The organism is Vibrio sp. R-1 (genome assembly GCF_035615595.1).
Lineage (GTDB): Bacteria > Pseudomonadota > Gammaproteobacteria > Enterobacterales > Vibrionaceae > Vibrio > Vibrio cholerae.
This window is the reverse complement of record NZ_WPDC01000027.1, coordinates 1-44,196: the sequence shown is the minus strand read 5'-3', so window position 1 is coordinate 44,196 and position 44,196 is coordinate 1. Positions and strand designations below refer to the sequence as shown.

At 46.5% G+C, this 44,196-nt stretch carries 36 protein-coding genes; 27 read left to right on the top strand and 9 right to left on the bottom strand.

The window, feature by feature from the left end; genetic code table 11:
* The 8 genes from GOU96_RS08230 to cobB all read left to right on the top strand — a co-directional run.
* Positions 1-688, top strand: a 688-nt coding sequence (locus GOU96_RS08230) for a 4Fe-4S binding protein (RefSeq protein WP_324701952.1), incomplete at its 5' end; no start/stop codon positions are given.
* 25 nt (positions 689-713) lie between these two features.
* Positions 714-1,370, top strand: a complete 657-nt coding sequence (locus GOU96_RS08225; protein WP_042988049.1) for a TorD/DmsD family molecular chaperone — start codon at positions 714-716, stop codon at positions 1,368-1,370.
* Between the two features lie 77 nt (positions 1,371-1,447).
* Entirely contained in the window at positions 1,448-1,645 is a 198-nt protein-coding gene (locus GOU96_RS08220; RefSeq protein ID WP_000711977.1) for a twin-arginine translocation signal domain-containing protein, read from the top strand.
* 11 nt (positions 1,646-1,656) lie between these two features.
* On the top strand, positions 1,657-4,512 hold the full coding sequence (locus tag GOU96_RS08215; protein ID WP_174500351.1) for a formate dehydrogenase subunit alpha: 2,856 nt from the start codon (positions 1,657-1,659) through the stop codon (positions 4,510-4,512).
* An 11-nt stretch (positions 4,513-4,523) separates the two neighbouring features.
* Positions 4,524-5,132: a formate dehydrogenase FDH3 subunit beta gene (gene fdh3B / locus GOU96_RS08210; RefSeq protein WP_000113430.1), complete on the top strand. Its 609-nt coding sequence runs from the start codon at positions 4,524-4,526 to the stop codon at positions 5,130-5,132.
* 6 nt (positions 5,133-5,138) lie between these two features.
* Positions 5,139-6,206, top strand: a complete 1,068-nt coding sequence (locus tag GOU96_RS08205; protein WP_267781138.1) for a formate dehydrogenase subunit gamma — start codon at positions 5,139-5,141, stop codon at positions 6,204-6,206.
* The gene (locus GOU96_RS08200; RefSeq protein ID WP_001070862.1) at positions 6,193-6,615 is read left to right on the top strand and encodes a hypothetical protein; all 423 of its coding nucleotides are present in this window, start codon (positions 6,193-6,195) and stop codon (positions 6,613-6,615) included. The genes GOU96_RS08205 and GOU96_RS08200 overlap by 14 nt, the downstream gene beginning before the upstream one ends.
* A gap of 136 nt (positions 6,616-6,751) precedes the next feature.
* Positions 6,752-7,492, top strand: coding sequence for a Sir2 family NAD+-dependent deacetylase (gene cobB, locus GOU96_RS08195; RefSeq protein ID WP_042988019.1), 741 nt, complete (start codon positions 6,752-6,754; stop codon positions 7,490-7,492).
* Positions 7,493-7,626: 134 nt separating this feature from the next.
* On the opposite strand, the gene GOU96_RS08190 is transcribed toward cobB, so the two are convergent.
* Positions 7,627-8,109, bottom strand: coding sequence for a YajQ family cyclic di-GMP-binding protein (locus GOU96_RS08190; RefSeq protein ID WP_001138886.1), 483 nt, complete (start codon positions 8,107-8,109; stop codon positions 7,627-7,629).
* An 11-nt stretch (positions 8,110-8,120) separates the two neighbouring features.
* Positions 8,121-9,182, bottom strand: a complete 1,062-nt coding sequence (locus GOU96_RS08185) for a 3-deoxy-7-phosphoheptulonate synthase (RefSeq protein WP_001128802.1) — start codon at positions 9,180-9,182, stop codon at positions 8,121-8,123.
* 275 nt (positions 9,183-9,457) lie between these two features.
* Here GOU96_RS08185 and GOU96_RS08180 point away from each other — a divergent pair, with 275 nt between their 5' ends.
* Positions 9,458-9,934: a PaaI family thioesterase gene (locus GOU96_RS08180; RefSeq protein WP_000950847.1), complete on the top strand. Its 477-nt coding sequence runs from the start codon at positions 9,458-9,460 to the stop codon at positions 9,932-9,934.
* Here GOU96_RS08180 and GOU96_RS08175 read toward each other — a convergent pair.
* On the bottom strand, positions 9,927-11,276 hold the full coding sequence (locus GOU96_RS08175; RefSeq protein WP_000633837.1) for a hypothetical protein: 1,350 nt from the start codon (positions 11,274-11,276) through the stop codon (positions 9,927-9,929). The two genes, GOU96_RS08180 and GOU96_RS08175, sit on opposite strands and share 8 nt — an antisense overlap.
* Before the next feature lie 101 nt (positions 11,277-11,377).
* Here GOU96_RS08175 and GOU96_RS08170 point away from each other — a divergent pair, with 101 nt between their 5' ends.
* A complete protein-coding gene (locus tag GOU96_RS08170; protein ID WP_000608142.1) occupies positions 11,378-12,211 on the top strand; it encodes a CvfB family protein in 834 nt (277 codons plus the stop codon).
* A 181-nt stretch (positions 12,212-12,392) separates the two neighbouring features.
* Here GOU96_RS08170 and rsmF read toward each other — a convergent pair whose 3' ends face one another.
* The 4 genes from rsmF to GOU96_RS08150 form a co-directional block, all read right to left on the bottom strand.
* Positions 12,393-13,814, bottom strand: a complete 1,422-nt coding sequence (gene rsmF / locus GOU96_RS08165) for a 16S rRNA (cytosine(1407)-C(5))-methyltransferase RsmF (protein ID WP_267781136.1) — start codon at positions 13,812-13,814, stop codon at positions 12,393-12,395.
* 119 nt (positions 13,815-13,933) lie between these two features.
* Entirely contained in the window at positions 13,934-16,573 is a 2,640-nt protein-coding gene (locus GOU96_RS08160; RefSeq protein ID WP_000076861.1) for a PqiB family protein, read from the bottom strand.
* Positions 16,574-16,582: 9 nt separating this feature from the next.
* Positions 16,583-17,827: a paraquat-inducible protein A gene (locus tag GOU96_RS08155; protein WP_267781134.1), complete on the bottom strand. Its 1,245-nt coding sequence runs from the start codon at positions 17,825-17,827 to the stop codon at positions 16,583-16,585.
* 36 nt (positions 17,828-17,863) lie between these two features.
* Entirely contained in the window at positions 17,864-19,660 is a 1,797-nt protein-coding gene (locus GOU96_RS08150) for an ABC transporter ATP-binding protein (protein WP_162809478.1), read from the bottom strand.
* Positions 19,661-19,745: 85 nt separating this feature from the next.
* Here GOU96_RS08150 and GOU96_RS08145 point away from each other — a divergent pair, with 85 nt between their 5' ends.
* The 14 genes from GOU96_RS08145 to rmf all read left to right on the top strand — a co-directional run bounded on the left by GOU96_RS08145 (position 19,746) and on the right by rmf (position 40,455).
* Entirely contained in the window at positions 19,746-20,219 is a 474-nt protein-coding gene (locus GOU96_RS08145; protein ID WP_001911403.1) for a GAF domain-containing protein, read from the top strand.
* Between the two features lie 100 nt (positions 20,220-20,319).
* Positions 20,320-20,946 carry an RNA chaperone ProQ gene (gene proQ / locus GOU96_RS08140; RefSeq protein WP_000432038.1) on the top strand — a complete coding sequence of 209 codons (627 nt, stop codon included), beginning with the start codon at positions 20,320-20,322 and terminating at the stop codon, positions 20,944-20,946.
* A 17-nt stretch (positions 20,947-20,963) separates the two neighbouring features.
* The gene (gene prc, locus GOU96_RS08135; RefSeq protein ID WP_267781132.1) at positions 20,964-22,961 is read left to right on the top strand and encodes a carboxy terminal-processing peptidase; all 1,998 of its coding nucleotides are present in this window, start codon (positions 20,964-20,966) and stop codon (positions 22,959-22,961) included.
* A 154-nt stretch (positions 22,962-23,115) separates the two neighbouring features.
* On the top strand, positions 23,116-23,787 hold the full coding sequence (locus GOU96_RS08130) for a hypothetical protein (protein WP_267781130.1): 672 nt from the start codon (positions 23,116-23,118) through the stop codon (positions 23,785-23,787).
* Positions 23,788-23,985: 198 nt separating this feature from the next.
* A complete protein-coding gene (gene pepN / locus GOU96_RS08125; RefSeq protein WP_267781128.1) occupies positions 23,986-26,592 on the top strand; it encodes an aminopeptidase N in 2,607 nt (868 codons plus the stop codon).
* Positions 26,593-26,643: 51 nt separating this feature from the next.
* Positions 26,644-26,862, top strand: a complete 219-nt coding sequence (locus tag GOU96_RS08120; protein ID WP_001110339.1) for a DUF2835 domain-containing protein — start codon at positions 26,644-26,646, stop codon at positions 26,860-26,862.
* Positions 26,863-27,050: 188 nt separating this feature from the next.
* A complete protein-coding gene (locus tag GOU96_RS08115) occupies positions 27,051-31,892 on the top strand; it encodes an NAD-glutamate dehydrogenase (RefSeq protein ID WP_322117051.1) in 4,842 nt (1,613 codons plus the stop codon).
* A 73-nt stretch (positions 31,893-31,965) separates the two neighbouring features.
* Positions 31,966-32,976 carry a quinone-dependent dihydroorotate dehydrogenase gene (gene pyrD / locus GOU96_RS08110; RefSeq protein ID WP_000966883.1) on the top strand — a complete coding sequence of 337 codons (1,011 nt, stop codon included), beginning with the start codon at positions 31,966-31,968 and terminating at the stop codon, positions 32,974-32,976.
* A 154-nt stretch (positions 32,977-33,130) separates the two neighbouring features.
* Positions 33,131-33,673 carry a cell division protein ZapC gene (locus GOU96_RS08105; protein WP_000917525.1) on the top strand — a complete coding sequence of 181 codons (543 nt, stop codon included), beginning with the start codon at positions 33,131-33,133 and terminating at the stop codon, positions 33,671-33,673.
* Between the two features lie 459 nt (positions 33,674-34,132).
* Positions 34,133-36,259 carry a bifunctional 23S rRNA (guanine(2069)-N(7))-methyltransferase RlmK/23S rRNA (guanine(2445)-N(2))-methyltransferase RlmL gene (gene rlmKL / locus GOU96_RS08100; protein WP_001077794.1) on the top strand — a complete coding sequence of 709 codons (2,127 nt, stop codon included), beginning with the start codon at positions 34,133-34,135 and terminating at the stop codon, positions 36,257-36,259.
* Between the two features lie 8 nt (positions 36,260-36,267).
* The gene (locus GOU96_RS08095) at positions 36,268-36,510 is read left to right on the top strand and encodes a glutaredoxin family protein (protein WP_199354771.1); all 243 of its coding nucleotides are present in this window, start codon (positions 36,268-36,270) and stop codon (positions 36,508-36,510) included.
* Positions 36,488-38,407: an ABC transporter ATP-binding protein gene (locus tag GOU96_RS08090; protein ID WP_042988028.1), complete on the top strand. Its 1,920-nt coding sequence runs from the start codon at positions 36,488-36,490 to the stop codon at positions 38,405-38,407. Before GOU96_RS08095 ends, GOU96_RS08090 begins: the two co-directional genes overlap by 23 nt.
* A gap of 5 nt (positions 38,408-38,412) precedes the next feature.
* Positions 38,413-40,116, top strand: a complete 1,704-nt coding sequence (locus tag GOU96_RS08085) for a DUF3466 family protein (RefSeq protein ID WP_113628810.1) — start codon at positions 38,413-38,415, stop codon at positions 40,114-40,116.
* 165 nt (positions 40,117-40,281) lie between these two features.
* Complete coding sequence (gene rmf / locus GOU96_RS08080; RefSeq protein ID WP_001881287.1) at positions 40,282-40,455, top strand: ribosome modulation factor; 174 nt, start codon at positions 40,282-40,284, stop codon at positions 40,453-40,455.
* An 83-nt stretch (positions 40,456-40,538) separates the two neighbouring features.
* Here rmf and fabA read toward each other — a convergent pair whose 3' ends face one another.
* Both fabA and GOU96_RS08070 read right to left on the bottom strand, forming a co-directional pair.
* A complete protein-coding gene (gene fabA, locus GOU96_RS08075; RefSeq protein WP_001180252.1) occupies positions 40,539-41,057 on the bottom strand; it encodes a bifunctional 3-hydroxydecanoyl-ACP dehydratase/trans-2-decenoyl-ACP isomerase in 519 nt (172 codons plus the stop codon).
* A gap of 64 nt (positions 41,058-41,121) precedes the next feature.
* Positions 41,122-42,771, bottom strand: a complete 1,650-nt coding sequence (locus GOU96_RS08070; RefSeq protein ID WP_069648030.1) for a S16 family serine protease — start codon at positions 42,769-42,771, stop codon at positions 41,122-41,124.
* A gap of 163 nt (positions 42,772-42,934) precedes the next feature.
* Between GOU96_RS08070 and matP the strand changes: the two genes are divergently transcribed.
* From matP to GOU96_RS08055, 3 genes are all read left to right on the top strand, one after another.
* On the top strand, positions 42,935-43,384 hold the full coding sequence (matP, locus tag GOU96_RS08065) for a macrodomain Ter protein MatP (protein WP_000877146.1): 450 nt from the start codon (positions 42,935-42,937) through the stop codon (positions 43,382-43,384).
* A gap of 19 nt (positions 43,385-43,403) precedes the next feature.
* Positions 43,404-43,721 carry a DUF3634 family protein gene (locus GOU96_RS08060; RefSeq protein ID WP_042988050.1) on the top strand — a complete coding sequence of 106 codons (318 nt, stop codon included), beginning with the start codon at positions 43,404-43,406 and terminating at the stop codon, positions 43,719-43,721.
* A 158-nt stretch (positions 43,722-43,879) separates the two neighbouring features.
* Entirely contained in the window at positions 43,880-44,191 is a 312-nt protein-coding gene (locus GOU96_RS08055; protein WP_000948761.1) for a hypothetical protein, read from the top strand.
* Positions 44,192-44,196 lie beyond the last annotated feature (5 nt).

Genomic DNA, 44,196 nt, shown 5'->3' with positions numbered 1-44,196 from the left:
GCGTATTCTCAACCAAGAAGTGAGCATGGCGCAGAGCTTGCTGACTCACTTGGGTTTGCCCAAAGAGACGATTGATATTCTTTATCTCGAATCGCTGCGCGAGGGGATGCCGATACTGTGTGAACAGCCGCTTGGGCTTAAGTTGGGTGACTTAATCGGTAATAAGCGCGAACGCCTGTTTACCGCGCTGGATGCGTTAGCAGAAACACTCAATGCACAACCGAGCGTTCAACCACTCAGTATTAGCGCGCCTTACGGCACCATTGAATGCCAAGCAAGCGATTGTACTTTATGCATGAGCTGTGTTGCGGTTTGCCCAACGCGTGCACTGCATCCGGCGGGAGATAGCCCAGCACTACGCTTTATTGAACAAGACTGTGTGCAGTGCGGCTTGTGTGTCAAAGCTTGCCCTGAACAAGTGCTTAGCGCGACGCCACAACTCAACTGGAACAAAGCGGCACGCCAAGGTGTGGTGACCTTGCATCAAGAAGAACCTGCTAAGTGCCTGCGCTGCCATAAGCCTTTCGCGCCACAATCCATGATTACCATGTTGCAAACCAAGTTACGCGGTCACTCACATTTCGCCACGCCGGAAGCGCTCAATCGGATTGCGATGTGCGAAGACTGTCGGGTAGTCGACATGTTTGAAGCCATGGCACATGACCCTGAGCAGCAGCTCAAGTATTAAGGAGAAAGCCATGCAAGAGCAATCTATGCGTTCACAGTCAACACATTCACAGTCAATGCGTTCAGACATTTACTTGCTGCTCGCCACACTGCTGCGTGATGTGCCCTCAGCAGAGCTGTGCACCTTTCTAGCCGAATTGGACTTTGAGGCCAATGGCACTGAAATGGCGAAAGCGTGGCAGGCGATATCCGCCGCCGCACACAACGCTCAAGCTGACTCTTTGGCTGACGAGTATCAAGAGCTGTTTATTGGTATCGGTCGTGGTGAAGTCGTGCCTTTTGCCTCATGGCATTTAACTGGTTCATTGATGGAAAAGCCGCTGGCTGAGATTCGTGATGATTTGAGCCGCTTAGGGCTAGAGCGTGATGAACAAGTGCGCGAGCCAGAAGATCATATTTCGGCGCTGTGCGAAACCATGGCTTATTTATGTGAGCAAAGTGGTGACGAAAACGCGGATGAGCAGACACAACAAGCCTTCTTCAACCGTCATATCGCATCGTGGTTTGGCAAGCTGGTTGGCCAAATTCGTCAGGCTCCTCATGCGCAATTTTATTTAGCCGTCGCGCAGCTTCTGGACGCTTTTTTGAGTTTAGAACAAGTGGCGATGACACAAGCACCAAGCAGTCGCAAGAATCGTTATCGGATCGAGGTGAAAAACTTGACCGATAAAGCCGAGCAGTGAACAAACCGGAATTAGAAAACAGACGTCTTAAGACGCACAGCTAAGTTGCTAAAACTTAAGCAATAAGGAAGCAATCGATGAAAAAAGAGAACCAAGTAAACCAAAGCAGACGCGATCTGCTTAAAGGGTTAGGCACAGCGGCTGTCGCTGGCGCTGTCGTCGCGGGGGTCAGTACTCAAACGGTCGCCAGTGAAGCAAGCACCGAGAGCAAAGAGCCGCTGAAAAAAGGCTATCACGAAACTCAACACATTCGTGATTACTACAACACGCTATAGGAGCCAACCCGATGAGACTCATCAAACGTTCAGACAGCGTGACCAAAGAGCAAAATCAGCTCGGTATTAGTCGTCGTGCCTTTATGAAAAACACGTCACTGGCAGCGGGCGGAGCGGCGGTAGGTGCCTCTTTGTTTACACCAGGCATGATCCGTAAAGCTCAGGCCAGCGACGTGGATCGCAGCGCAAAAACGAAAGTGAAGCGTACCATCTGTTCACACTGTTCCGTCGGTTGCGGTATCTACGCTGAAGTACAAAACGGTGTTTGGACTGGCCAAGAGCCGGCTTTTGATCACCCATTCAACGCGGGCGGTCACTGTGCGAAAGGCGCAGCGTTACGTGAACACGGCCACGGTGAACGTCGCCTGAAATACCCAATGAAACTCGAAGGCGGCAAATGGAAGAAGATCTCTTGGGAACAAGCCATCAATGAAATTGGTGACAAAGCGCTGAAGATCCGTGAAGAGTCAGGCCCAGATTCGGTTTATTTTCTCGGCAGTGCTAAGCACAGTAACGAGCAAGCTTATCTGTTCCGCAAAATGGCGTCCCTGTGGGGCACCAACAACGTTGACCACCAAGCGCGTATTTGCCACTCCACCACGGTTGCGGGTGTAGCAAACACTTGGGGTTATGGTGCAATGACCAACTCATTCAATGACATGCACAACTGTAAGTCGATGCTGTTCATTGGATCTAACCCCGCAGAAGCTCACCCAGTCGCGATGCAGCACATTTTGATCGCAAAAGAGAAAAACAGCTGCAAAATCGTGGTTGCCGATCCTCGTCGTACCCGTACTGCAGCAAAAGCGGATTACTTTGTTTCCCTGCGTCCGGGTAGTGACGTAGCCTTTATTTGGGGCTTGCTGTGGCACGTGTTCAAAAATAACTGGGAAGACAAAGAGTACATCCGTCAACGTGTCTTCGGTATGGATGAAATCCGCGCGGAAGTGGCCAAATGGACACCAGCCGAAGTTGAGCGTGTCACTGGCGTAAGCGAAGAAGACGTTTACACCACAGCGAAAATCCTAGCGGAAAACCGTCCGGGTTGTGTGATTTGGTGTATGGGCGGTACGCAACACACCACAGGTAACAACAATACTCGTGCGTACTGCATCCTTGAGTTGGCGCTGGGCAACATCGGTAAATCAGGCGGCGGTGCCAACATTTTCCGTGGTCACGATAACGTGCAAGGCGCAACCGACTTAGGTGTGCTTTCCGATACATTGCCGGGTTACTACGGTTTGACCGAAGGTTCATGGAAACACTGGGCAAGCGTATGGGGCGTGGATTTCGAGTGGATCAAAAACCGCTTTGACCAAGGCACTTATAACGGCGCATTGCCAATGGAAACTCCGGGGATCCCTGTCTCTCGTTGGATCGATGGTGTACTTGAAAACAAAGACAACCTGCAGCAACGTGAAAACATTCGCGCCATGTTCTATTGGGGTCATGCGGTGAACTCGCAAACCCGCGGCGTGGAAATGAAAAAAGCGATGCAAAAGCTGGATATGATGGTGATTGTTGACCCATATCCAACGGTTGCGGCGGTAATGAACGATCGCACGGATGGAGTGTATCTGCTTCCAGCGACCACTCAGTTTGAAACCTACGGCAGTGTGACGGCGTCTAACCGTTCTATTCAGTGGCGTGATCAGGTGATTGAGCCGCTGTTTGAATCCAAACCTGACCACGAAATCATGTATCTGCTCAGCCAAAAACTGGGGATCGTCGATCAACTGTGTAAAAACATTCGTGTTGAGAACAATCAGCCACTGATTGAAGACATCACCCGTGAATTTAACCGTGGTATGTGGACGATTGGTTACACCGGACAAAGCCCAGAGCGTTTGAAAACGCACCAACAGAACTGGCACACCTTCCACAAAACCACGTTGGCGGCCGAAGGTGGCCCAGCGAATGGGGACACTTACGGTATGCCTTGGCCATGTTGGGGAACGCCAGAGATGAAACACCCCGGCACACACATTCTTTACGATACCTCGAAGACGGTCGCTGAAGGTGGCGGTAACTTCCGTACCCGTTTTGGTGTGGAGTTTGAAGGTAAGAGCTTGCTGGCTGAAGACAGCTACTCGAAAGGATGTGAGCTGCAAGACGGCTATCCAGAATTTAGCGATAAGCTACTGAAACAACTCGGATGGTGGGATGATTTAACCGCGGAAGAGAAAGCGGCTGCAGAAGGTAAAAACTGGAAAACTGACCTTTCTGGCGGCATTCAGCGTGTCGCGATCAAACACGGCTGTATTCCGTTTGGTAACGCGAAAGCGCGTGCGATTGTGTGGACATTCCCAGACCGCGTGCCGCTGCACCGTGAACCGCTGTATACACCGCGTCGTGATCTGCTGGCCGATTACCCCACGTGGGACGATCAAGCGTTCATCTTCCGTGTTCCCACGCTGTATAAGTCGATTCAAGCGCAGGATAAATCCGTGGAATATCCGATCATCCTAACCTCTGGTCGCTTAGTGGAGTACGAAGGTGGTGGTGAAGAAACCCGTTCTAACCCTTGGCTAGCAGAACTGCAACAAGAGATGTTTGTTGAAGTGAACCCGAAAGATGCCAACGATTTAGGCTTTATTGATGGCGATATGGTTTGGGTTGAAGGCGCAGAGAAAGGCCGCATCAAAGTGAAAGCGATGGTGACACGTCGCGTGAAACCGGGCATGGCTTTCTTGCCATTCCATTTTGGTGGCAAGTTCCAAGGTGAAGATCTGCGTCCGAAATATCCAGAAGGTACACAGCCTTATGTGGTTGGGGAAGCGGCAAACACCGCCACTACCTATGGTTACGATCCTGTTACTTTGATGCAGGAAACCAAAGTCACCCTCTGTAACATTCGTAAAGCGTAAGGAGCTTACCCATGGCAAGAATGAAATTCCTGTGTGACACCAAACGCTGTATCGAATGTAACGGCTGTGTCACAGCCTGTAAAAATGAAAACGATGATGCGCTGGAATGGGGCATCCAGCGTCGCCGCGTAGTTACGCTCAACGATGGTGAACCGGGTGAAAACTCGATTTCCGTGGCGTGTATGCATTGTACCGATGCACCTTGTATGGCGGTGTGTCCTGCAGACTGCTTTGTGCATACCGAAGATGGCATCGTACTGCACAACAAAGATCTTTGTATCGGTTGTGGTTACTGCTTGTTTGCTTGTCCGTTTGGTGCGCCGCAGTTTCCGAAACAGGCGGCATTTGGTGAACGCGGTAAGATGGACAAATGCACCTTCTGTGCTGGCGGCCCTGAAACAGAGCCGGGTTCAGAAGAGGAACGTCGTAAATACGGAGCCAACCGTATTGCGGAAGGTAAACTGCCCATGTGCGCTTCTCTCTGTTCTACCAAAGCTCTGCTAGCGGGGGATGCGGAGAAAATCTCCGATATTTTCCGTCAACGCGTGGTTGAACGTGGTGCGAAAGGTGCCGGTTGGACGAACGGTGAAGATCTCGCCTATGACGCAACTCGGAGTTAAGTGGCTATGAGACAACAACTTTCTCGCGCCACTCGTTTTGTGCTGCCTTTATTGGCAGCACTGCTGTGCTGGTTGGCTCAACCCGTGATGGCAGAAGAGAACGCAAAACCGGATGTGGTGCAAAAAGAGATGACCCAACTGGCCGGCGCAGACTTTTGGCGTCAGGTACGACAAGGCGAAGCGGGGTACACCACGTCTCAGTCTCCTGAACATGGCGTGTTGATCAGTAAACCGGGTGAAACTTGGTTTATCCTCAAAGAGAAATGGATGTCTCCGGCTGGTGCGGTGGCGATTTTCGGCAGCATAGCAATGGTCGTGCTAGCGTATATCGCAGTCGGGCCGCTGATGCTGAGTAAGCCGCGCACCGGACGTAAGCTCAATCGTTGGTCACGCTCAGATAGGGCGCTGCACTGGAGCATGGCGTTTACCTTCCTGACCTTAGCGTTCAGTGGCTTGATGCTGGTGTACGGTAAGCACTTCTTAAAACCGTATATCCCGAGTGAGCTGTGGGGCTGGATCATCTATGCCGCGAAGCAGTATCACAACTACATGGGGCCACTGTTTTTCATTTTGCTGATGTTTGTACTGCTCAAGTGGTGGCGCAAATCCATCTTCAATAAAGTGGATGTGCAGTGGTTTATGAAACTCGGTGGCATGGTTGGAAAATACAAAGGCACACATCCTTCAGCAGGCTTTTCCAATGCTGGGGAAAAAGCCATTTACTGGTTACTGATTGTGTTTGGAACCTTTGCGGCCATTAGTGGTTTGGTGCTCGACTTCCCGATCTTTGGTCAAACACGTCGTGATATGGAGCTGTCGAACCTCATTCATATGTTCTCAGCCTTGATCTTAATCTGTGGCTTTATCTTCCATATCTACATTGGCTTGTTTGGTATGGAGGGCGCATTAGAAGGCATGGTGACCGGCAAAGTGGATGAAACGTGGGCGAAAGAGCATCATGACATTTGGTATGAAGAAGTAAAACACCGCGGTGAAATTGAAGAAGCCAGTGCTGAATCTGAAACGACTGCATTAAATCAGGTGAAAGGAGAGGTGAGCCATGAATCAAGATAGCGCGCACAAGTCCGTGTGGTTTGTCTACATTGCAAGCTTGCTGACGCCATTTACCTGCTTGCTCTCTGGCGTCATTGGTATCATCTATGCCGGTTATCGACTGGATAAGAACCAAGATGGTGAGATAGCGAATTCTCACTACTATGGGCTCATTCGCAGTTTCTTCCTCTATCTCACATTCTTTGTGGTATTGATTGTGACGGTAGCGACCACGAACGGCATCATCATGGGCGTGAATCGCTACTGGATGCCGGAGCATTGGCTTGCCAAACTTGGGCATGGCATTCCTTATGTGGGCGCACTCATTGCCGTCGGAGCCATCTCTATTTGGATCTGGCGTATGATCCAAGGCATGCAGCAGTATCAAAATAACTTACCGCATTCTCCCTCCAAAGGGCCGAATTTGTAATACATGTCTACCGTTCAACACCCAGCACTCGCTGGGTGTTTTTATCCTTGTTACTACTATGGTCTAATCCCCGTATTCTAGGGTTGATAACGCTTCGGTGTTAAGCTTAAACAAAAGCCGAGAAAAGGAATGGGTTATGAGCTTACCGTATCGACATGTTGTGATACTGACTGGAGCAGGCATCTCTGCGGAGTCTGGTATTCAAACTTTCCGTGCTCAGGATGGGCTGTGGGAAAACCATCGAATCGAAGATGTGGCGACACCCGAAGGGTTTCAGCGTGATCCCGATATGGTGTTGGAGTTTTATAACCAGCGCCGCCGTAAGCTACTCTCAGATACAATTCAGCCCAATCCTGCACATCTTGCCCTTGGCAAACTGGAAAAAGAGTTGCAGGGCAGTGTCACTGTGATCACTCAGAACATTGATAATTTGCACGAACGTGGCGGCAGTCAGAATATCATCCACATGCATGGAGAGCTGCTGAAAGCGCGCTGTCCTGAGTCCAATCAAACGGTCGAGCAAAAAGAGGATATCCATCATGGCGATCTGTGCCACTGCTGCCAAATGCCAGCACAGATGCGCCCACACATTGTCTGGTTTGGTGAAATGCCGCTACGCATGGGCGATATTTACGCCGCGCTTGAACAAGCAGATCTGTTTGTGTCTATTGGCACCTCAGGGGTGGTTTATCCTGCGGCGGGGTTTGTGCATGACGCACGTATGCATGGCGCGCACACCATAGAGATCAATTTGGAGCCAAGTGCAGTGGAAAGCGAGTTTGCTGAGAAGCGCTATGGTAAAGCCAGTATTGAAGTGCCAAGGTTAGTGGAAGAAATCTTAGCCGCTCAGGCGCGAGCGAAAGAGAGTGCAGCTTAAGTGCTGTTGGTTATTTATGTGATGACTTGAGCAAGAATACCTACATTTAGTTCGCAGCCACGACAAACGCCCCGTTTTTGGGGCGTTTGTTTAAAGCGGAACCGTGCACTTTAATACACGTGCTTTATCTCAAACTATTCGCGGAAGTTATTGTATTGCAGCGGTTGCTCAAGGTTGGCCTCGCGCAGCATCGCCATCACTTCTTGCAAATCATCGCGCTTTTTGCCCGTGACGCGTACTTTGTCGCCTTGGATCGAAGCTTGCACTTTGATTTTGGCATCTTTGATCAGTTTGACGATTTTCTTCGCCAGTAGCGCTTCCAAACCTTGCTTGAATTCTGCTTCTTTGTACCAGTTTTTACCGATATGCACAGAATCCTTGGCTTTCATCGCACGAGCATCCACACCACGTTTGGCGAGATTACCACGCAAAATATCCATCATCTGACCGAGTTGGAAATCATCTTCGGCGGCCAGTTTTACGGTCTCTTCTTTCAGCTCAAAGCTCGCATCTACGTTACGAAAATCAAATCGGCTAGCGAGTTCACGCGTTGAGTTTTCGACTGCGTTACGCAGCTCAACCGCATCAATTTCTGAAACAATATCAAAAGAAGGCATGAGGTATTTCCTTAGTGACGAGAACGACGGACTTTGATCGATTGAGCCAGCATATCAAGCATGGTGGCGGTATCTTCCCATCCTAAACAAGGATCGGTGATCGACAGACCATAAGTCAGATTATTGAGATCGTGCATTGGCTGATTGCCTTCCACAAGGAAGCTTTCCGCCATGATGCCCGCAATTTTGTGGCTGCCAGCTTCAATTTGCTGGCAAATATCGCGCGCGACATCCACTTGTTTACGGTGTTGTTTTTGACAGTTCGCGTGGCTGAAATCCACCACTAAACGCTCTGGTAAGTTGAATTGCGCCAACTGCTGGCAAGCTTCATTAATCGAAGCCGCATCAAAGTTCGGTCCGCTATCACCACCACGCAGAATAATATGACCAAATGGGTTACCACTGGTACGGTAAACCGTCATACGACCATTCTTATCTGGCGAATAGAAGTAATGTGACGCTTTGGCCGCGCGGATCGCATCAATCGCGATTTTCACATTACCGTTAGTGCCATTTTTAAAACCCACAGGGCAGGAGAGCGCAGAGGCCATCTCACGGTGAATTTGCGACTCAGTAGTACGCGCACCAATTGCGCCCCACGTGATAAGGTCAGCGATGTATTGGCCTGTGATCATATCGAGAAACTCGGTCGCGGTAGCCAATCCGAGCTTATTTACATCAAGCAGCAATTTTCGTGCTTTATTGAGACCGGTTTCTAAAGCGTAAGAGCCATCTAAGTTTGGATCGGTGATCAGTCCTTTCCAACCCACCACAGTGCGTGGTTTTTCGAAATAGGTCCGCATCACCACAAAAAGCTCATCAGTATAGTTTTCTTGTAGCGCAGCAAGGCGGCGAGCGTAGTCGATTGCAGCATCGGTATCATGCACCGAACAAGGCCCCACTATCACTAATAGGCGATCATCTTCACCGGTAAGAATGCTTTCAATTTGGCGACGAGACTGCGCGATCCGTAGCGCAACTTCATCAGTGATAGGATGTGCGTGACTTAATTCTGCCGGAGTAGGCATAGGTCCCAATGCTTGGGTTCTTAATTCATCGGTTTTCAGTGGCATAGGAGCGCCTGTCCTTTTATTGCGAAGCGCTAAAGATAACGAATTTGTCAACGAGAATAAACCATTACGCCGAAAACAGCTGAGGAAAGGGGTGTAAATTGGAGTAAAAACCGAGCATTTGACCAAACCGCCTGCGTAACCCCATCACAACCAAGCAGACTTATCTATTCACTTTGCTCAGAAAGCGTCGTGGTTCTGCATTTTGTTAACATTTATTTGACATTTATTCTGCGATCGATTGAAGTGGTCGGACAACTTACTATTGCGGAGTTTTTATGCTGTCACCCTTAGCAAAAGCCAACCTCTATCTTAATCTGTTCGGCTTTTTCAAAGTCCCTTTGATCTGGGCGTGTCGTCCGAAAATTCTTTCGCTAAACGATCAAGCGGTTGAGGTGCGTATCCCTCTGAAAAGACGTAATAAAAATCACCTCAATAGTATGTATTTCGGTGTACTTGCGGTGGGCGCCGATGTCGCGGGCGGTTACATGGCGATGCACAAAGCCAATCAACGCGGTAAATCGGTTTCCTTGGCGTTCAAATCGGTGAGAGGCGAATTTCACAAACGCCCAGAAGCGGCGGTGCATTTTCATTGTGTAGAAGGTGAGAAGATTGATCGCATGCTAGACGAAACCGCGCGTACCGGAGAGCGGGTTAACCAAGAAGTACACATTATTGCGACCTGTCCTACGCTGCATGGTGATGAGCCAATGGCGGAGTTTTGGTTAACCCTTTCACTGAAAATCGCTAAGTAAGTGGGATGGATTCGATGTCCACAATTCGACTACGGTTCAACACGATTTTCCAGCGGTAATAAGTCGGCTCACCTTTATGGTGTTTTTCTTTCACGATCAGATTTAACAGATGGCGTTTTTCCACCGATTCGCGGCTCACTTGTCCGTTGTTGAGCTGATAAATATGATTTGAGCCTTTATCCATCTGGCGCATGATGGCGCGCAAATCAATCATCATGGTTTCTCGTGTCTCTTCATAGCCACTCATGAAACGGGATGTCGACATTTCCGTATGAGAACGATAATGCAGGATCTGCTCTTCACGCTGCACAATGCGTTTTTTCCGAATCGCTTGAATGCGATCCGGCAGCTCACTTAGTTTTTTGTAATCCAGCCACTCTTCTTTGTCGCCCACTTGCTTACCGGTCGTCGGGTCGAAGTAGTGACGTCGCCATTTTGCTTTGCCTTTGCTTATCCAGCGCCACAGCATATCGCGCAGGTCGTCTTTAAAGATTTCCCGAAGAGCATAGATAAAGGACATAGCAATGATGAATGAGGCGGTAATTTCTCCCCAGTAATCACGCGCGGAAATAGCGGTAATGGTCACTGCCACCATCACTAAACCTGTGGCTAAACCTTTCACCGCACGTTTGGTGTTATTCCCCAGCGATGACACTTTTTCATTGAGGATGACCGGGTGCTCAATCAGGCGGCGCAGTAAACGCATTTTATTACTGAGACGAGTAATATCTTGGTTGGCCTTATCTGAGTTGTACTGATTAAGGGTGCGATGTGCTTGCTCTTTCTCAACCAGCGTGATCAATCGGTCTTTAATGGTTTTGTATTCATTATCACGGGTCATGTGCGCAATCATGGATAAGAAGCTCTGCTCAGTGTACCAAGAGAGGTAGTTATCAATGTTGGCGTAGTAACGCTTGAGTTGCTCTTCGTAAGGAATACTGCGGCGCAGGCGACGCAAAATATCCAGCGACAGCTCAATCACGCTATCGACTTCTTCTGCTGTCACCGTATCGCTGGTGTTGTTGAGCTGAGAAACCGCTTTATCCAACGCAATCACATACTGATAAGCAAACAAGCTCAAGCTCACCCGATATTGGGTCGTGGAGAGATGCCCACGTTGAGCAAGGCGGCTGTGAACCAGAGGTAAAAGGATCTGGTCGCTGTAATAGGCACGTTGCTGGTGGATTGAACTGTAGAAAAACTCCGACTCCGAAATCACTTCGGGTGAAATATCCAACTCACCAGGAATAAAGAGATAAAAATGAAGATCGAGCTCTTTACTGCCCGTCATCTGGCTGACAATCGTCAAGGTTGCCGCATCTTGCTGCTGTACGGTAATCAACGAAAACTCCTGTAAAAATTGCCCGATTTATTGCTCGAATGCGAGAAAGCATAACAGAGATAACGTATAATCTCTGCAAATTTGCTGTGAGACAGTTTTATATGATTAACATTGGTCAAATTAATAGTTTAGAAGTGGTGAAATTCGCCGAATTTGGTGTTTTTTTGGATGCAGGAGAATACGGCACTACCTTGCTGCCTAAGCGTTTCGTGCCAGAAGGTATTGAAATTGGGCAGTTTATTGACGTTTTCTTGTATTTTGACTCTGAAAACCAACTCGCTGCCACAACTGAAACGCCAATCGCGCAAGTCGGCGAGTGGGGCTTAATGAAGATCGAGGGCGTAAATAGCACTGGGGCGTTTGCCAACTGGGGCATCAAAAACAAAGATCTGCTTATTCCATACAGTGAGCAGCGTGCCCGTTTTACCGCTGGCCAAACCGTCTTAGTGTACGTCTACACCGATAAAGCATCGGGGCGTATTGTCGGCACAACCAAGTTCAACAAGTGGCTTGATAAAACACCAGCGAAATACACGCCAAACCAACAGGTTGATTTACTGATTGCGGAACGTTCTGAACTTGGCTTCAAAGCGATTGTGAATGGCACACACTGGGGCATGATTTTCTCCTCAGATGTCTTTGGCAAGCTGTTCATCGGTAAGAAGCTCAAGGGCTACATCAAGAGTGTACGCGAAGATGGCAAAATAGACCTGTCCCTGCAAAAAGTAGGGGTAGAAAAAATGGATGAGCTCAGTACTAAGATCTTAGAAACCTTAGAGAAGAAAGGAGGTTTCTTACCGCTGAGCGATAAATCGACACCTGAAGCCATTTTTGCCACTTTTCGCACCAGTAAAGGCACGTTCAAAAAGACCATCGGCGGTTTGTATAAGCAAGGCAAAATCGTCATTGAAAATGATGGAATTCGTTTAGCCTAACCCTCTCTTTCATAAAAAGAACCCGAAAAAAAGGCCCAAAACGTAAGGTTTTAGGGCCTAGGGGAATGGCTCCAAAGAGCCTGCGCTAATGGAAAATCTAGTCAGTTGCTTAGTTCTAAGCCTAGTACAGATACTGAAATTAGCGACAGGTTTTTAGAATTTCATACTATAGTTCAGCCAATCAAAATAGATTTTTGTCTCTAACTAGCTCTCTTGGCAGTCCATTCTTCACGCGATTGCCTACCCATTTTCCTAACCCAATCACATCGTTAGCATAACGGACAATCACTTCACCTTGACCACTTTGTCCTTCTGGTCTGACATCTCTACCCATAAACCATTCTCGTGCTTGCGTGGTATCCAGCTCGACACTGTGACTCGCACTTGAGGATGCAAGACAAGTCGCCACTTGATGCTGCCATCGATAACCCGATTTATGTGCTTCAGCAATTTTGATTCCCATGCGAGAAAAGCGCAGCTCACCCAATAAGGGCTCTAAAGCTTCGGGGAATAGCCACACATCATTATCGCGCAGCCAGACCTGTGAATCCGAGGGCAGCTCGATTCCAAGAGACTTTTGAAGTTGCTGAGCAATCTCAGCTTGCTGCTTATGGCTCGCTTTGTTAAACGGAAACTTGCCTAATCGCTTGTTGACCTCTGGCGTTGGCACGGAGGCTAGTTTACGAATTTTCGCTACAAAAAAGCCTTCACAATCGTACATTTGCGGAAAAATGTGCAGGAAGCCTTCTTCGGTAAGGGCGCGCGATGCGTGCTCAAACAAATTACCCAGTGATTCAAAGCTAACCGCATCACCATATGTCTGCTTTAAGTGCCAGCACACTTGCTGATTTTCTTCACGGCTCAAGGTACAGGTTGAATACACCAGCGTGCCGCCCACTTTGAGCGCCTGAAATGCGCTTTCAATTAAGGCTTTTTGAGTGTTGGCAATACTTTGAATCGACTCAAGGCTCCAGTTTTTCATCGCATCAGGATCTTTGCGAATCGTACCTTCACCAGAGCAGGGCGCGTCAATCAACACCGCATCAAAACGCTCAGGCAACCAGCCTCCAAACACACAACCATCAAAATTACTCAGTGCGGTATTACGAATCCCACAGCGCTCAATGTTGGCGTGCAGCACTTTCACTCGGCTTGCGGAAAATTCATTGGCAACCAACACGCCTTGGTTGTCCATCAAGGCTGCCATTTGCGTGGTTTTCGAGCCCGGAGCCGCCGCCATATCCAACACAGAGTCATAGTGCGCATTCCCCATAAACAGGGCTGAAACGGGCATCATCGAACTGGCTTCTTGGATATAAAACAGCCCAGCCATATGCTCAGCGGTATTACCTAGCGGGACTAAGCTTTCATCGGCATCAATCCAAAACCCATTCTCACACCAAGGTACTGGCGTCAGTTGCCACTCTTTCTCAGCGGCGCGCTGACAAAACTCTGCGACAGAAATTTTGAGTGTATTAACGCGAATACTTTTGCGCAGAGGCCTTTGGCAAGCTGCAATAAAATCAGCAAGCTGAGTGGGATCTGGCAGTATTTTCGCCATCGATGCGATGAATGGTTCGGGAAGGGAAATGTTCGGATGCACAAGCGAGTTCCGTAGATGAATAAGGCGGCGATTATAACCAGATAAGGTGGTGACATAAAGGATCGCCGAAAAGTAGAAAAGCAGCACAAGGCTGCTTTTCTTCACGTTATCTTTTGCGACTAAGGCTTAGGGATCGGTGTGCGCCACTTAGTCCATTCCTCTTGGGCTTGAGGGTAGAGGTAGAAAGTATGCCCTTCAGGCGCCGCAGGCGTTAGCTGTTTCTGCTCTGGCGTCGCGAAGGTGATCCCGCCACGCAACATGCTGTCAAAAGTACCGGCTTTCACATTCGCGCCAGTAATGCCAATCGACATATCGAGCCCAGAGACATTCCAGAATACGCTGTTTTGACGCAGCAAATAGGTGTACTGCGGAGCTATACGAATGGTGGTGATCACGCGGTCGGCAAATTCACCTAAACGTACATCAATCACTTTGCCCACTTCAATATCACGATACAGAATCGGGGTACCCACACTCACCGAGCCGCGTTTTTCACTCTGCAAAGTGTAAGTATTGCCAGCACCACCATGGCGCGCCTCTTTGTGCAGTTCAAACTCAAAACGACTTTCACCATTGCCAGGTTGTACTTCAATGCTTTGTCCTAACAGGTTCTGCACGTTTTCAATACCGCTTAGGCCAATTTTGGCTTGCGAAAGCCAGAATTGTGAATTCTGCTTGGCGATTTTCGGGGCGTATTGTGGCTCGATACGCGCGGCGAGTTTGACGAAATCCGATTCAAAATCAGGAATGATTTCAAATACCTCGCCAATTTGTACGCCTTGGTATTGCACTGGCGTACCCACTTTGACTCCCAATGTGCCAAGTGCGGTCAGCGTGATTTTCTCACCATAGCGACGTGCATGATCATAGTCGCTGTAGAGTTTCCACATCGAACCGACTTTGTTTTCAATTCCGGGCAGATTATCAAAGGCGATACCACCACGGATCAGAGTCTGTAATGGTGCGGCTTTTACATCTACGCCGTCCATCGACGCTTTGATTTCTACGCCTGAGCGGTTCCAAAAGACCGTATCTGGCGTCAATAAATGCTGATACTGCTTTTCAATGGTCGCTTCAATCTGCACGCCTTTAGGCGTAAGAGTAAAGCCCGAGATACTGCCGACTTTCAAATTGCGATACAAAAGGGGAGAGCCAGCATTGATTGAAGGCAGTTCATGCGCAAACAGCGTTAATGAACGAGAGCCAGACTGATTGTATTTTGCCAATTCAGCCAGAGACTGACTCGAGTAGAGTCGATACTGTTCAAGCGGTGTGCTACTGCCTTCACTGGCAAAACTGATCGACCCAAGCAACAGTTGTTTCGCGGGTGGAATAGAAACAGAAAGCCCCGACTCCGTAAGCTCAGCCGCCGCACTGCCAGTGACGTAGAAACGGTTTTGCGAGCGGATCAATGCGCCATATTGCTCATCAATCAATACGTTAAACTCAACATAATCGAGTTTAAGATTCACGGCAGTGACGCTACCTACAGCCACGCCGCGATACAAAATCGGGGTTCCCGCTTCTAAACCGAACGAGTTATCTGCCACGAGATTGAAACTGATGCTGTTGGAACGCGCATACTTAAATTCATTTTTGCGTACGGCCTGAAAGTTACGCGTGCGCTCTCCGGCTCCAGGGATCAGGGTGAGGTAGTTACCCTTCACAAGATTGGTCAGGTTTTCTACCCCAGTTAAAGAGACTTGTGCTTCTTCAAGGACAAACTGGCTGCCGCGATTCAGCATATCGCTAAACGCAGGCTGAATCGCAGCAGAGGCTACGATACTTTTGCGGTTTTCGGCCAGTTGCAAATCAGTAATTTGGCCAATCTCAATACCACGATACATGATGGGAGCACCGGACGCCGAGATGTTGTTGTCATCCGGTAAAGTGATCGATACCGCAATACCGCGCCCCGCGGTTTTTAAATCGCGATACAGACGAAACTGCGCATTTTGCTCTACGGGTTTGCCTTCATCAGGTGAGTCGACCGCAATCGAGCCGCCAATCAGCGCGCTTAAGCTTTCTAGACGAACATCGACTCCTTCAAAGCCGATACTGGCACCAATACCACTCACGTTCCAAAAGCGGCTTTCCGTATTAATGATGTGTTGGTACTCCTCTTTGATCGAGGCTTGGATAGTCACCGACTGCGCATCGTCATCCAACTGATAGCTGAACACTTCACCAATCGGGATTTTTTTATACACAATCTGCGAGCCGACCGAGATGCCACCTAAATCGCGAGCTTTGAGAGAAATGGTCAAGCCGCGTTGTGCCAGTAGATCCGAGGGGGCTGAGTCCAGCGCTTGATATTGTGTTGGATAATCCTCTTGATGCGTTGAACCCGGTTGGATCGCAATATAGTTTCCTGACACAAGCGCATCTAGCCCAGAAACGCCGGATAAACTCGCCGTCGGTTTGACCATCCAAAAACGCGTTTGATTGGAGAGAAGCTTAGTAGCTTCTGGATAAATATCCGCCTCGACGTAGATGCTATCCAATCCTTCAGAAAGTTTGATGTCGCGCACCATCCCCACTTCCAATCCTTGATAGCGAATGGTGGTTCGACCTGCGATTAAGCCTTGCGCGTTTTCAAAATGAATTTGAATCCGCACTCCCGCATCATGCACCGCTTTAAACACCAGCCAACCCGCTAAAATCATGGTCACTATGGGTAAGATCCACAACGGAGAGATGCCCCGACGTTTGCGGATTTCCGGTGTGTATGACGTTTGCGTTGTATTTTCTTGACTCATTCAAACAACCTATTGTTGAGTACGAGTGGAGTCGGGCTTATCCCACAGTAAGCGCGGATCTAAACTTTCCGCGGCTAACATGGTGAGCACCACGACCATACCAAAAGCGACAGCCCCGTAACCGGGAGTAAAATCGAGGATCAGACCTCGGTCAACCAATGTCAGCATGATAGAGATGACAAACAGATCCATCACCGACCATTTGCCAATCCATTTGATGCCACGATAAATCATCATACGTTGGCGCTGATGCACGTGGCGTTTCAGTTTGATGGCCATTAAGAGATAGGCGAGGCCAATGATTTTGATCACGGGAACCACAATACTGGCAACAAAAATGATCAGCGCAATGCCCCACATGCCATTTTTCACAAGCGAAGCCACACCAGAAAAAATCGTATCTTCTAAGCGCTGACCATTGGTGATCAAAATGGAAATGGGGATCAAGTTAGCGGGGAAAATCGCCACTGTCGCCGCTAAAACATAAGCCCATGTTCGTTCTATAGAGTTAGGTTTTCTGTGGTAAAGCTTGTTCTGACAGCGAACACAGTGACCATTTTCTGGCTGTGAAAGATGGCAGTTATGGCAGTGCACCTGCTTGACGGGCAAATCATATTCCGTTTCAGCTTGCCAGGTTTCCCAATAGCGACGAGTACTGATACGACTGAGCAATAAGACCGTAAACAGTTGTAGAAGCACCAACCCGAATAATCCGGGGCCGATAAAAATATCTGAGTAATCTTTTAGCTTAAAGCAGGACACGGCCACGCTAACCAAAAACACATCGATCATGACCCAGACTTTAAGATGATGAATAAAGAGCAATGAGTAACGCAGCGTCTGAAAGTAGCGAAAACGCAGAGCGAGATGAGCACTGACCACACTCAAACATAAAACCAGTGGCGCAATCGAGCTACAAAACAGCACCAATAACGCCAAGGCGATGTAACCTTCATTCCACAAAGCGAATACGCCTTGCGGCAAGGTGGCTGGGATCATCACTCCAAACAGTCGAATATCGATGTAACTGAAAAAATGGGAAGGAATAAACAGCAACAAACAAGTGACCGCAAGGGCAAGATCGCCGGAGAGAGAAGGGCTACCGCCACGATAAAGTAGCGTGCCACAACGGGGGCAATGAGCGCTGTGGGCTTGGTCAACCGTAATCGCATCAATAGGCAGCTCGCAGCCGGGGCACAAACGAACTTGACCCGACTGCGATGCATGATGAGATAAAGAGGATGAGGAGGTCATAGGCGGACAACACCATAGGAGCCGCCATTAACACCATTAGTGCTGCGACTGAACACTCCCATAAAGGGTTTGGTACAAGCCTTCTTGTTCGAGTAACTCGTGGTGAGTTCCTGACTGGCTGACATGTCCATCTTCCAATACATAAATTAAGTCCGCTTGTTTCACCGCTGAGAGGCGATGGGCAACAATCAAGGTCGTTCGACCATGCAAAAACTTTGACAACGCAAGGTGCAATGCGGCTTCAGTAGCCGTATCCAAGGCGGAAGTGGCTTCATCCAAAATAACGAATTTTGGATTACTCAGCACCATACGCGCAATCGCTAGCCGCTGTCTTTGTCCACCTGACAATCGAATGCCATTACGACCAATTTGGCTCTCTAACCCTTGGTCGAGTTTGGTGATCACATCTTGCAGTTGGGCGATGTCCAACGCTTGCCACAAGGCATCATCGCTAAATTGACCACCAAGGGTCAGATTATGCCGCAAAGTGTCATTAAACAGTATAGGTTGTTGTAAAACAACGGCAATTTGATCGCGAATCACGTCAAAGCTAATGTCATCACAGTGTTGTCCATTAAAGCAGATTGCGCCACTTTGCGCGCGATAAACGCCAATTAAGAGCTGAATCAGCGTCGATTTCCCTCCGCCACTGGCTCCGACTAACGCCACCTTTTTCCCCGCAGGGATATGAAGTGACAAATCATTCAGCACTTGGCTTTCACCATCGTAGGAGAAATGGATATTGTTGATCTCAATATCGACTTCTCCCGGCTGAGTAAAGGGATTGACTTTGCTGATGGGTCGGTACTCTTCTTCTAGCTCTAATAAGCTATTGATTCTTTTCAAAGCGGCCTTAGCGGCATACCAAGAAAACTGGATACCCAACAGCTCTTGCACCGGGCTGAGCATAAACCACAAGTAGCCAAACACCGCGAAAATCTGGCCTATGGTAAGGTCACTGAACACCACCATTAACATGGCTACGGCACGAAACAGCTCAAAACCGAGTAAAAACAGTAAGAAGGAGAGGCGACCAGCGGCTTCAGATTGCCATGCGTATTTGTCAGCATTTTCGCGTACTGCGTCCGCATCGCTGATGAGGCGGTTGAGGAACTCGCGCTCCTTGTTTGCGGCACGCAACTGATAGATACCATCTAACGTTTCCACTAAGCGGTTTTGAAAACGCTCAAACGCTTGGTTTTCGCGTTTTTTCAAATGTTTAACTTGGCTGCCTAGCATCCGAGAAAAGTAGATAACAATCGGGTTCACTAACAGAATAAACAGGCCAAGTCGCCACTCCAACCAAAGCAATACAATGGCGGTACCAATCACAGTAAGCAAAGAAATCAAAAACTTACTCAGTGTAGAGCCAATAAACTGGTCGATGGTTTCAATATCTGTGATGAGGTGAGCGTTAATCCCGCCACTGCCGCGCGTTTCATACTGACGAATACTGATCCGCCCCAGCTTTTCAATCATCTTACGGCGCATTTCGTAAGTGATGGTTTTGGAAACCAAGGTAAACTGACGACTTTGTAGGATATTCAACAACTGACTGGCAATACGCATCACCACCACCATCAGCAAAGTCAGCATGATGTAACCCGTTGCGGTCTGCCACCCTTGTGGCAGGAACTGGTTCATCACCTCCACACCTTTTGCCGGATGATTGAGCAGCACTTCATCCACCATTAACGGCATGAGCAGTGGGATAGGAACACTGATTAGCGTCGCGACGACGGCAATAAAGTTAGCAAACAACAGTTTGGCGCGATGTTTTTTTACTTGAGTTATCAGCCAAGAGCGGCTAATAGTGTCGTTGAAATACGTCATATTAATGAGAATGCATCCTATTTTAGTGATGCGCATTGTACGTAGTTCGCGAAGTGAAGTCTTTATTTTTCAAATGGAAGTTATTATGAACCTAGAACAGTACCAACGCCTCACCAAGCAAGCGGTCGCTTTATTAGAAGGTGAAACCAATCTCATCGCAAATCTTGCCAACTTAAGTGCGTTACTGAATATGGAACTCACCGAGCTCAACTGGGTGGGTTTTTATTTAATGCAAGAGAACGAGTTGGTATTGGGCCCATTTCAGGGCAAACCCGCTTGCGTGCGCATTCCCGTAGGCAGGGGAGTTTGTGGTACTGCAGTTGCAGAAAATAAGGTTCAACGTGTGTACGACGTTCATCAATTCGAAGGTCATATTGCTTGTGATGCCGCGAGTAACTCAGAAATCGTTATCCCATTCTCGATTAACGGAAAAGTCGCCGGAGTGTTGGATATTGACAGTCCAAACATTGGTCGTTTCAGTGAAATTGACGAGCAAGGCCTAACCTATTTGATGAGCGAAGTAGAAAAGCTGCTCAATTCACAGGCTAATAAGGCATAAATTGCCCTTTGCCTGTGGTTTTTCCTTTGCAGGTCTTTATAATACCGCACATATTTACACATCAATGTTTGGCGGGCAGCCGCAATAACCAGGAATCCTCATGGAAAACACTGAAAAGTTAAAAAACAGCAAAGAAGTGATCGCGTACATTGCTGAATGTTTCCCTAACTGCTTTACTTTAGAAGGTGAAGCAAAGCCTCTGAAAATTGGTATTTTTCAGGATCTTGCTGATCGCTTGAATGACGACCCTAAAGTAAGCAAAACTCAGCTTCGTGCCGCGTTAAGACAATACACCTCTTCTTGGCGTTATTTACATGGTGTAAAACCTGGCGCAACTCGTGTTGATCTGGACGGCAACCCTTGTGGTGAGCTGGAAGAACAGCACGTAGAACACGCACAAGCGGCACTGGCGGAGAGCAAAGCTCGCGTAGAAGCTCGTCGTAAAGAACAAGTAAAGAAAGTGCGTGAAGAAGCGAAAGCGAACAAGCCAAAGGCGAAAAAGCCACAGCAAGCTCGCCGTCCGCAAAACGCACCGAAAGTGGAGAAAAAGCCTGTAGAAACTCGCGCACTGGCTGCGTCTGAGCTTAACGTTGGCAATCAAGTCAATGTGAATATGGGTAAAGGCAACATGGCTGCGACCATCGTTGAAGTCAATAAGGAAGATGTGCGTGTTCAACTTGCCAACGGCCTACAAATGGTTGTGAAAGCGGAGCACTTGCGCGCATAAAGGAGATACTCCTACGCATGAAATGCCGTTCAAAAATATCTCTGATTGCTGCTAGCCTATGGCTGGCAGCCTTTTCAGCTCAGGCTCTAGAAGCCAAACTCAAACCAGAAGATCTCCCTCTTCTTGTTCCTGAAGCTCAACACGCAACGGCAGCGAAACGTGTTACCTCACGTTTTACCCGTTCTCATTACAAACAATTCAATTTAGACGACCAGTTTTCTCAAGCCATGTTTGAACGCTACCTTGAGATGCTAGATTACAGTCGAAATATCTTTACTCAAGCGGACATAGACAGCTTCAAAGCTTGGTCTTTGCAATTGGATGACCAATTAAAAGCAGGTGACAATCAAATCGCTTACGATCTGTATAACCTGTCAATGGAAAAACGTTTTGAGCGCTTTCAATACGCACTTTCTCTGCTTGATCAAGAGATGACGTTTGATGCTGATGAGTCTATTGAGCTTGATCGCACGAAATCGCCTTGGCCAAAAGATCTTAAAGAGATTAACGAGCTGTGGAGACAACGAGTTAAATACGATGCGTTAAGCTTGAAACTGGCAGGTAAAGAGTGGCCAGAAATCAAAGAAACGCTCGATAAACGCTACAACAATGCCATTAAGCGCCTCACACAGACAAAAAGTGAAGATGTATTCCAAACTTACATGAATGCGTTTGCTCGTGAAGTTGATCCGCATACCAGCTATTTGTCACCGCGTAACGCAGAACAATTCCAATCTGAAATGAATCTCTCGTTGGAAGGGATTGGTGCTGTGTTACAAATGACCGACGATTACACCATCATCCGCTCATTGGTTGCAGGTGGCCCAGCGGCACTAAGCAAACAATTGGGTGAGGGTGACCGCATTATTGGTGTTGGGCAAGAAGGCGAAGACGTGGTTGATGTAGTCGGTTGGCGCTTAGACGATGTTGTTCAACTGATTAAAGGACCTAAAGGTAGCAAGGTGAAACTGCTCGTGTTACCTGAAGGCAAAGATGCAAAAAGTCACGTTGTCACTATTGTGCGAGATAAAATTCGCTTAGAAGATCGCGCCGTAAAATCTGAAGTGATTGAAAAAGCAGGGAAGAAAATTGGTGTACTAGAAGTACCGAGTTTCTACGTTGGCTTAGCTCAAGACTCGGAAAAACTACTGGCGGAGCTAAAAGCGAAAAAAGTCGACGGCATCATTGTTGATTTACGCAATAACGGGGGTGGTGCATTAACCGAAGCTACCGCGCTTTCTGGTTTGTTCATTACCAGTGGCCCTGTAGTTCAGGTGCGTGATAGCTATGGTCGAGTCAACGTTAACTCGGATACCGATGGTAGCATTAGCTATAGCGGACCAATGACCGTGCTGATTAACCGCTACAGTGCATCGGCTTCAGAAATCTTTGCTGCCGCAATGCAAGACTATGGCCGCGCGATCATTCTCGGTGAGAACTCATTTGGTAAAGGTACCGTACAGCAGCATCGCTCTCTCAATCATATCTATGATTTGTTTGATAAAGAGCTTGGCTACGTACAATACACGATTCAAAAATTTTACCGTATTGATGGTGGTAGTACCCAAAACAAAGGTGTCGTTCCTGATATCGCGTATCCAACCGCGATTGACCCTTCCGAAACAGGGGAAAGTGTTGAAGATAACGCACTACCGTGGGACAGCATTGATAAAGCAAAATATGAGCGTTTGAATAACTTCAACACCATCATTGCTAGCTTGGAAGCTAAACACCAACAACGTGTCGCGAATGATTTAGAATTTGGTTTTATCGAGCAAGATATTGCGAAATACCGTGCAGAGAAAGATGACAACCTACTTTCGCTGAATGAAAAAGTACGCAAAGAAGAGAGTGCTAAGGCTGATGAAGAGCGCTTAGCTCGCATCAATCAACGCCAAAAAGCGTTAGGTAAATCGACCTATGCGAGCTTGCAAGATATACCGAAAGATTATGAAGCACCGGATGCTTATCTCGATGAATCGGTTAACATTATGCTTGACATGATATCGCGATAATTCATTGATTTACTTTATCTTTAATCAAAACGGACCTCATGGTCCGTTTTTTTTACACTTTTTTAATTCGTAAAATTAATGTGATGAACATCAAATAATTTCGCATTTCATGCACTCAATGCCTACGCTTACAAAAAATGTGAGGAGAAGTGCCATGAAATGGATATTTACTTGCGTGATGAGCTTACTTTTTACCGCCTCATCACCGTTTCTCAGTGCAAATAATCTTAGCCGTGCCGACTTAACTCAATTTGATCAACCTTTATTGCTCGGCGACTGGTATTTGCTCAATCCCAACCCAGAGCAATCTAGCGAAAACTTTCGAGTCATTAAGCTCAGTTTGGCTTCGGACTACCATTTCTCGATTGATATCCAAAAGAAAGATTTCAGTGTTGACCACTGGAATGGCGCTTATTCTGCAGATGAGAAAACCCTTATTCTCGGCCTAGATAGTTCAGATCCCCAAACTTACCAGTATGAAAATAACCATCATTTGCTGACATTGAATGGTGTAACCTTCACTAAAGGTTTACCCAATACCTTGGCCGGTAGCTGGAGCAGTGCACATATCAAAGATCTTGATGGCGAAAGCCTTGACCAAAGCCTGATCCAATTAACTTTACAGCCAGATTTTATCTTCTCTTTCCACATCACTAATCAAGATGGTAACGAGGCCACCCATCGCGGCGTCTATTACACTGAAGGAAATCGCTTGGTTTTGCTCTATTCGGAAGGTGAGCACGATACCCGTTATGTGCTCGATCAAGATAGACTCACCTTGGAAATTGATGACAACATGACGGTCGTCATGAACCGCGTGCAATAACACTCATGCGGTATGCCACCTGTTTTGATAATGGGCGACCAAAAAGCAAAAGTGGCAGGGAGTTTACAGATAAACTCCCTGTTTTTTTGCGTTCAGGGCTTGTTATTCATTCACTGCGGCCTAAGATCTTGCTTCAATAACGCTTTTCTTCCTGTATTCATTAACGTCACAGAACATAAAGTCAAAAGGATCACGACAATGGCTCACACACCTCAAGCCAAATACCGCCTTGATTACCAACCGCCTTCACACACCATCACCGATATCGATTTGGTGTTTGATCTATACGATGATGCCACTCTGGTCACCGCTGTCTCTCAAGTAAAACAGCAGCAGGAGAGCAATACCTTAATTCTTGATGGTGAAACGCTTGAACTGAAAGCGCTCAAAGTCGATGGCCAGGATTGGCAGGACTACAGCGTAGGTGAAGCTTCCCTTGAAATTCGTGGTTTGCCGAGTGAGTTTACTCTCACCGTCGTGACAAAAATCAATCCGCAAGCCAACACCGCTTTAGAAGGTCTTTACAAATCAGGTGGTGCATTTTGTACCCAGTGTGAAGCCGAAGGCTTTCGCCGCATTACTTATTATTTGGATCGTCCGGATGTTCTGGCGCGTTACACCACAACGGTTATTGCCGATAAAGCGCAATATCCTTACTTACTGAGCAATGGTAACAAGATTGCACAAGGCGAGCAGGAAGCGGGGCGTCATTGGGTGAAATGGCAAGATCCTCATCCCAAACCTGCGTATCTGTTTGCTTTGGTGGCTGGGGATTTTGATGTGCTACGCGATCAGTACGTCACACAATCGGGCCGCCAAGTTGCGCTAGAAATTTTTGTCGATAAAGGCAATTTGGATCGCGCTGGTCATGCCATGACGTCACTCATCAACTCTATGCGTTGGGACGAGCAACGTTTTGGCCTTGAATATGACCTCGACATTTACATGATCGTGGCGGTGGATTTCTTCAATATGGGCGCTATGGAAAACAAAGGGTTGAATATCTTTAACTCCAAGTTTGTCCTAGCCAATGAGAAAACCGCCACCGACACCGATTACCTCGGGATTGAAGCCGTGATTGGTCACGAATACTTCCATAACTGGACGGGTAACCGTGTGACATGCCGTGATTGGTTCCAATTAAGCTTGAAAGAGGGCTTAACCGTATTCCGCGATCAAGAGTTCTCTTCAGACTTAGGCTCACGAGCCGTCAACCGAATTGGAAATGTGCGCATCATTCGAGGCCCGCAATTTGCTGAAGATGCTAGCCCAATGTCGCATCCAATCCGTCCGGATAAAGTGATTGAAATGAATAACTTCTATACCCTGACCGTTTATGAAAAGGGCAGCGAAGTGATTCGAATGATGCACACCTTGCTAGGTGAAGAAAAATTCCAACGTGGCATGAAGCTGTACTTTAAACGTCATGATGGCACCGCAGCCACTTGCGAAGATTTCGTGGCAGCCATGGAAGAAGCTTCTGGCATCGACTTACAACAGTTCCGGTTATGGTATAGCCAGTCCGGTACTCCTACACTGAAAGTCAGCAGTACTTATCATGCCGCAAGCCAAACTTATGAGTTAACTGTAGAACAGCATACCGAGCCCACTCACGAGCAGAAAGAAAAACAACCACTGCATATCCCGCTGGATATTGAACTGTATGCGCCAAACGGCGATGTGATTGCGCTACAGTGTAACGGAAAACCTGTTTCTAACGTGTTGGATGTGAAACAAGCTAAGCAAACCTTCCGCTTTGAGCAGGTCAAACAGCCGCCGATTCCGTCACTGCTGCGTGAGTTTTCTGCGCCTGTGAAATTGGAATACGCCTACGGTGATGAAGAGCTGATTTTCCTGATGGTGCATGCTCGTAACGAATTTGCACGTTGGGATGCAGGGCAGATGTTGCTTGCTAAATATATTCGCACCAACGTAGAACGAGTCCAACAAGGTCAACCTGTCGAATTGGCAGAGTCGGTGATTGACGCATTCCGCGGCGTGTTACTCAGTGACAACCTCGACGCTGAATTTGTGGCCGAAATGCTCTCGTTACCAAGCCATAACGAAGTGTCCGGCTGGTATAAGCGTGTGGATGTTGATGCGATTGCCCAGGTGCTCACCTCACTCAAAACCATTTTGGCGACCGAGCTAGAAGATGAGCTCAGTGCAACCTACCATACGTTAAAACAAGATACTTACTCGATTGAACATGCGGCGATTGGTAAACGTACGCTGCGCAACGTGTGTTTGAGCTATCTTGCCTACACTGCTCAAGGTAACGCGTTGGTACAAAAACAGTACGCTCAAGCGAACAACATGACCGACACCATTGCGGCCATGACGGCGGCTAACCAAGCGCAGTTGGCCTGCCGTGAAAGCTTGATGCAAGACTACAGCGAGAAGTGGAAACACGATGGCTTGGTAATGGATAAGTGGTTCACGCTGCAAGGCTCAAACCCATCACCACAAGTGTTGGATGTGATCCAGCAAGCCATGCAACATGAAGCGTTTAGCTTGAAAAACCCGAACCGTACTCGCAGTCTGATTGGGGCATTTTTAAATGCCAATCCAGTTAATTTCCACGCGAAAACAGGGGAAGGCTATCGCTTTGCTGGACACATTCTGCGTGAACTTAACAGTAGTAACCCACAAGTGGCTTCACGTTTGATTGATCCATTACTTAAATTCCGACTCTACGATGAACAGCGCCAAGCACTGATTAAACAAGAGCTGGAGCAATTAAAAGCGATGGATAACCTCGCGCGTGATCTGTTTGAAAAAGTCAGCAAAGCGCTGGAAGCATAAACCAAACTCAACAGGTAAACTCGGTGGCACTCTGTGCCACCTTATTTTCCAATGAACTATTATTTTTTCTCGCTAAACATTTCTTATCAAACCTTTGTTACGCATTACTCGGGCGTAGCAAGTCATGTCATGGTCACCACCGAGCAAGGTTTGCGTTTACAACTCCCTGCAACACGTTTGCGTCCATTTTTAAGCCAAATTGGAGTAAAAGGTCGATTTCGATTAACAACTGACCAAAATAATCGTTTCGTTAAGTTAGAAGTTCTGTAAAAGCATTATTTTGTAGTGGTTTAAATAGGTACTTTAGTCACAATCTCACACTTTTACCCCATAACAACCCCAAAACAATTAACTATTTATAAATAAAACTCTTACAATACGCCCTGCATTACCATCAGTAAGCGCTATGCTTACTGCACACCCCCTACAAAAATAAGAATCAAATTCTGGAGTCGACCATGACTGCGCGTGAAACTTTGATGCCAGTTTTGCTTGAAAAAGTTTATCAACTGATTCAAGACAAACTAGAGCTTGCTCAACAACCCTTAGTGACTCAACTTGGACAACACCTGTTCAGTAACATTTCACAAGACGACCTAGTGGAGCGTAACGAATCGGATCTTTATGGTGCAGTGCTCAGTTTATGGCACCACATCAATGAGAAAAAAGCCGATGAACGCTCAGTACGAGTATTTAACCCAACGGTAAGTCGCCAAGGTTGGCAATCGACCCACACCATTGTTGAGATTGTTCTCCCAGATAGTCCCTTTCTGGTTGATTCAATCAAAATGGCATTAAGCCGCCTAGGATTGGCATCGCACTTAATGCTCAACGGACCTGCTCATATTGCACGTCACGACGATGGTTCGATCAAAAGCATTAATCAAGGAGAAGGGCAACTGACCTCAATGTTCCACATTGAAGTCGATCGCCTAAGCAGCAAGGAAGAGATGACAGAGCTGAAAAACGAATTGCTGGATATCCTGCATGACACCGCTCTGGTTGTGAAAGATTGGAAACCGATGGCGACCAAGCTTGAACAAGTGATCAATCAGCTGGAAGCGGATAAAAAACAGATCCCTGTAGAAGCCGAACGCCTACAAGAAACCATTCAGTTTTTACGCTGGCTAGGTAACCATAACTTCACCTTTATGGGTTACAAAGAGTTCGATTTGGTAGAGAAAAATGGCGATACCGAATTGACGCCAACCAAAGACACCGGACTTGGCTTATTCTCAGACAACGAGCGAGTACGTAGCGTAAAACTCTCTCAATTCCCAGATTCAGCCAGACTCGAAGCCAAAAAGCCCTTCCTGTTGATCTTAACGAAAGGCAACAAGCAATCGCGTATCCATCGTCCTGCTTATACCGACTATATCGGGATCAAAAAGTTTGACGCGAAAGGCAAGGTGATCGGTGAGCATCGCTTTACTGGGTTATACACTTCCGCTGTGTATAACCAAAGTGTTGAAGGCATCCCGCTGATCCGCGAAAAAGTAGGGCGCATTCTTGCGGCCAGCGGCTACCGCCAAGGCTCTTACGCCTACAAAGCCCTGCACAATATTCTTGAAAACTACCCACGCGATGAGTTGTTACAAGCCCGTGAAGAAGAGCTGCTTGAAGTAGGCATGGGCGTTGTACAGATGCAAGATCGTGATTTACTACGCCTGTTTGTACGTAAAGACCCATTCGGACGTTTCTTCAGTTGCATGGTGTATGTGACCAAAGAGCGTTACAACACTGAGCTGCGCCGTAAGACACAACAAGTGTTCAAACAGTATTTTGGCTGTGAGCAAGATGTTGAATTTACAACCTATTTCTCAGAAAGCCCACTGGCGAGAACTCACTACATTGTGCGTGTCGACAATAACAACATCAACGTAGATGTGAAAAAGATAGAGCAGAATTTAATGGAAGCCTCAACCTCGTGGGATGATCGTCTCGCAGAAGCCATTGTCGCCAATTTCGGTGAAAGTCGTGGATTACCGCTGTCAAAAGAGTATCAACGTGCCTTCCCACGTTCTTACAAAGAAGATGTGATGCCGGGCTCTGCACTGGCCGATATCGAGCACCTTGAAGCGTTAGATGAGCACAATAAACTGGGCATGCTGTTCTACCGTTTACAAGAGACAGCCAAAGACTCCAAAGCGGTGCGCTTAAAGCTGTATCACAAAGACGAACCCATCCATCTATCAGATGTTATGCCGATGCTAGAAAACCTCGGCTTACGCGTGATTGGTGAATCGCCTTATGAAGTAGTGAAAGCCAATGGCCAAGTGTACTGGATCCTTGATTTCTCTATGCTACATAAGAGCGATAAGCAGGTGGATCTGCGTGAAGCACGCGACCGATTCCAACAAGCTTTTGCCGCTATCTGGGCAGGAGATCTGGAAAGTGATGGCTTTAACCGTTTGATTTTAGGTGCATCACTATCAGGTCGTGAAGTTTCGATCCTGCGTGCTTATGCGCGTTATATGCGTCAAGTCGGCTTCCCATTTAGCCAGCACTATATTGAAGATACACTCAGCCACCATCCCGATCTTGCACAAGGATTGGTAGATCTTTTCGTGCGTCGTTTCGATCCGAAATACAAAGGCGGAGAAAAGGGCCAAGCTGAGATCATCAAATCTCTGACAGAGCAATTAGATCAAGTACAGAGTCTCGACGACGATCGAATTATCCGTCGCTATATGGAGATGATCAACGCGACGCTGCGCACCAACTACTATCAGTTGGATGAGCACAAGCAGAACAAACCTTGGCTATCTCTCAAAATGAAGCCAAGTGAAATCCCTGAAATTCCTGCACCAGTGCCTGCGTTCGAAATCTTCGTCTATGCCCCAGACATTGAAGGGGTGCATTTGCGCGGTGGTAAAGTCGCTCGTGGTGGGCTGCGTTGGTCTGATCGCCAAGAAGATTTCCGTACTGAAATTTTAGGCTTGGTCAAAGCACAACAAGTGAAAAATACGGTCATCGTGCCTGTTGGTGCAAAAGGTGGCTTTGTTTGTAAGAAACAGTATCTCTACACCACACGCGATGAGATTTTTGCAGAGGGCCAACGCTGCTACAAACGCTTTATTCGCGCTTTACTCGACGTAACGGATAACATTATTGAAGGGCAAGTGGTTCCGCCGAAGAACGTGGTTCGTCATGATGAAGATGACCCTTATTTGGTGGTGGCTGCGGATAAAGGCACCGCAACCTTCTCTGATTTAGCAAACTCAGTATCGGCGGAATACCAATTCTGGCTCGGTGATGCTTTTGCTTCAGGGGGGTCAAATGGTTATGACCACAAAGCGATGGGCATTACCGCCAAAGGGGGTTGGGAATCGGTAAAACGTCATTTCCGTGAAATGGGCATTGATTGTCAAACCACCGATTTTACCGCGATTGGCATCGGTGACATGGCCGGCGACGTGTTTGGTAACGGTATGTTGTTATCAAAACATATTCGCCTACTGGCGGCCTTTAACCATATTCATATCTTCATTGATCCAACCCCGGATTCTGCGAGCAGTTGGGAAGAGCGTAACCGCTTGTTTAATCTGCCTCGTTCAAGTTGGGAAGATTACAATCCGAAGCTGATTTCTAAAGGTGGTGGTGTCTTCTCGCGTAAAGCAAAAGCGATTACGCTGACGCCTGAAATGCAGAAGATGCTCAACACTAAAAAAACCACGTTGGCACCCAATGAGTTGATTAAAATGATCCTGAAAATGGAAGTCGATCTCCTCTGGAATGGTGGCATTGGTACCTATGTGAAATCATCCATTGAAACACATACCGATGTCGGTGACCGAGCCAATGACGGATTACGTGTCGATGGACGTGAAGTAAACGCTAAAATCATCGGCGAAGGCGGTAACCTTGGTATGACTCAGCGCGGTCGTATCGAGTTTGCACTCAAAGGTGGACGCGTTAACACGGACTTCGTGGATAACGTCGGTGGCGTAGACTGTTCCGATAACGAAGTTAACATCAAGATCTTCCTCAATGGCTTGGTGGCTAATGGTGATTTAACACTCAAACAGCGCAACCAGATCCTTGAGTCGATGAAAGATGAAGTAGGAAGCATCGTGATTGAAGATGCTTATGGACAATCTGAATCGATTTCCGTGACTGAAGCGCAGGGCGTATCACTCATGAAAGAACAGATCCGTTTTATCCATCACATGGAAAAAGCGGGGTATTTGGATCGTGCTTTAGAGCACATTCCGGATGATGAAACTCTACTTGAGCGTGAAAGACAGGGCATGGGATTAACACGTCCTGAACTTTCGGTGCTGATGGCCTACGGCAAAATGGCGTTGAAAGAAGAACTGGCCAGTGAAGAGATTGCGCAAGATGAATTCCATGCCAAACAATTGGTTAATTACTTCCCAACTGAGTTACGCGGTCACTATGCGCAGCAGATGGTGAACCATCCGCTACGAGTAGAAATCATCGCGACAGCCTTAGCAAACCAAATGGTTAACGAAATGGGCTGCAACTTCGTTACGCGTTTACAAGAAGAGACCGGCTCTAGCGTGGTCGATATTGCGAATGCGTATGCGGCCGCGCGTGAGATTTACGGTTTAGGTATCGTGCTCGAAAAAGTACGCAAACTGGACAACATAGCGCAAAGTAGCGCCCAATATGATGTGATGTTCCTCGTGCGCCGCACTTTGCGTCGCCTGACTCGCTGGTTACTGCGCAACCGTACAGGTAAGCCATCCGTGATAGCAATGGTCGAACGCTATCAAGAGGATGTCAAAACTATCACCGAACAATTGGATAAAGTTTTGGTGAAAGAGGAGATTGTTGAGCATAATTCCATGGCTGAAAACTGGATAGAGAAGGGCATCGAGAAAGAACTTGCGCATTATGTGGCGCGTCTTTCTAGCCTTTACTCTGTACTGGATATCTCGGCCGTGGCGAAAGAGAAAGGCATCGCAGTCACTCAAACAGCGAAGCTTTATTTCCATCTCGGCGATCGTTTATCTCTGCACTGGTTCTTGAAGCAAATCAATCACCAAGCCGTTGATAACCATTGGCAAGCATTAGCAAGAGCCTCTTTCCGTGAGGATCTCGATTGGCAGCAACGCCAGTTGACTGCTCAAGTGCTCAGTAGCAATTTGAGTGATGCTCAACAGGAAATTGAACTGGCACTTGATAAATGGCTAGAGCGTAACCAAGTCTCAATAAGCCGTTGGGAGAACATCCTCAGCGAGTTTAAAGTCGGTACCGTTCATGAATTTGCCAAATTCTCAGTGGCATTGCGAGAGTTGACCTTGCTCAACTTAAATTGTCTCACTGTAGAATAAGCATTGAATTGCCTGACGAATGAGTCAATAATAGCGCCCCGTTTATTCGGGGCTTTTTTCTTTCGGAGGCATTATGCTTTACCGCTTAGCCAGAGCTGGCTTTTTCCAATTGGATGCCGAAAAGGCACACGATCTGGCCATCTCTAATTTCAAACGTTTCACTGGCACTCCTTTCGATCTCTTCTATCGTCAACAACTTCCTCATCGTCCAGTTCAATGCATGGGCTTAACCTTTAAAAATCCAGTCGGTTTAGCAGCAGGGCTCGACAAAAACGGCGAGTGCATCGAAGCGTTTGGCGCGATGGGCTTCGGATTTGTTGAAGTAGGCACAGTCACACCAAGACCACAAGCAGGTAACGACAAACCACGCCTGTTTCGTTTAGTGCATGCTGAAGGCATCATCAATCGAATGGGCTTTAACAATCTGGGTGTTGATCACTTGGTTGAGAATGTTAAGCGAGCCAAATACGATGGGATCATCGGGATCAACATCGGTAAAAACAAAGATACTCCGATTGAGAAAGGGGCAGAGGACTATTTGATCTGTATGGATAAAGTTTATCCTTACGCAGGTTACATCGCCGTAAATATCTCTTCTCCGAACACACCAGGACTTCGCTCTCTACAATACGGTGAAGCGCTGGATGAACTGCTTGCTGCATTGAAAACTCGCCAAGCTGAATTAGCAGCGAAACACGATAAATATGTCCCGCTTGCACTTAAGATTGCACCAGATTTAAGTGACGATGAAATTCAGCAAATCTGCCAATCACTTTTGAAAAACAAAATCGATGGTGTCATCGCGACAAACACCACCTTAGATCGTTCATTGGTTGAAGGGATGAAGTTTGCCAACGAAGCTGGCGGCCTCAGTGGACGACCTTTGCAAAACCGCAGTACAGAAGTTATTAAGTGTCTGTATAAAGAACTCGGTGAAGAAATTCCGATCATCGGGGTCGGTGGTATCGATTCCTACATATCCGCCAAAGAAAAGCTCTTAGCAGGAGCAAAATTAGTTCAGGTCTATAGCGGCTTTATTTATCAAGGACCAGGGCTGGTCGCCGATATCGTCAAGAACCTGTAAGTTCCCCGATTTATCAGCGGAATTACTGAGGAAATGTCTAACGCATTTCCTCTTTTTTTTTCTCGGCACCTTCATAGAATTACTGATATTCATAGGCAAGGGTAGGTCACATAGCTTACCTCATCCTCCCAAATGTATCGTTGAGAGTGGAACAATGCTTAAACCAAGTGACAAATGGAGTTGGTACTTCTCAGATAGCGAAGGTTATCTGATGCTCAACCTTGGTGACGATATGCTGTTTCGTACCAATCTCAGTCGCAATCTTTTGGTGGATTGTGCATTCATCGAGAACCCCTTCACCGTAGATGACGCTTCTGATTTTCAGTTGTACAAAGAACACATTGCCTGTCTACCTCTGAGTGAGCCTCGTAAAGCGGAGTTGGCGCTGTACTGTGTGGCCGCAAAACGCTTCCACAAACCCGTACAGCCTAAAAGCTGGTTTTTTGATGGTCAGGGAACCGGTTATACCCCACAACAAGGTCAGCTGATATCTCTACGAAACTCCCTTAACAGCGGTATTTTTATTGCGTTAGAAGTGGGGGAGAACGCCACTCTTTGCGCGTACAGTGATTTGGTTTCTTTTGCTTTAAACGGCAGCAAAACACTGGAATTTGGTCAAGTGATTAAAGTGATGCACGACAGAATGTCGGATGTGAATACACTTTTGTATACACCCCAAATGGCCATGGTCAGTTAATTTTTTATTCAACATTCGTTCCTTTCCTATTTCGTTCCTTCATTTCTTATCGGCGTAAGCCGATTTTTTTTGCCTTTAAATCGAGCTAATTCGTTAGGCAATGTGAGCTCGGTACAAAATTTAGACATCTATTTTTTACTTAAACACAGTGAAACAGGGCATTCACTTTGTATTTTTAAGTCGGAAATTCCCGTTTTATGACCTTTTGTAACTTATTTACAGTGTAAAAATGCATCTGGTATAGTCCAAAATAAGCATGAATAAGTAGTCACTAACGAGAATAAATGCTTAGTTAGCAAGCGTTGGAACAGGAGTGTGTACACACTGACCGATATGATCGGCATAGAAAGGATCGAATGGGTAAAAGAGAGATTTTTTGGCTTGGTGATGAGTTAGCTTTAGGTATGGTTCACATTGTCAGTTATAATCTGAGACCATTTTTATCAGCAAAAGAACACTATGAATCAGTATCTAGCGGTGACGTCTAACGGCCTTGAGAATCTATTAGTTGAAGAATTAACCCAACTGGGTATTAACGATGCCAAACCCGTTCAGGCCGGGGTTAAATTTAAAGCAACCAATGAACAGATCTATCGCTGCTGTCTATGGAGTCGTCTCGCATCAAGATTTGTTCGTATTGTGGCTGAATTTAAGTGTCAGAATGACTTAGATCTCTATCTTTCAACAACTTCAGTCAACTGGGTCAACTATTTCCACAGTTCTAAAAAGCTCGTTGTTGATTTCAATGGCACGAACCGAGAAATTCGCAATAGCCAATACGGTGCGATGAAAGTCAAAGACGCCATCGTAGATTGCTTCACTAAGAAAAATCTTCCGCGTCCGTCGATCAGTAAAGATCTTGCAGATCTTCATATCCATGTCCGCTTACACAAAGAGAATGCTCTGCTTGGTATCGATATGGTGGGTTCAGGCTTGCATGCTCGCGGCTACCGAACTGAAGCAGGTAAAGCGCCATTACGTGAAACATTAGCCGCCGCAATCATTCTGCGCAGTGGTTGGGATGCCAGTAAACCGCTTCTCGATCCTATGTGTGGCTCCGGTACCTTACTGATTGAAGCGGCGATGATGGCTGCCAATATTGCTCCAGGCTTACAACGTAAAAAGTGGGGCTTCGAAGCATTAGAAGATTTCGAACCAGAACTCTGGGCAAGTGTGAAATCAGAAGCCAGCGTGCAAGGTAAACGTGGAGTCAAAAAGGTAGAAACTCATTTCTACGGCGTAGATAACGATAACCGCGTATTGCAGACGGCTAAAGATAACGCCCGCCGTGCCGGTGTAGAAGAGCTAATCAGCTTTACCTTGGGTGATGCGGCAAAAGTAAAACGCCCAGAAAACTTCGCTGAAGGTATTGTGATTTGTAACCCACCGTATGGTGAGCGTTTAGGTACTCATCCCGGTTTGATCGCTCTGTACACTGCATTTGGTGCACAGCTTAAAGCTGAGTTTGGTGGCTGCCACGCTTCTATTTTCTCGAGTTCTGATGAATTACTCAGTTGTTTGCGCATGCGTGCGGACAAACAGTTCAAGTTGAATAATGGTGCGTTACCATGTCACCAAAAGAATTACACCATAGCCATGCGAGAGCAAAACAGCGTCAGCAATGAAGGTACTCAAGAAATCCTCATTGCCCCCGATTTTGCCAACCGTTTGAAGAAAAACTTCAACAAGATTGGCAAATGGGCTAAGCGTGAGGGGCTCGATTGCTTCCGCCTCTATGATGCGGATCTTCCCGAATACAATGTGGCTATTGATGTCTACCAAGATCATCTCATGATCCAAGAGTACGCAGCGCCAAAGGATATTCCTGAAGAGAAAGCGAAGCGTCGTTTGACCGATATTATTCGCGCAGCCATTCAAGTGTTGGATGTCGATGCGAACAACGTCGTGCTCAAAGTTCGTGAAAGACAAAAAGGCACGTCGCAATACGAGAAACTCGGCCAGCAAGCACAGACCATGCAAATTACCGAGTATGGCGTGAAGTTGATCGTCAACCTATACGATTATCTCGATACTGGCTTATTCCTTGACCACAAAATTACTCGTCGTCGTTTAGGGCAAATGGCACAAGGCAAAGATTTTCTCAATTTATTTGCCTATACCGGCTCTGCGACAGTACATGCTGCTTGTGGCGGTGCAAAATCGACGACGACCGTCGATATGTCGAAAACTTATCTTGAATGGGCCAAAGAGAACATGCAGTTAAACGGGCAGGTTGGGCGTCAGCACCAGTACGTTCAGGCCGACTGTCTACAGTGGCTCGCGAATGCCCAAAGCCAGTACGATCTTATCTTTATTGATCCGCCAACGTTTTCTAACTCTAAACGTATGGAGCAGACTTTTGATGTACAACGTGACCACGTCACGCTTATGACCAATCTTAAACGGTTGCTGCGCCCAGAAGGGACGATTGTTTTCTCTAATAACAAGCGCCATTTCAAGATGGATATGGAAGCGCTACACGCTTTGGGCCTCAACGCTCAAAATATCTCGCATCAAACCTTACCGCTGGATTTTGAGCGAAATAAACAAATTCATAACTGCTGGCTGATCACCCATCAGAGTTAGGAAATTCAATGATAACCTTGTACAGCACTGAAGGATGCCATCTCTGTGAGATGGCCTATGCGTTACTCAATGAATTAGGGCTCACCAAACAAGTTGACGTGGTAGAGATTGCCTTTAATGACGAGCTATTTTCTCGTTACGCGGTCACTATACCGGTTGTCGCTTACCAAGGTAATGAACTGAATTGGCCTTTTGACATACAAGAATTAAGAGAGTGGTTAAAACATAATGGCATTAATTACCATCCATAACGGTTTGCTGGCCTTTGGCGATCACCCATTACTGGATCACGCTGATTTCGCCTTACAAGAAAATGAAAGAGTGTGTCTGGTTGGGCGTAATGGCGCCGGAAAATCCACGCTGATGAAAGTACTCGCAGGCGAGATTCTGCTGGATGATGGCAAGATGCAAGTCATGCAAGATGTCGTCGTATCCCGTTTAGAGCAAGATCCGCCTCGCAATCAAGCGGGTACTGTATTTGATTATGTTTCAGGTGGTCTGCAAGGCATTGGCGAACAACTCAAGATCTATCAAGATCAATTAGATCTCGTAGCAACAGATCCAAGCGAATCCAACATTAATAAGCTTGCACATATCCAAGAGCAGCTTGAAGTTTCTGGTGCTTGGCGCTTTGAAGATCGAATCAAAAATGTGCTGGGTTCCTTAAAACTAGATGGCCACACCAAACTAACCGACCTGTCTGGTGGTTGGCAGCGTAAAGCCGCATTAGCGCGTGCACTGGCGTGTGATCCCGATGTCCTGCTTCTTGACGAACCAACCAACCACCTTGATGTAACAACGATTGAATGGTTAGAAGGTTTTCTGAAAGATTTCCGAGGTTCTATCATTTTCATTTCCCATGACCGTGCTTTTATTAAGTCTATGGCAACCCGCATTGTGGATCTCGATCGCGGTCAACTCAGCTCTTTCCCAGGAGATTATGAAAATTATCTTACTGAAAAAGAAGAGATGCTGCGGGTTGAAGAGCTGCAAAATGCCGAGTTTGATAAAAAGCTCGCTCAAGAAGAGGTTTGGATCCGTCAAGGTATTAAAGCACGAAGAACTCGTAATGAAGGACGAGTTCGGGCACTGAAACGTCTTCGTCAAGAACGTAGTGAACGTCGTGAAGTGCAGGGTAAAGTCAACCTGCAAATCGATGATTCCAATCGCTCAGGGAAAATCGTTTTTGAAGCCGAAAATCTTCATTACTCGATCGGTGGCAAAACCATTGTTGATGGTTTCAGCTTCAACATCATGCGCGGTGACCGAATTGCGTTAATTGGTCCTAATGGTTGTGGCAAAAGTACCTTACTCAAAATTTTGCTAGGTGACTTACAGCCCGATAGCGGCAAAATACACTGTGGTACTAAGCTTGAGGTCGCCTACTTTGATCAATACCGGGAGTTACTCGATCCTGAAAAAACCGTTATCGATAACTTAGCGGATGGTAAACAAGAAGTGATGGTAGGCGGGCGTCTTCGCCACGCGTTAAGCTATCTACAGGACTTTTTGTTCTCACCCAAGCGGGCAAGAACCCCAGTAAAAGCGTTATCTGGCGGAGAAAAAAACCGTTTGCTGCTTGCGCGCATTTTGCTTAAAGCCAACAACCTATTAGTGCTTGATGAACCAACCAACGATTTAGATATCGAAACTTTGGAACTTTTGGAAGAATTGCTTGCCAATTACCAAGGCACTTTATTGCTGGTCAGCCACGATCGTGAATTTGTCGATAACACCGTCACCTCAAGTTGGATTTTTGAAGGCGACGGCAAGATTGAAGAATTTGTCGGTGGCTACCATGACGCTCAGCAACAGCGTGCCCAAGTTTTACAAAGCAGAGCTGCTGAAAATATCGTCAAAAAAGAAAAAGTGGTTGAGGAGTCTCCCAAATCCGCACCATCGAAAACTAAGCAGAAGAAGTTATCTTATAAACTGCAACGCGAACTTGAAGCTCTTCCGCAAAGATTAGAAGAGCTGGAAGTTGAGATCACAGCGTTACAAGACATCGTCAATAGTCCAGACTTTTTCAGTCAGCCTGTCGATAAAACACAACCCATTTTAGACAAGTTAACTGCAACAGAGCAGGAACTCGAAATTGCTTTTGAGCGTTGGGAAGAGCTTGAAGCGATGCAACAGGAAAGTGAATAGAAAACATGAGTCGTATTACTTTTAAACGTTCGATTTTAGCCAGCGCCGTATTACTTGCTACCCAAACGGCCAACGCGGCACTCTACCAAGTGATAGAAGTGACCCCAAGCACAGGGCAAAGCTACGGTAGTGCATGGGGTGTGGCGATCCAACCAAGTACAGGCACAGATAGCTGTTTTAATAATTCGACTGTCGGTAGTGTGAATTGTCAAAACTTTGCTTTGGCAGGTGAAACTCGCATTGAAAAAGCCAGCACAGGTAAAGCAGTCGATGGTTTAAGTTACCGTGATGAAGTGGCTTTCGGGATTGATAATGCGTTCGTTTATGTACAAGAACGCAATGACTTTGAACGCTACTGCTACAGCGAACTTTTGTATTCGACGTGTAATACCTGGGCAGATCCCCATTGGAATCGCTGGCAAGCAGAGATCAATAGTACGCAAGTTGCTAACTCAATTGCTTTTATTGGTACTGGAACAACAGGCGCGCCTATTGATGAGTCACAAAACGTGATTGTTAATAGCCTAACGAGTAATGCTACGCCTATCGGGATCAATGTAAAAACTGGTGACGTGACAACGTATCGTAGAAACGCTAATGCCATTCAAGCCCGTCTACCATCAACAATCAGTGCACCTAATGTAGCTGATGCCTTATATACCCGTGCATGGAAAACAGATGGTGACTACACTGTCGGTAGTGTTTCTAAAAGTTCCCCGAATAATGAAGGTACTTACTTTTATTCCAAACCCGCAATTTGGAAAAATGATGGCAGTGCTACCGTTGAATTAAATTGGCCAACGGGTACCGAACCTAATCGCAATAATCGTCTTGCACAAGGCAGTATGCGTGATGTCGTTGAAAATGGCGGTAAGCTATACGCGGTCGGTTATAGTTCATACGATACAGACAATCACTACATGCAGGCCTCAGTTTTCCAACTAGATGACACCAGTAATTTTTCTAATGCAGCAAGTTGGACGACCAAAGCCGTTTCAGGCGCTGAATCTAGAATTGGTGGCGATTATATTCACAGTAATTCGGTAGTCACCGATGTAAACAAAAACCTCGTCGCGTTAGGCTCTGCTAAACGCGCAGGTAGCCGACCAGAGAATGGAGCCGCGGGTAATCGATTATTTGTTATCGAAGATGTTTCTGCTAGCACTCCAACAGCTAACTTCTTAACCGGCGGCATCTTCTTCACAGGAGCCGGCGGCAAGGCAGGGGCAATTAACAGCTATAACGAGATTGTCGGTCAAGTTGACGCGAACGACACCCGTGAGAATGATGGTAAACCGCGCCGTAAAAGAGGGTTTATTTATCCATACAGTGCCAATGGCAGTGATCCAAGCCGCATGGCTATTTTTGCTAATAAGGCTTGGTTGTTAGATGATCTCACTAATGACAATACTGCAACAGGCAACAACAACCAGTTCCGTGTTATTGATGCCACGGATATAAATGATGCAGGCGTTATCTCTGCAACTGCGCTGAAATGTTCAGGTGGATACGATACGACAGCACATAATTCATTGTGTAGTAACCGCGAAGAAACCGTCGTCGCCGTGAAGTTAGTTCCAATTGTGAATGCAACAAGTGCTAACATTCAACAGCGTTCAACCGAAGAGCAAGCCTCTGAACGTAAAGGGGGTAGCTTCGGATTAGGGCTTTTGATGGTGCTTGGTGTACTAGGGTTCCGTAGAAAATAGGTTTTTTGTCAGGAAGGGCACAAGCTCACAGATTTGGGTTTGTGCCTTTTTTATTGCTTGAGAAAGGCGAATAATTGATCGATTCTGTATTGGTGTGGTCATAAAAGATCCACACAAGTTTAATAGTTGTACGTTACACCAAAGTTACCGTATGAGGACAGAACTATGAAGAGACAAAAGCGTGATCGCCTAGAAAGAGCTCAATCGCAAGGATACAAAGCCGGTCTAAACGGTCGATCCCATGACGAATGTCCCTATCAACAGACGGAAGTACGCTCTTATTGGTTAGGTGGTTGGCGTGATGCTAGAAACGATAAACTTTCTGGTCTCTGCAAATAATTTCCCATACAACAAAGCTTGAAAAGGCTTATCGCTAGGAAAACAGCCCGAAACGGGCTGTTATTCGTTTAGAGATTCTATCTTTAAAACGCAGACGTATCTTGGAACAAGCCAACTTTAAGATCTTTGGCTACGTATATTTCTTTGCCATCAACAAGTACGCGACCATCGGCTAAACCCATCACTAGCTTACGGTTCACCACACGCTTCATGTTAATTTCGTAGGTGACTTTTTTAGCGGTTGGTAAAATTTGTCCTGTAAATTTCACTTCGCCAACGCCAAGCGCGCGACCTTTACCTTTACCGCCAACCCAGCCAAGGAAAAAACCCACCAGTTGCCACATGGCATCTAAGCCCAAGCATCCCGGCATCACTGGGTCTCCTGGGAAATGGCAATCAAAAAACCATAAATCAGGCGTGATATCGAGCTCAGCTAAGATCAAACCTTTACCAAATTCACCTTCAGTTTCTGACATCTTGGTAATGCGATCCATCATCAACATATTTGGCGCTGGAAGTTGAGGATAGCCCTCACCAAACAGCTCACCTTGGCTTGACGCTAAAAGATCTTCTCGATTATACGAATCACGTTTGTTCTGCATTATTGATTACTCCATTTTTTGTTGGGTGCATGTTAGTGAACACGTGTACGCCAAACAACTCCGATCAGTGCCAGCTAAGCCAGTTTTTGATCCGTTCCACAATTCCGTGCGGTTGCACAAGTTTTTCAAAATTATCAATTCTTTCAGCGATCTTTGCGATCACGCTGTCTTCATCTTCTCCACGGAAAGGTTTACCCATGAGAAGAGGAATCGCTTCATCCACCGTCGAAACAGGCCAGATGTTGAATTCACCATTCTTAATGCTTTCTACTACTGATTTATGAAGCGCCAAGTGTTTCAGGTTCGAACTTGGCAAAATCACACCCTGTTCTCCAGTTAAGCCTTGGTGACAACAGACGCGATAAAATCCTTCAATTTTTTCATTCAGACCACCGACCGCTTGAACTCGTCCAAATTGGTCAACAGCGCCAGTAACAGCAATCTGTTGGTCAATCGGATACTCAGAAAGCGCACTCACTAATGAACATAATTCCGCCAGTGAAGCGCTATCACCATCAACTTCACTATAAGACTGCTCAAAAACAATCGAAGCAGAAAAGGGCAGAGAACCATCAAGATTCAAGGCACTACTCACAAAAGCTTGCATAATCATCATGCCTTTAGCATGCAGGTTGCCGCCTAACTCAACTTTTCTCTCTACATCCGCAATGTCACCATCACCAAAATGGATCACACAGGAAATTCGAGCAGGCTCACCGTAAGGCATTGGGTGTCCAGTGACTTCGATGACTGTCAAGCCATTAACTTGCCCGACTTGTTCACCCTGGGTTTCGATGATCACTTGACCGTCAAGAATGTCGTCTAGAGCTCTTTCGGGTAAATAAGACTCGCGCAGATAGCGTTTATCTAAAGCAATTTCAATATGTTCAGCGTCAATCAACGGATCTTCAGATTCAAGGCGAGCTTCTTCAAGTAGCGCTCGGTGCCACATTAAACAAAGGGGAGCGTAATGTTGATCTTCAGTATAACGAGCACCAGCCGTCATCAGAGACTGGATGGCAGAGCAGGTTAATGAAGGCAAATTGTACTGTTCACACAACCAGCGTAAGTAGCCGAGGTAGTCTTCAATCGTTTCTTCTTCTATCTTGAGATCTAATTCAAGCTCTGAAAACAAACATAAGCCGGAATGAATATCAGCATCTAAAAAATCCAGATCGCCAAGCTGCGTGCGATCACCGACAACAATAAGTTTAACGTCGTAACTTGAACCTAAGCGATTAGGGAGCGGAGATTTTGGATCGCAATTGATAGGAGAGACAGTTTCACCCAAAACGGCGGCTTTTACTGTTGGCCAATAGCGTGGATTAGCCAGCAATAAATTCGCTGAAACAATCAAATAACCGCCATTCGCTTGTTCGAGATATCCTGACGTTTTATGAACTAGACCACCATGCTCAACTTTGACTTGGCCTAGAATCTCTGAAATATCTAACGTCTCTGTACTCACGACAGGAACATCAAGATCCTGCTCAAGTAATGCGTCTTTAAAGAGAGAGCGATAAATCGAGTTATCGGGAGCATTAATCAAGAGGATTCGACTAAACCCTTTAAGGTGAACAAACTGTTCAAGCGCACTGGTTAAACGAGGCTGAATCTCGATCAGTGAAATGGGAGCTAGGTTAGGGTAGTTTTCAAAGACTTTGTTAAACTGCTCAAATTGAGGCGTTACACTGCGCCAGATGCTTTGGGTCATTGAGATATCGAACTGATTGAAAAGAGCCAAATTATATAGAAAAAGCCGAGCAGCGAACAGTGAAAGTCGACGATGATCTTTCTCGCTTTTTTGATAGGGAGAATTGCAAGTCTGTAGACAGTGGGTTACGCTGTCACTGTATAACAATGGAAAGTGGCCGAAGATGAAATATCAACAACTTGAAAATTTAGAATGTGGTTGGAAATGGCAGTATCTCATCAATAAATGGAAGGATGGAGAGCCCGTTACTCGCTATATTGATAAAAGTGAAATTGAAGCTGCGGTACAGAAGCTCAGGGCGATAGAACATGAACCAACCCATGTACTGTCTTGGATTGAAGAACATATGTCTTCCGAGCTCGATAACAAACTTAAACAAGCGATCAGAGCCAAGCGTAAGCGCCACTTTAATGCAGAACAAATCCATACACGCAAGAAATCTATTGATTTAGATTACCGAGTTTGGGAAAAGTTATCCCTAAAAGCCAATGAGTTAGGTTGTACATTATCCGATGCGATTGAGTATCTACTCAGCGAGGCTTCAAGAAGTGAAAAGGCAAGCAAAACCGTCAACAGTTTAAAAGAAGATCTCAGTCGGTTATTAGCAGAATAAGGAGATGTCTCTTATGGATATGCTGTATGTAATACTTCTTGCGGCGATAATTATCTTCTGGCTAGTCGCGATCGATAGACCCATCTTGGTGGTCAGCTTCAAAGATGGTCATCTTGTTCGTAGCAAGGGACATTTTCCGCCAACATTCAAACATAACCTTATCGATATCGCTCAACATGAACCTTTTTCAGGGGAAATTAAGGTGTATCAACAAAGGACTGGAGCCAAGCTGGCGTTTTCGAAGCAAGTCCCGAAAAAGATCCAGCAAAGAATCCGCAACGTATTCCCACACCAAGGCTTTACACGCCAAAGCTCGACATTAAAGAAAGGTCGCTAAGCGTATTAATCATCCTTGCTCGACATCGTCATTGCAAGAAAAAGCAGGTTAAGCTCCAAACAACACAAGTTCAAACTCGCCAAGAAGATATTTCGGTTACATTTTCCTCCTTGCTTAATCTTGGTGAGGTGAATTTGATGAAGTTTTTGAGGCGAGTAATGTTGAGCATTTTCCTCACAATTTTTAGTCAATCGACGCTTGCGGACGATGCGGATTTGAATCGAGTGGCAAAGAAAATCAAGACTCAAATTGAAAAGTCGATCAAAAAGAGCAAAAAACCACTTGAAGGTTACTGTGATGTTTTTGTTGATTTAGATTACACACATCCGAAAAACGCTGTCGTAAAGAAAGTTTCCACATTAGGTGACAACGAGCTTTGCTTCATCGCAAAGAAAACCATAAAAGTAGGCAATAAATATGCTTATGATTGGCCAGAGAGATACATAAGAGTTCAAGTGGTTTCGAAATGAAATCT

What these genes read in the sequence shown, in the direction of transcription:
- GOU96_RS08225 (WP_042988049.1), top strand. Translation starts at nt 714, where the DNA reads ATGCGTTCACAGTCAACACATTCACAGTCAATGCGTTCAGACATTTAC.
- GOU96_RS08220 (WP_000711977.1), top strand. Translation starts at nt 1,448, where the DNA reads ATGAAAAAAGAGAACCAAGTAAACCAAAGCAGACGCGATCTGCTTAAA.
- GOU96_RS08215 (WP_174500351.1), top strand. Translation starts at nt 1,657, where the DNA reads ATGAGACTCATCAAACGTTCAGACAGCGTGACCAAAGAGCAAAATCAG.
- fdh3B (WP_000113430.1), top strand. Translation starts at nt 4,524, where the DNA reads ATGGCAAGAATGAAATTCCTGTGTGACACCAAACGCTGTATCGAATGT.
- GOU96_RS08205 (WP_267781138.1), top strand. Translation starts at nt 5,139, where the DNA reads ATGAGACAACAACTTTCTCGCGCCACTCGTTTTGTGCTGCCTTTATTG.
- GOU96_RS08200 (WP_001070862.1), top strand. Translation starts at nt 6,193, where the DNA reads ATGAATCAAGATAGCGCGCACAAGTCCGTGTGGTTTGTCTACATTGCA.
- cobB (WP_042988019.1), top strand. Translation starts at nt 6,752, where the DNA reads ATGAGCTTACCGTATCGACATGTTGTGATACTGACTGGAGCAGGCATC.
- GOU96_RS08190 (WP_001138886.1), bottom strand. Translation starts at nt 8,109, where the DNA reads ATGCCTTCTTTTGATATTGTTTCAGAAATTGATGCGGTTGAGCTGCGT.
- GOU96_RS08185 (WP_001128802.1), bottom strand. Translation starts at nt 9,182, where the DNA reads ATGCCACTGAAAACCGATGAATTAAGAACCCAAGCATTGGGACCTATG.
- GOU96_RS08180 (WP_000950847.1), top strand. Translation starts at nt 9,458, where the DNA reads ATGCTGTCACCCTTAGCAAAAGCCAACCTCTATCTTAATCTGTTCGGC.
- GOU96_RS08170 (WP_000608142.1), top strand. Translation starts at nt 11,378, where the DNA reads ATGATTAACATTGGTCAAATTAATAGTTTAGAAGTGGTGAAATTCGCC.
- GOU96_RS08160 (WP_000076861.1), bottom strand. Translation starts at nt 16,573, where the DNA reads ATGAGTCAAGAAAATACAACGCAAACGTCATACACACCGGAAATCCGC.
- GOU96_RS08155 (WP_267781134.1), bottom strand. Translation starts at nt 17,827, where the DNA reads ATGACCTCCTCATCCTCTTTATCTCATCATGCATCGCAGTCGGGTCAA.
- GOU96_RS08150 (WP_162809478.1), bottom strand. Translation starts at nt 19,660, where the DNA reads ATGACGTATTTCAACGACACTATTAGCCGCTCTTGGCTGATAACTCAA.
- GOU96_RS08145 (WP_001911403.1), top strand. Translation starts at nt 19,746, where the DNA reads ATGAACCTAGAACAGTACCAACGCCTCACCAAGCAAGCGGTCGCTTTA.
- proQ (WP_000432038.1), top strand. Translation starts at nt 20,320, where the DNA reads ATGGAAAACACTGAAAAGTTAAAAAACAGCAAAGAAGTGATCGCGTAC.
- prc (WP_267781132.1), top strand. Translation starts at nt 20,964, where the DNA reads ATGAAATGCCGTTCAAAAATATCTCTGATTGCTGCTAGCCTATGGCTG.
- GOU96_RS08130 (WP_267781130.1), top strand. Translation starts at nt 23,116, where the DNA reads ATGAAATGGATATTTACTTGCGTGATGAGCTTACTTTTTACCGCCTCA.
- pepN (WP_267781128.1), top strand. Translation starts at nt 23,986, where the DNA reads ATGGCTCACACACCTCAAGCCAAATACCGCCTTGATTACCAACCGCCT.
- GOU96_RS08120 (WP_001110339.1), top strand. Translation starts at nt 26,644, where the DNA reads ATGAACTATTATTTTTTCTCGCTAAACATTTCTTATCAAACCTTTGTT.
- GOU96_RS08115 (WP_322117051.1), top strand. Translation starts at nt 27,051, where the DNA reads ATGACTGCGCGTGAAACTTTGATGCCAGTTTTGCTTGAAAAAGTTTAT.
- pyrD (WP_000966883.1), top strand. Translation starts at nt 31,966, where the DNA reads ATGCTTTACCGCTTAGCCAGAGCTGGCTTTTTCCAATTGGATGCCGAA.
- GOU96_RS08105 (WP_000917525.1), top strand. Translation starts at nt 33,131, where the DNA reads ATGCTTAAACCAAGTGACAAATGGAGTTGGTACTTCTCAGATAGCGAA.
- rlmKL (WP_001077794.1), top strand. Translation starts at nt 34,133, where the DNA reads ATGAATCAGTATCTAGCGGTGACGTCTAACGGCCTTGAGAATCTATTA.
- GOU96_RS08095 (WP_199354771.1), top strand. Translation starts at nt 36,268, where the DNA reads ATGATAACCTTGTACAGCACTGAAGGATGCCATCTCTGTGAGATGGCC.
- GOU96_RS08090 (WP_042988028.1), top strand. Translation starts at nt 36,488, where the DNA reads ATGGCATTAATTACCATCCATAACGGTTTGCTGGCCTTTGGCGATCAC.
- GOU96_RS08085 (WP_113628810.1), top strand. Translation starts at nt 38,413, where the DNA reads ATGAGTCGTATTACTTTTAAACGTTCGATTTTAGCCAGCGCCGTATTA.
- rmf (WP_001881287.1), top strand. Translation starts at nt 40,282, where the DNA reads ATGAAGAGACAAAAGCGTGATCGCCTAGAAAGAGCTCAATCGCAAGGA.
- fabA (WP_001180252.1), bottom strand. Translation starts at nt 41,057, where the DNA reads ATGCAGAACAAACGTGATTCGTATAATCGAGAAGATCTTTTAGCGTCA.
- GOU96_RS08070 (WP_069648030.1), bottom strand. Translation starts at nt 42,771, where the DNA reads ATGACCCAAAGCATCTGGCGCAGTGTAACGCCTCAATTTGAGCAGTTT.
- matP (WP_000877146.1), top strand. Translation starts at nt 42,935, where the DNA reads ATGAAATATCAACAACTTGAAAATTTAGAATGTGGTTGGAAATGGCAG.
- GOU96_RS08060 (WP_042988050.1), top strand. Translation starts at nt 43,404, where the DNA reads ATGCTGTATGTAATACTTCTTGCGGCGATAATTATCTTCTGGCTAGTC.
- GOU96_RS08055 (WP_000948761.1), top strand. Translation starts at nt 43,880, where the DNA reads ATGTTGAGCATTTTCCTCACAATTTTTAGTCAATCGACGCTTGCGGAC.